This is a genomic window from Phytoactinopolyspora halophila (assembly GCF_003287285.1).
In the GTDB taxonomy this organism is placed as follows: Bacteria; Actinomycetota; Actinomycetes; order Jiangellales; family Jiangellaceae; genus Phytoactinopolyspora_A; species Phytoactinopolyspora_A halophila.
In genome coordinates, this window is sequence record NZ_QMIG01000002.1 from 115,344 (window position 1) to 172,215 (window position 56,872).

54 protein-coding genes, 2 tRNA genes and 1 pseudogene (2 of these 57 only partly in view) are annotated in these 56,872 nt (G+C 66.5%); 35 read left to right on the forward strand and 22 right to left on the reverse strand.

Features of this window, described 5'->3' with window-relative positions; genetic code table 11:
- Together tmk and DPM12_RS03060 are read left to right on the forward strand one after the other, a co-directional pair.
- Positions 1-214 carry the end of a dTMP kinase gene (tmk, locus tag DPM12_RS03055; protein WP_211658313.1) on the forward strand. Its footprint begins 527 nt before the window's first position, so 214 of the gene's 741 nt are visible here — the last part of the coding sequence; the start codon falls outside the window, past its left edge; its stop codon occupies positions 212-214.
- Between the two features lie 77 nt (positions 215-291).
- Positions 292-1,494, forward strand: a complete 1,203-nt coding sequence (locus DPM12_RS03060) for a DNA polymerase III subunit delta' (protein ID WP_112257114.1) — start codon at positions 292-294, stop codon at positions 1,492-1,494.
- A 144-nt stretch (positions 1,495-1,638) separates the two neighbouring features.
- Here the strand turns inward: DPM12_RS03060 and DPM12_RS03065 are convergent, their stop codons facing one another.
- Positions 1,639-2,457 carry an FkbM family methyltransferase gene (locus DPM12_RS03065; RefSeq protein ID WP_211658317.1) on the reverse strand — a complete coding sequence of 273 codons (819 nt, stop codon included), beginning with the start codon at positions 2,455-2,457 and terminating at the stop codon, positions 1,639-1,641.
- A 352-nt stretch (positions 2,458-2,809) separates the two neighbouring features.
- Here DPM12_RS03065 and DPM12_RS03070 point away from each other — a divergent pair, with 352 nt between their 5' ends.
- The 6 genes and pseudogenes from DPM12_RS03070 to DPM12_RS24220 form a co-directional block, all read left to right on the forward strand.
- Entirely contained in the window at positions 2,810-3,721 is a 912-nt protein-coding gene (locus DPM12_RS03070; protein WP_112256808.1) for a PSP1 domain-containing protein, read from the forward strand.
- Positions 3,718-5,271 (forward strand): alpha/beta hydrolase, encoded by a 1,554-nt coding sequence (locus tag DPM12_RS03075; RefSeq protein WP_158542702.1) that lies wholly within the window; start codon positions 3,718-3,720, stop codon positions 5,269-5,271. Before DPM12_RS03070 ends, DPM12_RS03075 begins: the two co-directional genes overlap by 4 nt.
- Before the next feature lie 49 nt (positions 5,272-5,320).
- Positions 5,321-6,559, forward strand: coding sequence for a L,D-transpeptidase (locus DPM12_RS03080; protein ID WP_112256810.1), 1,239 nt, complete (start codon positions 5,321-5,323; stop codon positions 6,557-6,559).
- A gap of 145 nt (positions 6,560-6,704) precedes the next feature.
- Positions 6,705-6,778 (forward strand) — tRNA-Thr (locus tag DPM12_RS03085).
- A 558-nt stretch (positions 6,779-7,336) separates the two neighbouring features.
- Complete coding sequence (locus DPM12_RS03090) at positions 7,337-7,930, forward strand: hypothetical protein (RefSeq protein WP_112256811.1); 594 nt, start codon at positions 7,337-7,339, stop codon at positions 7,928-7,930.
- A 35-nt stretch (positions 7,931-7,965) separates the two neighbouring features.
- A pseudogene (locus DPM12_RS24220) lies at positions 7,966-8,585 on the forward strand (NAD-dependent epimerase/dehydratase family protein); the annotation flags it as partial.
- 278 nt (positions 8,586-8,863) lie between these two features.
- On the opposite strand, the gene DPM12_RS03100 reads toward DPM12_RS24220, so the two are convergent.
- Positions 8,864-9,520, reverse strand: a complete 657-nt coding sequence (locus DPM12_RS03100; protein WP_112257115.1) for a TetR/AcrR family transcriptional regulator — start codon at positions 9,518-9,520, stop codon at positions 8,864-8,866.
- A 100-nt stretch (positions 9,521-9,620) separates the two neighbouring features.
- Here DPM12_RS03100 and DPM12_RS03105 point away from each other — a divergent pair, with 100 nt between their 5' ends.
- Positions 9,621-10,241 carry an NADPH-dependent FMN reductase gene (locus tag DPM12_RS03105; RefSeq protein WP_112256812.1) on the forward strand — a complete coding sequence of 207 codons (621 nt, stop codon included), beginning with the start codon at positions 9,621-9,623 and terminating at the stop codon, positions 10,239-10,241.
- 114 nt (positions 10,242-10,355) lie between these two features.
- Complete coding sequence (locus tag DPM12_RS03110) at positions 10,356-11,042, forward strand: DsbA family oxidoreductase (RefSeq protein ID WP_112256813.1); 687 nt, start codon at positions 10,356-10,358, stop codon at positions 11,040-11,042.
- Positions 11,043-11,303: 261 nt separating this feature from the next.
- On the opposite strand, the gene DPM12_RS03115 is transcribed toward DPM12_RS03110, so the two are convergent.
- Genes DPM12_RS03115 through DPM12_RS03140 form a run of 6 tightly spaced genes read right to left on the reverse strand, consistent with a single transcriptional unit; the run spans position 11,304 to position 17,668 of the window.
- Complete coding sequence (locus DPM12_RS03115; RefSeq protein WP_112256814.1) at positions 11,304-12,428, reverse strand: diphosphate--fructose-6-phosphate 1-phosphotransferase; 1,125 nt, start codon at positions 12,426-12,428, stop codon at positions 11,304-11,306.
- Complete coding sequence (locus DPM12_RS03120; RefSeq protein WP_112256815.1) at positions 12,425-13,519, reverse strand: alcohol dehydrogenase catalytic domain-containing protein; 1,095 nt, start codon at positions 13,517-13,519, stop codon at positions 12,425-12,427. The genes DPM12_RS03115 and DPM12_RS03120 overlap by 4 nt, the downstream gene beginning before the upstream one ends.
- A 21-nt stretch (positions 13,520-13,540) precedes the next feature.
- Positions 13,541-14,365, reverse strand: a complete 825-nt coding sequence (locus DPM12_RS03125) for a carbohydrate ABC transporter permease (protein WP_158542704.1) — start codon at positions 14,363-14,365, stop codon at positions 13,541-13,543.
- Positions 14,355-15,338: a carbohydrate ABC transporter permease gene (locus tag DPM12_RS03130; protein ID WP_112256817.1), complete on the reverse strand. Its 984-nt coding sequence runs from the start codon at positions 15,336-15,338 to the stop codon at positions 14,355-14,357. The genes DPM12_RS03125 and DPM12_RS03130 overlap by 11 nt, the downstream gene beginning before the upstream one ends.
- A 46-nt stretch (positions 15,339-15,384) precedes the next feature.
- Positions 15,385-16,716 carry an ABC transporter substrate-binding protein gene (locus tag DPM12_RS03135; RefSeq protein WP_112256818.1) on the reverse strand — a complete coding sequence of 444 codons (1,332 nt, stop codon included), beginning with the start codon at positions 16,714-16,716 and terminating at the stop codon, positions 15,385-15,387.
- Between the two features lie 43 nt (positions 16,717-16,759).
- Entirely contained in the window at positions 16,760-17,668 is a 909-nt protein-coding gene (locus DPM12_RS03140) for an aldolase (protein WP_112256819.1), read from the reverse strand.
- Between the two features lie 99 nt (positions 17,669-17,767).
- On the opposite strand from DPM12_RS03140, the gene DPM12_RS03145 reads away from it, so the two are divergent.
- Positions 17,768-18,586, forward strand: coding sequence for a DeoR/GlpR family DNA-binding transcription regulator (locus DPM12_RS03145; RefSeq protein WP_112256820.1), 819 nt, complete (start codon positions 17,768-17,770; stop codon positions 18,584-18,586).
- 38 nt (positions 18,587-18,624) lie between these two features.
- On the opposite strand, the gene DPM12_RS03150 is transcribed toward DPM12_RS03145, so the two are convergent.
- The 3 genes from DPM12_RS03150 to DPM12_RS03160 all read right to left on the reverse strand — a co-directional run bounded on the left by DPM12_RS03150 (position 18,625) and on the right by DPM12_RS03160 (position 21,653).
- On the reverse strand, positions 18,625-19,116 hold the full coding sequence (locus tag DPM12_RS03150) for a tripartite tricarboxylate transporter TctB family protein (RefSeq protein ID WP_112256821.1): 492 nt from the start codon (positions 19,114-19,116) through the stop codon (positions 18,625-18,627).
- Positions 19,103-20,593 (reverse strand): tripartite tricarboxylate transporter permease, encoded by a 1,491-nt coding sequence (locus DPM12_RS03155; protein WP_112256822.1) that lies wholly within the window; start codon positions 20,591-20,593, stop codon positions 19,103-19,105. Before DPM12_RS03155 ends, DPM12_RS03150 begins: the two co-directional genes overlap by 14 nt.
- An 85-nt stretch (positions 20,594-20,678) precedes the next feature.
- The gene (locus tag DPM12_RS03160) at positions 20,679-21,653 is read right to left on the reverse strand and encodes a tripartite tricarboxylate transporter substrate binding protein (RefSeq protein WP_158542706.1); all 975 of its coding nucleotides are present in this window, start codon (positions 21,651-21,653) and stop codon (positions 20,679-20,681) included.
- 362 nt (positions 21,654-22,015) lie between these two features.
- Here DPM12_RS03160 and DPM12_RS03165 point away from each other — a divergent pair, with 362 nt between their 5' ends.
- From DPM12_RS03165 to DPM12_RS03175, 3 genes are read left to right on the forward strand one after another with little or no spacing between them, the layout of a single operon-like run.
- Complete coding sequence (locus DPM12_RS03165; protein ID WP_112256824.1) at positions 22,016-23,125, forward strand: substrate-binding domain-containing protein; 1,110 nt, start codon at positions 22,016-22,018, stop codon at positions 23,123-23,125.
- A gap of 4 nt (positions 23,126-23,129) precedes the next feature.
- Complete coding sequence (locus DPM12_RS03170) at positions 23,130-23,930, forward strand: ATP-binding cassette domain-containing protein (RefSeq protein ID WP_112256825.1); 801 nt, start codon at positions 23,130-23,132, stop codon at positions 23,928-23,930.
- On the forward strand, positions 23,927-25,165 hold the full coding sequence (locus DPM12_RS03175) for a sugar ABC transporter permease (protein ID WP_211658324.1): 1,239 nt from the start codon (positions 23,927-23,929) through the stop codon (positions 25,163-25,165). The genes DPM12_RS03170 and DPM12_RS03175 overlap by 4 nt, the downstream gene beginning before the upstream one ends.
- Before the next feature lie 47 nt (positions 25,166-25,212).
- Here DPM12_RS03175 and DPM12_RS03180 read toward each other — a convergent pair whose 3' ends face one another.
- Together DPM12_RS03180 and DPM12_RS03185 are read right to left on the reverse strand one after the other, a co-directional pair.
- A complete protein-coding gene (locus DPM12_RS03180; protein WP_112256826.1) occupies positions 25,213-26,454 on the reverse strand; it encodes an RNA polymerase sigma factor in 1,242 nt (413 codons plus the stop codon).
- 5 nt (positions 26,455-26,459) lie between these two features.
- Positions 26,460-26,870: a YciI family protein gene (locus tag DPM12_RS03185; protein ID WP_112256827.1), complete on the reverse strand. Its 411-nt coding sequence runs from the start codon at positions 26,868-26,870 to the stop codon at positions 26,460-26,462.
- 306 nt (positions 26,871-27,176) lie between these two features.
- On the opposite strand from DPM12_RS03185, the gene DPM12_RS03190 reads away from it, so the two are divergent.
- On the forward strand, positions 27,177-27,869 hold the full coding sequence (locus DPM12_RS03190; RefSeq protein WP_211658326.1) for a FadR/GntR family transcriptional regulator: 693 nt from the start codon (positions 27,177-27,179) through the stop codon (positions 27,867-27,869).
- A gap of 93 nt (positions 27,870-27,962) precedes the next feature.
- Here the strand turns inward: DPM12_RS03190 and DPM12_RS03195 are convergent, their stop codons facing one another.
- Entirely contained in the window at positions 27,963-31,181 is a 3,219-nt protein-coding gene (locus DPM12_RS03195) for a UvrD-helicase domain-containing protein (RefSeq protein WP_112256829.1), read from the reverse strand.
- Positions 31,182-31,304: 123 nt separating this feature from the next.
- Between DPM12_RS03195 and DPM12_RS03200 the strand changes: the two genes are divergently transcribed.
- From DPM12_RS03200 to DPM12_RS03215, 4 genes are read left to right on the forward strand one after another with little or no spacing between them, the layout of a single operon-like run.
- Positions 31,305-31,745 carry a hypothetical protein gene (locus DPM12_RS03200; protein ID WP_112256830.1) on the forward strand — a complete coding sequence of 147 codons (441 nt, stop codon included), beginning with the start codon at positions 31,305-31,307 and terminating at the stop codon, positions 31,743-31,745.
- Between the two features lie 34 nt (positions 31,746-31,779).
- Entirely contained in the window at positions 31,780-32,487 is a 708-nt protein-coding gene (locus DPM12_RS03205) for a thiamine pyrophosphate-dependent enzyme (RefSeq protein WP_112257117.1), read from the forward strand.
- A gap of 2 nt (positions 32,488-32,489) precedes the next feature.
- Entirely contained in the window at positions 32,490-33,407 is a 918-nt protein-coding gene (locus DPM12_RS03210; RefSeq protein WP_211658328.1) for a transketolase family protein, read from the forward strand.
- 36 nt (positions 33,408-33,443) lie between these two features.
- A complete protein-coding gene (locus DPM12_RS03215) occupies positions 33,444-34,379 on the forward strand; it encodes a class I SAM-dependent methyltransferase (RefSeq protein ID WP_158542708.1) in 936 nt (311 codons plus the stop codon).
- Positions 34,380-34,411: 32 nt separating this feature from the next.
- On the opposite strand, the gene DPM12_RS03220 is transcribed toward DPM12_RS03215, so the two are convergent.
- Entirely contained in the window at positions 34,412-34,987 is a 576-nt protein-coding gene (locus DPM12_RS03220) for a thioredoxin family protein (RefSeq protein ID WP_112256833.1), read from the reverse strand.
- A 185-nt stretch (positions 34,988-35,172) separates the two neighbouring features.
- A complete protein-coding gene (locus DPM12_RS03225) occupies positions 35,173-36,033 on the reverse strand; it encodes an NmrA family NAD(P)-binding protein (protein WP_112256834.1) in 861 nt (286 codons plus the stop codon).
- A 158-nt stretch (positions 36,034-36,191) separates the two neighbouring features.
- On the opposite strand from DPM12_RS03225, the gene DPM12_RS03230 reads away from it, so the two are divergent.
- A complete protein-coding gene (locus DPM12_RS03230) occupies positions 36,192-37,187 on the forward strand; it encodes an AraC family transcriptional regulator (RefSeq protein WP_112256835.1) in 996 nt (331 codons plus the stop codon).
- Here DPM12_RS03230 and DPM12_RS03235 read toward each other — a convergent pair.
- The gene (locus DPM12_RS03235) at positions 37,178-37,741 is read right to left on the reverse strand and encodes a helix-turn-helix domain-containing protein (RefSeq protein WP_112256836.1); all 564 of its coding nucleotides are present in this window, start codon (positions 37,739-37,741) and stop codon (positions 37,178-37,180) included. The two genes, DPM12_RS03230 and DPM12_RS03235, sit on opposite strands and share 10 nt — an antisense overlap.
- A gap of 39 nt (positions 37,742-37,780) precedes the next feature.
- Here DPM12_RS03235 and DPM12_RS03240 point away from each other — a divergent pair, with 39 nt between their 5' ends.
- The 7 genes from DPM12_RS03240 to DPM12_RS03270 all read left to right on the forward strand — a co-directional run bounded on the left by DPM12_RS03240 (position 37,781) and on the right by DPM12_RS03270 (position 43,924).
- Positions 37,781-38,302 (forward strand): arsinothricin resistance N-acetyltransferase ArsN1 family B, encoded by a 522-nt coding sequence (locus DPM12_RS03240; protein ID WP_112256837.1) that lies wholly within the window; start codon positions 37,781-37,783, stop codon positions 38,300-38,302.
- Positions 38,303-38,413: 111 nt separating this feature from the next.
- Entirely contained in the window at positions 38,414-38,794 is a 381-nt protein-coding gene (locus DPM12_RS03245; RefSeq protein WP_112256838.1) for a hypothetical protein, read from the forward strand.
- A gap of 291 nt (positions 38,795-39,085) precedes the next feature.
- Positions 39,086-39,871 (forward strand): DeoR/GlpR family DNA-binding transcription regulator, encoded by a 786-nt coding sequence (locus tag DPM12_RS03250; RefSeq protein WP_112256839.1) that lies wholly within the window; start codon positions 39,086-39,088, stop codon positions 39,869-39,871.
- Between the two features lie 411 nt (positions 39,872-40,282).
- Entirely contained in the window at positions 40,283-41,185 is a 903-nt protein-coding gene (locus DPM12_RS03255; protein ID WP_112256840.1) for an SIS domain-containing protein, read from the forward strand.
- Positions 41,182-42,156 (forward strand): ROK family protein, encoded by a 975-nt coding sequence (locus DPM12_RS03260; protein ID WP_112256841.1) that lies wholly within the window; start codon positions 41,182-41,184, stop codon positions 42,154-42,156. Before DPM12_RS03255 ends, DPM12_RS03260 begins: the two co-directional genes overlap by 4 nt.
- Positions 42,153-43,082 carry a 1-phosphofructokinase family hexose kinase gene (locus DPM12_RS03265; RefSeq protein WP_112256842.1) on the forward strand — a complete coding sequence of 310 codons (930 nt, stop codon included), beginning with the start codon at positions 42,153-42,155 and terminating at the stop codon, positions 43,080-43,082. The genes DPM12_RS03260 and DPM12_RS03265 overlap by 4 nt, the downstream gene beginning before the upstream one ends.
- Positions 43,079-43,924: a class II fructose-bisphosphate aldolase gene (locus DPM12_RS03270; RefSeq protein WP_112256843.1), complete on the forward strand. Its 846-nt coding sequence runs from the start codon at positions 43,079-43,081 to the stop codon at positions 43,922-43,924. Before DPM12_RS03265 ends, DPM12_RS03270 begins: the two co-directional genes overlap by 4 nt.
- On the opposite strand, the gene DPM12_RS03275 is transcribed toward DPM12_RS03270, so the two are convergent.
- A complete protein-coding gene (locus tag DPM12_RS03275; protein ID WP_112256844.1) occupies positions 43,925-44,851 on the reverse strand; it encodes a sugar-binding transcriptional regulator in 927 nt (308 codons plus the stop codon).
- 150 nt (positions 44,852-45,001) lie between these two features.
- Here DPM12_RS03275 and DPM12_RS03280 point away from each other — a divergent pair, with 150 nt between their 5' ends.
- From DPM12_RS03280 to DPM12_RS03305, 6 genes are all read left to right on the forward strand, one after another.
- Entirely contained in the window at positions 45,002-46,057 is a 1,056-nt protein-coding gene (locus DPM12_RS03280; protein WP_112256845.1) for an NAD(P)-dependent alcohol dehydrogenase, read from the forward strand.
- A complete protein-coding gene (locus DPM12_RS03285; protein WP_112256846.1) occupies positions 46,057-46,821 on the forward strand; it encodes an SDR family NAD(P)-dependent oxidoreductase in 765 nt (254 codons plus the stop codon). The genes DPM12_RS03280 and DPM12_RS03285 overlap by 1 nt, the downstream gene beginning before the upstream one ends.
- 28 nt (positions 46,822-46,849) lie before the next feature.
- Positions 46,850-48,409, forward strand: a complete 1,560-nt coding sequence (locus DPM12_RS03290) for a sugar ABC transporter ATP-binding protein (RefSeq protein WP_112256847.1) — start codon at positions 46,850-46,852, stop codon at positions 48,407-48,409.
- 98 nt (positions 48,410-48,507) lie between these two features.
- Positions 48,508-49,413 carry an ABC transporter permease gene (locus tag DPM12_RS03295; RefSeq protein WP_112257118.1) on the forward strand — a complete coding sequence of 302 codons (906 nt, stop codon included), beginning with the start codon at positions 48,508-48,510 and terminating at the stop codon, positions 49,411-49,413.
- A 112-nt stretch (positions 49,414-49,525) separates the two neighbouring features.
- The gene (locus DPM12_RS03300) at positions 49,526-50,584 is read left to right on the forward strand and encodes a substrate-binding domain-containing protein (RefSeq protein ID WP_112256848.1); all 1,059 of its coding nucleotides are present in this window, start codon (positions 49,526-49,528) and stop codon (positions 50,582-50,584) included.
- A 20-nt stretch (positions 50,585-50,604) separates the two neighbouring features.
- The gene (locus DPM12_RS03305; RefSeq protein ID WP_112256849.1) at positions 50,605-51,339 is read left to right on the forward strand and encodes a GolD/DthD family dehydrogenase; all 735 of its coding nucleotides are present in this window, start codon (positions 50,605-50,607) and stop codon (positions 51,337-51,339) included.
- A gap of 112 nt (positions 51,340-51,451) precedes the next feature.
- On the opposite strand, the gene DPM12_RS03310 is transcribed toward DPM12_RS03305, so the two are convergent.
- The 3 genes from DPM12_RS03310 to DPM12_RS03315 all read right to left on the reverse strand — a co-directional run bounded on the left by DPM12_RS03310 (position 51,452) and on the right by DPM12_RS03315 (position 53,921).
- Positions 51,452-52,690: a serpin family protein gene (locus tag DPM12_RS03310; RefSeq protein ID WP_158542710.1), complete on the reverse strand. Its 1,239-nt coding sequence runs from the start codon at positions 52,688-52,690 to the stop codon at positions 51,452-51,454.
- Positions 52,691-52,922: 232 nt separating this feature from the next.
- Positions 52,923-53,015, reverse strand: a tRNA-Ser gene (locus DPM12_RS23050).
- Positions 53,016-53,081: 66 nt separating this feature from the next.
- Positions 53,082-53,921, reverse strand: coding sequence for a sulfurtransferase (locus DPM12_RS03315; protein WP_211658332.1), 840 nt, complete (start codon positions 53,919-53,921; stop codon positions 53,082-53,084).
- A gap of 69 nt (positions 53,922-53,990) precedes the next feature.
- Here DPM12_RS03315 and DPM12_RS03320 point away from each other — a divergent pair, with 69 nt between their 5' ends.
- Positions 53,991-54,779, forward strand: coding sequence for an ROK family protein (locus DPM12_RS03320; RefSeq protein WP_245951191.1), 789 nt, complete (start codon positions 53,991-53,993; stop codon positions 54,777-54,779).
- A gap of 52 nt (positions 54,780-54,831) precedes the next feature.
- Here DPM12_RS03320 and DPM12_RS03325 read toward each other — a convergent pair whose 3' ends face one another.
- Positions 54,832-55,386 (reverse strand): hypothetical protein, encoded by a 555-nt coding sequence (locus DPM12_RS03325; protein ID WP_112256852.1) that lies wholly within the window; start codon positions 55,384-55,386, stop codon positions 54,832-54,834.
- 203 nt (positions 55,387-55,589) lie between these two features.
- On the opposite strand from DPM12_RS03325, the gene DPM12_RS03330 reads away from it, so the two are divergent.
- Positions 55,590-56,872: the 5' portion of an ammonium transporter gene (locus DPM12_RS03330; RefSeq protein WP_112256853.1), read on the forward strand. 97 nt of this gene lie beyond the right edge of the window; 1,283 of the gene's 1,380 nt are visible here — the first part of the coding sequence; the start codon lies at positions 55,590-55,592; its stop codon lies off the right edge, out of view.

Below are 56,872 nucleotides of genomic sequence, written 5' to 3' on the forward strand. Positions count from 1 at the left end.
GCTTCGGCTCGAACAACTCGGGCAGTTCGACCGTATCGAGCGGGAACCAGACGAGATACACGACCAGATCCGCCGTGCCTTCCTCGAACTCGCCGGCGCCGCCCCGGAGCGCTACCTGGTTCTCGATGCTTCCCGCGCGGCCGACGAGCTCGCCGTCGACATCGCGGCGGCGGTTGAAGAGCTCGTGGCATCAGGGCGTATGAGTGGTGAGTGAGTCCGTGGTGAGAGGGTGACGGTATGAACGGCGCATCCGACGCAGCCGGCATGGCTGACATGGTCGGCACAGCTGGGATGACCAGCACCACCAGCGCGAGCAACGCGAACCGCGGGAATGGCACGAGTGTCTGGGACGCGGTGGTAGGGCAACCGATCGTCCCGGCACTACAGCAGACCGTGGCCGACGCGTCAGCGTCGCTCGACGGCGCTCCCAGCGGGTCGATGACGCACGCGTGGCTCTTCACCGGCCCTCCCGGCTCCGGACGTTCCGTCGCCGCCAAAGCATTCGCCGCCGCATTGCAATGCGACAGCGGAGGGTGCGGAACGTGCGCCGAATGTACGGATGTGCGCAACGGCACGCATCCCGACGTCGCGGCACTCGTCACCGAAGGGCTGTCGATCAAGATCAGCCAGGTCCGGGAACTCGTCCCCAAGGCGGCGCTGCGTCCGGCCCGTGGCCGCTGGCAGATCGTCATCGTCGAAGACGCCGATCGGCTCGGCGAGGACGCCGCTGACGCGCTCCTGCTGTCGGTCGAGGAACCCCCGGACCGCACCGTGTGGATGCTGTGCGCCCCCACCGCAGAAGACATCGCTCCGACCATCCGTTCTCGCTGCCGGGTGGTCCAGCTCCGTACCCCGCCCTCTGATGCCGTGGCCACGTACCTCAGCACGACCGAGGGCATCGACAAGCGCACCGCCACGTTCGCCGCGCGCGCGGCGCAGGGTCACATCGGCCGGGCTCGGGCGCTCGCCACCGACGAGAACGCGCGCAGCCGCCGGGAAGAGGTCCTGAAGCTACCTTTCGCCCTCGACGACCTACGGCAGTGCCTGGACGCCGCCGCCTCACTCGTCGACGCTGCCAAGGCCGATGCCGAGCGTCACTGCGACGCTCTGGACGCGCGGGAGGTCGACGAACTCAAGCGTGCGCTGGGCGCGGAATCCACCGGCCGCAAGCCACGGAACATGGACGCCGCCGTCAAGGAACTCGAACGGGAACAGAAACTACGGCGCACCCGAGTCCAGCGCGATTCCATCGACCGCGCGCTGATCGACGTGCTCGCTCTCTATCGAGACGTGCTGATGCTCCAACTCGGTGTCCGCACGGAGTTGATCAATGACGAGATGCGCGCGTCTCTCGATCGGCTCGCCCGGAACAGCAGGGCGGAATCCACTCTGCGACGGATGGAAGCGATCGGCCAGGCTCGGGAAGCGCTGATGGCCAACGCCGCCCCACTGCTCACGCTCGAATCGATGGCGCTGACGCTCCGCGAGGGCTAGGCCGGCGAGGGCTGACGGCCGGCGAGACATGGACCCGAGAGCGACGAGCCCGGGCACATGATCTGGGCACGATGAGCCGGGCACGGTGAGCTCGGTCGCGTTGAGCCAGGACAACGTGAGCCGGCGTAAGCGGGCTTGGGCTCATCATGCGGGGCGGATCGGCACGCCGAGGGCGGCCAACATGTCGTCGCTCTTCGTGGTGAACAACCAGTCCCGATAACGCACGCTCGGATCCAACTCGGCATGCCGGGTCAGCTCATGCTCGCCGAACTGGAAGTATCGATAGCCGTGGGGCTCCAGCGCCGCGTAGATCGCGTCGAGGTTCGCACCGGGTATGACCTCGCACAGGATGTCCGGCTGGTTCGCGGCGAGCAACCCTTGTGCGTTCTCGAGCACGACGTCTTCCGTTCCTTCGACATCGATCTTGATCACCGTTGGGACGTCGCGCAGGTGCTCTGGAAACTCCTCGTAGACGACGACGTCGATCGACCGGATGGGGACGGACACGCCCCGCTCGAAATGCAGCTCGGTGGAGTAGAAGTCGGGCAGCGCTGAGCCGCCACGTCCACTGGGAATGCGAGCGGTGTCCCCGTCCTTGCCGACCCCTTCGACATGGACGAAGACGCGTTCCAGGAGGTCGTTCGCCACGACGTTGTCGATAGCCGTCTTGGCGACCTCCGGCACCATCTCGAACGCGTGCACCTGGGCGTCACGCGACACCCGCGCCGCCAGCAGCGAGAAGATCCCCGTGTAGGCGCCGATGTCGAGTACCAGCTTGGCATCGCGCGCCAGCCGGGCGAAGACGTCCAGAGGCAGCTGGTCCTCCAGACGGGGACGGGCACCCCGGCCCCAATACAGTTCCTTGGCAATGACGCACCGATTGGGGTTGCACATGACGAACGAGACGTCCGCCATCCGAGCTTCGACTTCGCGCACGTGGGCTGGCGCGGGAAGCCGTTCCACGTGCATACGCGAGCGCGTCAACGACGCCGCTGATTGCACCAACAGATGGGGGATCCGCCACGACAGAACCCGCTTCACCAGGGTCTTCGCTCCATACCAGCCATGTCTTCGGGCCCGTTTGCTCTTTGAGAAGTCGCTCGTGGTGTCGTCAGCCATACGTCGTCCTGCCCCACTGATGTCGAATCATCAAAACTCGCCCCTGCCACCTCGAACGACTCTATCGACGGTGACAGTTCCCCGTTGGTTCCTCAAAGTCATGTACGGACCTATGGACCGGATGGCGTGATCACACGTTTGCATTGGGTGGCGGGGTGGCGTGAAGCACAACACAACGTATGGTGGGCGTGTGGGCATGGTCATGGCTGTCGCCTTCAACCGCTACGGAAGGCTGTACTACCTCGATCCGGGTGGGCACTCTCCGCGCGTTGGCGACAAGGTACTCGTTCCGACCGACGACGGTCCCGAGGTCGCCGAATGCATCTGGGCCCCAGAATGGGTGACCGAAGACATCGAAGGCCTGCCGACCTGCCAAGGTCTTGCCACCGAGGAACACCTCGAACGCGACGAACGCAACCGCAAGCGCCGCGCTGAGGCACGCGTGGTGGCCAAGCGCCTCATCCGGCAGCACGAGCTTCCCATGAAGGTGGTCGGTGTCGACTTCGTCGACACCCGGGAGGATGTCGATCAGCTCGTCACCATCTATTTCAGCGCTCCCCAGCGCGTCGACTTCCGCGACCTCGTTCGCGACCTCGCCCGCACGCTGCGCGCCCGGATTGACCTTCGCCAGCTTGGACCGCGCGACGAGGCCAGGGTTCAGGGCAGCGTAGGCCCCTGTGGGCGCGAGACCTGTTGCTCCACCTTCCTCAAGGACTTCGAACCGGTCAGCATCCGCATGGCCAAAGAACAAGATCTTCCCATGAACCCGCTGAAGATCTCCGGGGCGTGTGGCCGGTTGATGTGCTGCCTGAAGTACGAACATCCGCTCTATCAGGACTTCAAGGTCAACGTCCCATCGCTCGGCTGTGGCGTGGAAACTGAAGACGGAGTGGAAGGCACGGTCGTCGGCTACAACGTGCCCAAAGAGACGGTCTACGTCCGCGACCGGGAAACCGGCCGCAAGACTCCGTGCCCCAAGGCCAGCGTGTGTGGCTCCCGCCAGGCGTACGAGGGCGCCGTCGCTGCCGGAATGCGGCCGACACCCGACAAGGAGGAGGTCTCCGGCCAGCACGCCGACGACATCCCGGAGGACGAGGAGCAGTCGTGAACTCCCGTACCGTGCTGGCCGCAATCCTGACAGCGGCCTTCGCTGCTGCTGCATGCTCAAGCACCGGTACCGAGCCGCAAGACCCGTCAGTGCAGGAAGACCCTCCGGACTCGACTCCGGTGCCCGATGCCACCGAGGATGCCGCGGAAGGCCTCGAAGCCCTGTACACCCAGTCGCTGGAATGGGACGAGTGCGGCGAACAGCAGTTGTGCTCGACACTGGACGTGCCGCTGGACTACGACGAGCCCGCCGGCCAGCAGATCGAGATCACCGTGCTCCGGGTGCCCGCCACGGGTGACGACCCCATCGGATCGCTGATCGTCAACCCTGGAGGCCCGGGTGCCTCCGGGGTGGAATACGCACGCAACGCTCACGCCGCAGCATCCGAGCAGGTGCGCGAACGGTTCGACATCGTCGGTTTCGATCCTCGTGGGGTCGGCCAGTCGGTTCCCGTGGACTGCCTGGACGACGAGCAGCTCGATGAGTTCGTCGCCCAGGACATGAGTGCCGAGGACGACGAGAGCCTGGCCGAGCTCGAGGCGAGCATGGAACAGTTCATTCAGGGATGCGAGGACAGATCGGGCGACCTTCTCCCACACATCGGCACCGACAACGTCGCCCGTGACATGGACATTCTGCGTTCCGCACTCGGTGACGAGGAGCTGACCTACCTCGGCAAGTCCTACGGAACCTTCGTCGGCGCCGTGTACGCGGACCTGTTCCCGGACCGCGTCGGGAGGATGGTCCTGGACGGCGCGGTCGACCCACTCCTGGACTCCGCCGAGGTCGCATTGGGCCAGGCCGAGGGCTTCCAAGAGGCATTCGACGCGTTCCTCGATTGGTGTCTGGAGCAGGACTGCCCTCTCGGCACCAGCGAGGAGGAGGCACGCGACAACCTCGACGAGTTCATCTCCGGCCTTGAGGACAACCCGCTGCCCACCGACGATGAGCAGCGACCGCTGACCGGGCCGCTCGCGTTCCAGGGGATCATCTTGCCGCTCTACCTCGCCACCGACGAGGGCTATCCGACGCTGCTCTCAGCACTCGACGCGGCGATCAACGACGACGACGGCAGCGTCCTGCTCCAGCTGGCGGATCTGTACCTGAACCGCACTCCCGAAGGTCAGTACGAAGGCAACCAGAACGAAGCCATCATCGCGGTGAATTGCCTGGACCGCCCCACCGACGTGACCGTCGACGAGGCTCGCGAGATGGCGGAGGAGTTCGAGGACGCGTCGCCGATCTTCGGACAGTTCATGGCCTGGGGCGATTTGGCGTGCGACGAGTGGCCGGTCGAATCCGACTACGATCGCACCCAGATCTCCGGCACGGGCGCGGATCCCATTCTCGTGCTCGGCACCACCGGCGATCCCGCCACCCCATTCGAATGGGCAGAATCCCTCGCCGAGCAGCTCGACTCCGCGACCCTTCTCACCTACGACGCGTTCGTGCACACCGCATACCTGTCCGGCAGCGACTGCGTCGACGACACCGTGGACGAGTACCTCCTGGAAGGAACGCCGCCGGAGGAGGACCTGGTCTGCACGTAGTCCAGATGTATCCACGTATGGACGTTGTCGTATGTACATAATGGACGTTATGCGTCGACTTGCGGCATGTGCGCTCGCCAGCATCGGTGTCCTCATGCTCGGTTCGTGCGGCGGGGACGACGACGGCCGTCCCGACGGGGAGCGGCATGCACATACGCTCGTGCAGCTCGACGGAATCGGCAATGCGCCAGAGGGAGCAGATGGCGGCAGCACCGATGACGGCGTCGTCGACTTCACAGAGCCGGTCAGCCTGCACGTACGTTCCGGCCAGATCGAATCGGCCGAGGTCATCTCCGCTGACGGCACGGAGCTCACCGGCAGCGTCGCCGACGACGGCCACACCTGGACCAGCGAGCGCCGGCCGGATCCCGGTCAGAATTACGAGCTCACAATCACGGCCTCCGATCACTTCGGCCGGTCACACACGCTGAGCGACGAATTCACCGTCGCCGAGGTTCCCGAAGGTGACCGGCTGACGCTGAGCATGCAACCGAGCAACGAGTCCGTGGTGGGGGTCGGTGCACCCATCGTCATCCGGTTCGACCAGTCCGTCACCGAACGGGAGGCGGTCGAACGAGAGATGCATGTTTCGTCGAATCCGCAAGTGGTCGGCAGCTGGCACTGGGTGAACGACAGCGAAGCGCACTTCCGCCCCAAGGACTACTGGCCGGCAGGGACAGCCGTCGCCGTCGATCTGGAACTCAACGGCGTGCAGGCGGGAGACGGCCTGTGGGGTGGACGTTCATACCATCTCAAGTTCGACGTGGGCGAGGAACGGATCGCCGAAGTCGACGCCGACGAATACGACATGTCGATGAACGTCGACGGTGAGACACAAGAGACGTGGGACACCAGTCTCGGCGAGCCGGACTTCGCCACGCGCAACGGCACGTACGTCATCCTTGAGAAGTTCGAGGAACGGAACATGACCTCGTGCAGCGCGAACATCACCTGCGACGAGGACGACCCCGAATACTACGACGTCGACACCGATTGGGCGGTCCGGCTGAGCTACAGCGGAACGTTCGTCCACTCGGCACCCTGGTCCGAAGGCGACCAAGGGGAAGACAACGTCTCACACGGCTGCATCAACCTCAACGAATCCAACGCCGAGACGTTCTACGAGATGGCGCGCTACGGAGATGTCGTCACGGTGGAAAACTCCACCCGCGGACCAGACGATCTCGTCGAGCGCGGCGACCCCGGCATGGTCGACTGGAACCAGTCGTGGGACGAATATGTCGCCGGCTCCGCACTGGGCGAGGAGATCACCACTGACGAGCTGTGAGCGGTGACGCGGCGCGTCCCCCGGCGTCCGCGTACGCCGCGCCACCTCGAACGACCGGAATCGGGCTCCTCGATTCGGCATCTGCAGGGTCGAGGTCCTATACTTATGCACCGCGCCGATGTTCGTCCACGTTCTATCGGTGCATGCCGCCTTAGCTCAGTCGGCCAGAGCGACGCACTCGTAATGCGTAGGTCGGGGGTTCGATTCCCCCAGGCGGCTCCCACGAGAGAGCAGGTCACAAGCCTGTGGCCGCGATCCGGCCCATCGGCACACCCGGATGATGGCACGGTGACGGCACATGCGTGCCCGGCGTGCCGCTCGCTGTTGCTCGCTGCGTGCCCCCGATGTGCCGCCGAAGCTTCTTCGCTGCATCCCACCGATTCGCGTCCGTCAGATGCCCATGCAGGTCGAGCGTCATGCTCGCACGGCGGCAAGGTCCTCGACATTGGTGACGCCGATGACAAGTGATCATTCTTCGAGGGCAAGGCGCTGAATGATCTCGGCGTCCAGCTCGATGAGCACCGAAGGATGCCTGACCTCGTTGTCTATCTACCAGAAGTAACCGGCTCCTTTCTAGTTGGACTCTGTCGCACGAATAGCATATTGATTTGTAACGCTAAGAGGATCTCATCCTTCTGCAATATAAATGGTGTAGCAGAGAACTTCATTTTGCAGATGAGGTGAATCGGTACGGTTATTGACGAACTATTGTTGCGCTGGTATCGATAGTTTTCTGGAGTATAGCTATCGGCAGTAATGTCGAGGAATATTATGAGTATGACAAACGATAGCGATGGCACTCTTGAACCTGAAGACAAGGAAGCGGAACTTCTGCAAGCCGCGCGAACCGCGCTCAACACATTCCGCGCGCACGGTGAGCAGCACCTATGGCCAACCACCGACAAGCATGGCAATCCGCTGCCTCGCCTGGACGTCGACAATCCGCGCACGACGACCGACGATCCACTGTTGAGGGTCGGGTACGCACTACTTCCCCAACTTCCAGGAGACTGGGAGGTCGCGATCCTTCATGTGACGGTCGCGGCGGACGAAGTCCGGACCTTCGCGACCGTCAAAGACCGAGGTCGACCCCCGCTCGAAGGCCGGCTCCATTATCCGGGTGTCTCGGCTGAACTCGCAGAGGCGTGCGTGGCCTTGAGGCGCGCCACCTACGAGCCGGACGGGCGGGGGGTCTGGTACAACGCCAACATCCGGCTAGAGCGCAACGGCGCGATCGCGGCGCTCTACGACTTTGTCAATCCACCGTTCGGCTGCTGGGGTCCGAACGAGGTCGAACTCGCACGTCGTGACCAGGAGCTTTATCCTCGCGATCCGCAACAGCTTCCCGTCTGGCATCCGAGTTGTTCCTGAAGCGCCAACATGCGGTGGGGTTAACCCGCGATCGGATGAGGGTGTTCGTGACCGGTAGAACCGGCGCGATCGGCGGGCACGCTGTGCCGGCGCTGGTGCGAGCCGGTCATACTGTGACCGCGTTAGCCCGAACATCGCAGAAGGCGAGCGTGTTGACCGGCCAGGGCGCAACCCCGGAATCGGTGTCGCTGTTCGACTCGTCGGCGTTGGCTTCGGCATTCGTCGGGCACGACGCAGTGATCAACCTGGCCACTGCGATGCCATCCACGCTCGGATTCGTGATTCGGCGAGCGTGGCGGGCCACCGAGCGCGTGCGTACTGAAGGCTCGGCAGCCGTGGCGGAGGCGGCGCACGCTGCGGGGGTCGAGCGGCTGGCACAAGAGTCGGTAGCCATACTCTACCGCGACCAGGGAGCACGCTGAATCGATGAGGACGCCCCCGTCGATCACTATCCCGCTGGGGCAGGCAATGATGCCGCCGAGGCCAGCGCGCAGCGGTTCGCCGCCACCGGCGGGACCGCGGTCGTGCTGCGTTTCGGGCTGTTCTATGGCCCAGGTGCTGCCCACAGCGAGCAGATCTCGCCCAGGCACGCCGCCACGTCGGAGCCGTGCTGGGCCCGCCGGACAGCTACCTGTCCTCGATCCACCTGGCAGACGGCCGGTGGATAACCGGGCAGAATGTCCGCGCCGGCGGTAGCTTGCCATAACTCGACCGGAGTGCTTACCCAGATCCGCTCCGATCAGCGGTACACCTCGTTTCCATAAAGTCAACGCTTGTCGGGCGTAAGCGCGGGCCCCAACCGGACACGAGATCACGATCAGGCGAACGCCCAAAGTGCATTCGTTTCCTCCGTCTTCGTGGCTGCGGTTCGGCTCGGCCAAGTCAAGGGAAGCACGACCCTGCCCCTCTGTGCAGCTTGCCGTCGGTAGTGCATCAGGCGAGGTAGCCGTGGAGGAAGGCACGGACCCCGGAGGTGACGATCTCGTGGATGTCGGCCTCACGGGTGGTGCCCAGACTGTGGTGAAACGGGGCAACACCGTGGACGAGCAGCATGATGAACTGGGCGGCTGCCTGGTGGGAGTCGGGAATGTGCAGCAGCCCTCGGTCGGCGAGTTGTTGAAGGTGGCCGGCGAGTACGCCGATGACGCGTTCCGGACCGGCCTGCCGCCACGCGTCGATCGTGTCCTGGGGAAGGTGCCCGCTGTCGGCGAGAAGGTGCCGGACTAGTGCGACATGCTCAGCGAAGTGCTCGGCGTGGCCGGTCATCGGGGCGGCCAGGGCTTGTCCGAGCTCAATCAGGTCAGCCTCGAGGTCGGTCACCTTACGCAGGTGCGCGTCGATGAGCGCCACTTGGGCGTCGGCGACTTCTGCGGTGCTTTCCGTGATGACGGCCTGGAACAGGTGCAGTTTGTCATGGAAGTGGTTGTAGATCGTACGGGTGGATACCCCGGCCTCGGCAGCGATCGCTTCAACGCTCGCGCGGGTGTAGCCGCCGTCGGCGAACACCGTGCGGGCGCCGGCCAGGATCGCCCGGCGCTTGTCCGGTAATCCTCCGTGGGCCTGCGCCGTGGCGCCATCCTGTCGGGTCATCCGTTCCTCCACCTCGTTACAATGACCATTGTACCTATTGCCTTACAACATGTATTGTATCTGCGACAGGGCCTCAATCGAGAAACGTGAGGAGGAGGCCATGACCCAGATCGCAATCATTCTGGGCAGCACCCGCCCCGGACGCCGCGTCGAGACCGTGGCCCGGTGGGTCGCCGAGGCCGCGGACCGGCACCCCGCCATCAAGGCCGGCGAGGTCAGCGTCGAACTCGTCGACATAGCCGACTACGGGCTGCCGCTGCTGGATGAGCCCGCGCCCGCAGCCACCGGTTACTACCAAAATGCGCACACCAAGCGGTGGGCGGCCAGGATCGACAGGTTCGATGGGTACGTGTTCGTCACCCCGGAGTACAACAGCGCCGTCCCCGCCGCGCTGAAAAACGCCATCGACTACCTGTGGTCGGAATGGAATCACAAGGCAGCCGGGATTGTCAGCTACGGACTCTACGGCGGCACCCGCGCCGCCGAACAACTACGGCAGACCATGGCTGAGATCAAAGTCGCCGACGTACACGCCCAAGTCGCGATCAACCCATTCATCGATTTCGACTTCACCGAGTCCGAGGCGGGCGCCTGTGCCCCCGGCGAACGCCAAGAAGCCCTCCTGACCACCATGCTGGACGAAATCCTCGAATGGTCCCGAGCCCTCCGAGTGCTGCGGGACCCCACAGCGAGCGCCGACCCCCGGTTCGTGCCGACATGATCCACGCGCTCGACTGCGCCGGCACCTCACGTGGGCGCTTTTCCACGCCGAGGTCATCGCGAACACCACCCGCATACGTGACACATCCGCTACCCCGCGCGAGAAGGACCTAGGATGAAGGTAGAAGTATACGACGACATCGCGTGCCCATGGTGCCGTCTCGGCACGCACCAGTTCCACCGCGCCGTGGCCGCCGTCGGCGCAGAACCGGACGTCGAGCTCGTCCATCGTCCGTACCAGCTCATGCCCGACGCGCCCGAGACGCCCCGGCCGCTGATGGACACGGTGGTCGAGATGTTCGGCCCGGAACAAGCTGAGGCGATGGTCACGGAGATCATACGGGTCGGCGCCAACGAAGGGATCGAGTACCGACTCGACCGTGCGTTGGCGGTCAACACCGTGACCGCGCACCGACTACGGTGGCTCGCCCTGCACGAACACGGCGCCGACGTGCAGGCCGCACTGGCGACCGCCCTCTTCGACGCGTACTTCCGCGATGGCGTGAACATTGCCGATCACACACAACTCACCGAGCTGGCTGAGGGGGTCGGCTTGAATGGCGACCACGTGCGGGATTTTCTCGACTCCGAGGAAGGGGCCGCCGAGGTACGTCAGCAAGTCGCCGCAGCGCGGCGCGAGGGCGTCACCACCGTGCCGAGGTTCGTCTTCGAGAACGGCGACTCGATCGTCGGTGTCACCAGCACAGAGGCACTCGGTGTCGCCCTCCAGCAGGCCATTGCGCGTAGTTGCGCAGCCGCGACGCGAGGCCATCGGGATGCAGCGCCGCACGCAGGACGTTGACCACCATTGCGGGGTACGGCTCGTGCGCCGCAAGGAGATCTTCCACCGCTGACCGCGCCGCACCCAGTTCTCCCAGCGGTCGCTCCTCGTGGATCGGTGCGAAGCCGGCGGCGAGATAGAAGCGGTTCCGCTCCCGTAGCGGAACCTGGAGTTCGTCGCAGATTCGACCTATCGTCTCCCGGCTCGGCATGGAACGTCCGGTCTCGATGAAGCTCAGGTGCCGGGCCGACAACCTGGCGGCGATCGACGCAGCGCACCAGATCAGTCCGACGGCTCGCCCGGTTCGGCATCGATGAGCGGGCGCAACCACTGTTGGAACGGTTCGCACGGGTCGTCGGGCGTGGCGACCCACTCGGCGGGTAACGGTCGTTCGTGACCAGCTACCGCCTCCAGGGCGATCGTGCCTACCCGCACGTCAGAGGTGCCCGAGCCTTCGATGCGCACCATGAGGCCGCCATCACCCCTGTCGACGTGTCCGGCGGCCGCTTGCCCGAGCTCGTACGCGAGGCGGCGGTCCTGCGAGCTCGTCGCGAAGCTCGCCGCACGTTGCAGCGTTCCGAGAACCTCGCCGCGCGCGGCGATCCCGAGCTCGCTGCCGACGATTCGTGCCAGTGTCAGCGCGACACCGCCGATCAACGGCTCGTTCAGATGCTGATGGGTATCGCGGGGCACGAGGCCCTCGCTCACCACCACCAGGGCATGTCCTACCCGGCGATAGGTCTCGTCGATCGCGGCGACGATCGACTCGGTCGGGACCGCCATCTCCGGCGTATAGATCAAGTGCGGGGCCGTGTCCGGATCATCGCGGAACAGCGCGGTGCTGCGGGCGAGCCAGCCGACATTGCGTCCCATCGTCTCCACGATGCGCACCTGCTCGAAGTTCGCCATGCTCGCCAGGTCCAGACCGATGTCGCGGACGGCAAGCGCGAGAAATCGAGCCGCGCTGGGGAATCCCGGCGTCCAATCCGTGCCTTGCAGGTCGTTGTCCACCGTCTTCGGGACGCCGACGACACGAAGCTCAGGGTACGCCTCGTGCGCGAGCCGCTGCAGTTGTGCGGCGACATACATCGTGCCGTTGCCGCCGATCAGCACCAACCGATCTGCTCGATGGGCCCGGCAGGTCTCCAGGGCGGCGCGCCAGTGCCGGTCGTCGAGACGGAACCGTCCCGATTCGAGATGCGCTGCCGGCTCCGCCCGCCACGTCGACGTGTCTTCCGGTAACAGCGGGGTGGTCCAGTCGTTGACGAGACCCCGGATCCCTTGCCGGACGCCGAGTACCGTGCCCTCGGCGGCATCGACCACACCGGCCAGGCTCGCATTGACGACGGCGGTCGGGCCGCCGCACTGGGCGACCAGCAATCTCGATCGTGGAACCCGAGTACTCATGACGCGTCCTCGCCAAGCAGATCGGGGCGCACCACGATCAGCGGCTTGATAGCCGTTCCGGCACAGAACGCCTCGAACGCCTGCCCCACCCCTTCCAGCGGCCACCGGTGGTCAAGCAGCCCGCGCAGGGCGGCCCCTCGCTCGCGCATCAGCGTCCACGTGTCCTCCATCTCGGCCAGTGGGAAATAGAAGGAACGCACGTAGAACGCATCCTTACGCCGGAATTCGGGCACCGCCGGGACGACCCAATCCGCCGACCCTTCTCCGAGCAGGAGCACCGAACCTCCAGGCGCCACTGCCCGGCGGGCGAGATCTCTGCCGTCGTTGGTGCCACTCGCTTCGATGACGGCGGCCGAGCTATTGACCGCCACGTCGGACAGGGTCGTCGCACCACGGCGCCGTGCCTCGGCGAGACGCACCGGATCGGGATCGACCGCCGCGACATCGTGATATCCGAACGCCGGCGCGGCAATTACGGCACCCAATCCGAGCGGGCCACAACCCACCACGAGGAGCCTCTCCCGAGCTGCGGTATCGGAGATACGGGAGAGCATGCGCAGACCGTGTGCCGTCGTTCCCAGTGTGTCGAGCGCCAGTACCGCGTCGTCGAGGGCGATCCCGTCCGGGACACTGACGGCGTTGGCGGCCGGAACGGTGAGATATTCCTGGAAGCCGCCGTCTCGCTGCCAGCCGATCAGCTTTCCGGCATTCTCGCACCGTTGGGTGAGGTTCCGGGCGCATGCGGCGCAGTGTCCGCAGAACTCCGGTATGTAGATGATGACGCGCTCACCGCGCCGGTTCACCGGCACACCGGGACCGGTCGCATCAATGACGCCAGCGATCTCGTGCCCGCTGACGACGCTGGAGCCAGCGTGCCAGAGACGCTTGTCCGACCCACACAACGCAGTGCAGGCGACTGCGATACGGACCTCGCCCGGTCCGGGTGGTCCGTACTCACGGGTGCTCATCTCGCTCGTTCCCTCACCGGGTAGCGTGACTACTCTCCCGAGCACCGTGCCGACGTTCTCGGCCGACGTGTCCGTCCCCGTTCCGGCCATCGCTCCAGATGCCGCGCCGTCGTCGCTGTCCATGTGTATCCGTCCTTTACCGGGTCAACGTCCTGCACCTGCGGTCATGCCCTGCACGATCCCGCGTTGCGCGATGATCGTCAGAATGAGTGCGGGCAAGCTGATCATGGTGGCCGCGGCCATCAGGCCACCCCAGTCTTGACTTCCCTGGCCGATGAAGCTGAACGCGATCACCGGCAACGGCATGGTCTCGTTCTGCGACAGGGCCAGCGAGAACAGGAAGTAGTTCCACGCGAAGATGAAGCACATCAGGCAGGCGACGGCCACTCCGGAACGGGCCAATGGCAGTGCCACCTTCCGGAAAACCTGCCATTCCGTACACCCTTCCACATAGGCGGCCTCCAGCACCTCGGTCGGAATCGCTTCGAAGAACGAGATGAGCAGCCAGACGGCAAGCGGCAACGTGATGATGCAGTGGATAAAGATGAGCAGCGCATAGTTACGTGGCGTGGTTTCCAATGCACCCAATGCCACCGCGAGGGCGAACCACGGAATGACGAACAACGTTCCCGGCGCCATTCGAGCGACCAGCATGAAGAACCCGGTTCGGGTCAGCCCGAAACGCGCGACGGCGTAGGCGGCAGGGGTGCCCAGGACGAGCCCCAAGAGAGTGGCGCCACCAGCGATCAACAGGCTGTTGGCGATGAACCGCAGGAAGTCGAACCGCTCGAACAGCTCGACATAGTTCTGCAAGGTCGGCGCGAAGAAGATCTTCGGTGGCAGCGCGTTGATGTCGACGTTCCGTTTGAACGACGAGGTGACCATCCACAGGACCGGCCCCAGGAAGATGACCACAACGATCGCGATCTGGAGCCACGTCGCGACGAACCTTCGACGACTAAGCCGCATCGGCATACCTCCGACGCAGGAACGTGATCAGGCCGGCGATCACGATCACGAGAAGCAACAGGGTCAGCATCAGCGTGGCCGCGTAGCTCATGTCGAAGTACTGGAAGCCACGGCGATAGGCGTAGATATTCAATGTCAGCGACGCGTCGAGCGGTCCGCCCTGGGTCAACACGTAGATGGTGTCGAAGAAGCGCAGCAGGTCGACGCTACGGATGAGGATCGCCACGAAGATGATCGGCTTGAGCAGCGGAAGCGTGACACGGAAGAAGGTCTGCCGTGGCGACGCCCCATCCATGATCGCGGCCTCGAACGGTTCTTTCGGTAACGCCCGCATGCCGGCGAACATCAGCAGCCCCATGAACGGCGACCATTGCCAGATATCGACGATCGCGATTGACATGAGGACCGTGGAAGGATCGCCCAGCCACGGAAGGCCAGACAGTCCGACCAGGTTCAGCAGGTAGTTCGCGAGCCCGAACTGCGGGTTGTACAGCAGCAGCCAGAGCAGGCTGATGGCAACCGGCGCGATCATCGATGGCAAGAGCAAGAAGGCCTGGACGAACTGCCGCGCGCGAATCTGGCGGTCGAGTAGCTGGCCCAAATAGAGCCCGATGCAGGTCTGGCAAACCAGCAACGACACGTACAGCGTCAAGGTGATCCGCAACGAATCCCAGAATTGGGCGTCCTCGACCATACGTTGCAGGTTGGAGAATCCGGTGAATTCACCGAATCCTTGCGCGGGCGTCCACTCGACCGTGGAGAGCACGATCGCGTAGACGACGGGGAACAGGATGAGCGCCAGGAGCGCGATCCCGGCCGGACCCGTCATCGTGATCATGGCCATCCGCGACCGGCCAGGACCGATCGCGCGGCCGGAACGGGCCGGACGGGCTGACGCGCGCCGCCCGAGGCGGCCGCGAAGTCCCCTGCCGTTGTCCCGTTCCCCGACGCGGCTGGAGGTTGGAGACGTCATGGGAGTGCTGATGAGTTCTCCTCCGACTCGGTGAAACGGGCCGGCGCTAGCCGAGCACCGTTTCCAGCTCGGACTGGATCTGTTGCGCCGCCTCCGCGGCGTCCATGTTGCCGGCAATGACCTGGCCGACCCCGTCGCCGATGATCTGCCGGATCTCCGGCTGGTTCTCTCCGGGCGGTGCTACCTCCGGATGCCCGTCGGTCTGAATGACGTCAAGCGCTTCGGCCCATTCGGTCAGCGCCGGCCGGTCCAACGTTTCCTGGAACTCCTCGCTCTCCCATGTCGAGGCTCGCGGGCTCGCGATGCCGTCCATGGCGAGCTGGAGTTGCATCTCGGGGCTCGTGGCCCATTTCATGAACTCCCAGGCGGCGTCCTGGTTCTCGGAGTACGGCGACATCGAGATGCCCCACTGCAACACTGTCGGGTGTTGACCACCGGGCCCGGGCGGTGTCGGCATGACGCCGACGTCCTCGGCGACCGTGGAATCCTCCGGATCGATGACCGAGGAGATCTCGTTGGACGATTCCACCGACATCCCCGCGTGTCCCTGGGCGAACAGCTGTGACGACTGGGTGAACGAGTAGTTGAGCACCCCCTCGGGGCCGTGGTCACGGGCAAGCGCGACGTAACGCTCGATGGCCTCGACCGCCTCGGGCTCGTCGAAGTTGGGGGCGCCGTCGTCGTCCAGCCACTCCAGTCCCGTGCCGTGGAAGAACGGGCCGAACGTGTACGGCAGCGCGGGCGCGAGTCCACGAATCGTCACGCCGGTCACCGAATCCTGGGTGGCGTCCTCGATGGCGGCGGCAGCGTCGATGAGCTCGTCTTGGCTCTTGGGGCGTTCGATGCCGTGCTCCTCGAAGAGGTCCTTGCGATAGAACACGACCGGACCTTCCACGATGATCGGCAATCCGAGCTGCTCACCGTTGAACGCCTCGCCCTCCCACGGTGCCTGCTTGAAGTCGTCCCGATCCCAGTCGTCGGGGGTCGCCTCGGTGTCCTCGAGCCACGGGTCGAGCGGTTCGTAGAAGCCGGCGTCGGCGTACATCTGGCCCTCTCGTGATTTGAGCGACATGAAGACGTCGAAATCGGTGGAACCGGATTGCAGCTGGGTCAGGTGCCGGTCACGGGCTTGTTCTTCGGCGAACGTCTGCACCTCGACCGTGATCCCGGTTTCCTCCTCGAATTCGGGAATGTAGGGCTCGATGGCGGCGGTCCACGGGTGTTTCTGAGCCAGTAGGCTGATCGTCCCGCTCGGCTCGTACTCGCCGTCGGCTACGCCGGAGTCCGCGGCGGAATCGCCGTTGCCTCCGCAGGCGGCCAGCGTCATGCCCGCTGCGGCCACACATGCGGCTGTCTGCCACCAAGGGCGTACGGTCATCGTTGACTCCTTTGCCTGTCGCGGTCGGATGGTCAGTTGCGCGTTACGTCGGCCCAGCGGTCATGGCGGCATCGACAATCTGGGTCAGTTCCTGCAGGCGAGGGACCGACACATCGCCAAGGGCCTGATCGAGGTGGACACTGCCGATCACCGGAGCCCAGACGGCCCGCCCGGCGAGGAACCCCGCGGCACCGGCGGAGCAGGCGATCTCCAGGGCGTGCGGGAACCGTTCGGGAGGGACGCCCGTCGACAGCACCACCCATGGGGATGTGATCGCCTCGTCGAGCCGGCCACACCAGCGGCGCAGCTCGTCGTCGCTGCCCTCCTTGCCGAGCGGGATCTCCGCTTTGTACAGGTCGGCGCCGGCGGAACCGAGCTCCTCGGCGGCGGCGACGACCATCTCGTCGCGGTTCCAGGTGCGGCCGTCGACGGGCGGGCGAGCGACGGGTTCGAGAATGCTGATCATGTCGTGCCTGTGGCACCGCTCGAGAAACTCTCCGACGATCTCGGCACGTTCCCCGGCGCTGCCGTCGGGCCGGTAGACGATCAATTGTTTCAACGCCGTGGCCCCGCGAGCGGCCATCTCGGCCGGGTCCACGGTGTCGTCGACGACGGACCGCCCGATGTGCTCCCCGTGACCGGGCACGAAATGGTCGACCGCGGCGATGAGCCCACAGCCCGGTGCGATGGCTGCGCTGTCTACCACGGCGTCGAACCCGAGATGCTTGTCGACCAGGATGGCAGAGGCATGCGGGCTGAGTACCTGGGCGGCGCTGACCTTGAACTGCGTCAGCGTCTCGTCCCCCACCGGACGACCGCCTGAATGGCGTTCGAACATCGTGCGGAGGGCCTCGCGCTGATCGATCGCGACCATGGCGAACCCGCCGGATGGGCGCGCGAGGCTGGAGAGATCCCGCTGACCTGGTGTGATCGGGCGATACGTCACCGGCATTCCCTTCACGTTTCAACAACAGATATGCGGACCTTAACCCTTGAATGTTAATTAAGCAACATCTGATGTGATACTTTTATCGTTCAAGGAAAAAGGATTATGGTCAGGGGTATCGACACGGATATGGAACACGACCGCCCGCTCCGCTACGACAACGCGCCGCGACGCCGCGAGCGGATCCTGGAGATCGTCCGCACGTCGGGATTCGTCTCCGTCGTCGAGCTCACGCACGAGTTGGGCGTATCGGGAATGACCGTGCGGCGCGACCTGAGAAAGCTCGAGGACTCCGGCGAGGTTCGCTCCGTCTACGGTGGCGTGACGCTGCCCAGCGACGGAAATCTGAGCGGATTCGACAGCCGGGCGATGGAGAACGCCGAGGCCAAGCACGCGATCGCGACGATGGCCATGCGCTTCGTCCAAGCCAACGACACCATCGCCATCGACGCGGGGTCCACCACGGCGTGTGTCGCTGTGAACCTCGACGGAAACTTCGCTGGTGCCGTGGTGAGCCACTCCGTACCGGTCATCCAGCTACTCGTGGACCGGCCCGGCGTTCACGTCATCGGCCTCGGCGGAGACCTGCTGCAGTCGAGTCGTGCCTTTGTCGGGCCGATGACGGTGGATGCCGCTGGACGGCTCCAGGTGCGAACGCTCTTCCTGGGTGCAGCAGCGGTAGACGAGCGCGGGTTCTACGGTGTCACCGACATAGAACGGCCCACCAAACATGCCCTGATCGAAATAGCCGAGCGCGTCGTCCTGGTGATCGATCACACCAAATTCGCGGCATTCGCACCCGTCCGGCTGGGCCCGCTCTCCCAGCTATCCGCTGTGGTGACCGATTCCGAGCCGCCAACACCCATCGCGCAGGCGTTCGCCGAGTCCGGAGTAGAGCTGCACGTCGCACATGCGCAGGGCTGACGTCACCCGAGGTCGACGCTCAGCGTGGCACGATTCGTTCAGAAAGGCCACCACGGCGGCTCAGGGAACGGGATGTAGAAGATCTCACGGAAGACCACCGCCCCGACGAGGGACACGGCCACCGCCGTGAGCACCGATATGATGAGCGTTCGGCGACTACGCTCGCCGGCGAAGTAGAGCGAGGCGAGCGCCACCAGCAAGGCCGACATCGGCCAGAACCCGGCGACGTCCACGAGCAGGACGTAGCCGATGGCCAGCACCGCAAAGGCAGCCACGTCGGTTCCTCCGCCACGCAGAACGGGCGGCACGAGGGAACGCTTGTTCCCGTAACCCAGCAAGCCGCGGACCACCAGGATCACGCCGACGGCCGCGATCACGCCCAGCAGCCACTGCGGGTACACCCAGTCCAGCCAGCGGCCGCCGTCGCCGGTCCGCATGCCGAACAGTCCGGCCACGGCGAAGCACACACATCCGGCGATGATCTCTTCACTGATCCGGAGCCGGCCCGGATTCTCCTCACGTGCTGGCACGGCTGCGCTCCTTTTGCTTGCTCCACACCGACCACGCCACCGAGAGCAGGATCAAGACGATCAGGCCAATGCTCACCGGGCGAGTGAAGAAGACCTCCACGTACGACGAGGAGCGGGCGATTGAGATCGACTGGACGAGTGCGGGCTCCACGATCGGGCCCAGGATCACGCCGAGACCGATGGCTCCCTGATGGAAACCAAGATTCATCAGGAAGTAGACGATCAATCCCAGGCCGAGCATCAGGTACACATCCGAGAGATTGCTGCGGATCGCGAACGCTCCCACCACCGACAGCAGGAAGACGATCGGGGCGAGCAGGTGCACCGGAATGGTCACCACGCGGGCGAGCTGCCCGGCCACCAGGCTGCCGACGACAAAGGTGAAGATCCCGGCTATCAGGATGGAGAAGGCGAATCCATGGACCAGCGTCGAGTCCCTCTCCATCAACTCCGGCCCCGGGCGCAGGCCCTGCAGCATCAAGGCACCCAGAATCACCGCGGCGGGTGCGGAACCGGGAACTCCCAGGGCAAGCATCGGCACCATCGACGCCCCCGCGCCGCCGTTGTTGGCCGTCTCGGACGCGACCACGCCCTCGACGGCGCCCTTGCCGAACTTCTGCCGATCCTTGCTCCACCGCATCGCCTCGTTGTAAGAGACCAGCGCGGCAACGGGGCCGCCGGCACCGGGTAGCACCCCGATGCCGGCGCCCAGCAGCGAAGACCGGATCAGGTTGACCGGCTTGCGAAGTATTTCCTTGACCGTGGCCACGGCCGCCCCGGGCACGCGCTGGTACTGGCCCACGGTCGCTTCCTGGCGGCGCCGCCGCACCATGGTGAAGACCTGCGGCATCGCGAAAATACCGATAAGGGCGACAACGAGTTCCACACCGCCATAGAGCTCCGGAAAGCCGAAGGTGTATCGGCTCGTCCCCCCGGTCGCGCTGAGGCCGATGGTTGCGATCAGCATCCCCATAGCACCGCCGGCCAGACCCTTCAAGATCGAATCTCCGGCGATACCGGCGATGATCGTCAGCGCGAAGACACCGAGCCAGAAGAACTCGGGCGGGCCGAACTCCAATGCGGCCGTGGCCAGCGGCGGGGTGAGGAACAGGAACACCAGCGCCCCCACGATCGTGCCGATCATGGAGCTGAACGACGCGGCGACCAGCGCCACCTGTCCCTTCCCCTGCCGCGTCAGTGGATTCCCGTCGAACGACGTGGCCAAGGCCGACGGCGTCCCCGGGGTGTTGACCAGGCACGCCGGCACGGCGTCGGCGAACATGGCCGCGACGTACAGCCCGCCCAGCATCGCCAGGCCCTGCCCGGGCGGCATGTTGAACGTGAACGGCAGCAGCAGGGCAGTGCCCATGGTGGCGGTGAGACCCGGGAGTGCACCGACCAGGATTCCCAGGACCACACCGACGAGCCCGAAAAAGAGATACCCGGGGCCGAGCGCCGCGATCAAGCCGTCAAGCATGAGCCGACCTTTCCCGTTCGTGAATCCGGCATCCGCCGGTCCGTGAAGCGGCGGACCACACGCAGATCATGAGGATGCGATCGGCTCACTCCTCGTCGAGCTGCTCGATCTCATCCGCGTGCGGAGCGGCGTCTTCGGCCGCCTCGAACAGTTCTTCTGAGAAGGCGAGCGCCTCATCGACATCTTGTTCGAGCGGGGTCAACGCCTCTTCCAGGAGGGCATCGTGCACCGCCTCGTCGTCCATGGCCGTCAAGATCGCCTCGTTCCACTCTGCGATCGCCTCGTCAGGCATGCCCGCGGGTCCGGCGATTCCCCAGGATGACGTCAGGTTGATGCCGTCGTATCCGGCTTCCTCGAACGTCGGCACGTCCTCGAGAACCGGTGACGACTCGGAACCAGTGATCGCCAATGCGCGCATTTGATCTTGATGTTGCATGACGTGCCTGGCTCCGAAGATCGCGGCATCCACGTGACCTCCCTGAAGCTGCGGCACGATGCTGCCGACACCCCCGGAGACGGGCACGTAGGAGAGGTCGACACCGGTCCCGGCGAGGATCTCGCCGATGGCGATCGTGTCACCCACGCCGGCGATCGTCAGGTCTCCGGGATTGGCCTCGGCTTCCTGGATGTAATCGTCGATCGTCTCGTACGGGCTGTCCTGGGCGACTGCGACGGCATTGGGCGTCGTCTCGGTCCACGCGATGTACTCGAAATCCTCCATCCCGTGGAAACCGACCTCTTCACCGAGGATGGTCAACTCCATGATGTTGGGCGAGACGACGTTTCCAACCGTGCATCCGTCCGGCTCGGCGTCGGCGAGATTCTTCCACCCGAGGGCGCCATCCGCGCCCTCCATGTACACCGGATTGATGCTTGCCCCGAGCGACTCCTCCAGGCTTTCCTGCAGGCGCCGGAACTGCTGGTCGGACCCTCCACCAGGTGCGTAGGGGATGATGAACTCGAAAGCGCCGCAATCCAAGGCGGAATCTTCCGACCCGCTCTCGCTGCACGCTGTGACAAGCAAAGCGAAGAGCGGCATTGCCATGATCGCCCGCTTCACCGCAGACCACCTCATCGTCAGTCCACCTTCCTCAGTCTCCATCCCTCGTGCACTCTCATTCGCAGCACGGGTGAGGTCGCGGCACGTGCTTACGACCAGGCCCCCGACTCCCACGCGCTGATCGCCGCTCCATTCGGCGGCTGGCAACATGTCGTAACGTGTAGATTGGATCATATAATATGTAGGACTTCTGTCAAGACATTCAATTCGCTGGGCGAACGCCGCAATCGCCGCGGCGACGCGACGCCCCCGGCGCGGGTCACAGTCGGGCAACGACAGCTACGTGACGGTGTACTAGGACTAAGATCGTCCGGGTATTGTCGGAAATCACGCCGAAAGTTTGCCTGTGCGAAGGAGCAGCGATGAAGCGATGGGAGATAGCCGCTCTCGTCGGGGCGTTGGGTCTCGTTCTCGCCGCATGCGGGGACAACGGGGACGACGCGGACACCGACGGCTCCGGCTCTGACGACGACGTAGCCGAGGAGGCCAGCGGCACTGTCGCCTTCCTGCTACCGGAAAACGTGACACCCCGCTGGGAGGGGCCCGACCGGGAAGGCTTCGAGGAAGGCATGGCCGAATACGCTCCCGAGGCCGAGGTCCAGGTCTTCAACGCCATGAACGACGGCGCACAGCAACAACAGCAGGCCGAACAGGCCATCACCCAGGGCGCTGAGGTACTGGTGATCGCGGCCGTGGACATGACCGCCGCGTCGGTAATCGTCGAAGACGCCGAGGCGGCGGACGTGCCGGTGATCGCCTACGACCGGCTCATCGAGGACGCACCCCTGGACCACTTCGTCACGTTCGACGGTGAGCAGGTCGGCCGGGCCCAGGGCGAGTGGCTCATCGAGAACACCGAGGACGGGGACCAGCTCGTCGTCATCCACGGTTCCGAAGACGACGACAACGCCCGCTGGTTCGCCGACGGCTACATGCCCGTCCTCGAAGAGGCCGTCGACGAGGGCACCCGCACGATCGGTTACGAGAGCTGGACACCGGGCTGGGATCCCTCGGAGGCCCAGGAGTCGATGGAGGCCGCGCTCACCCAACTCGACAACGACGTGCAGGGCGTGTTGTCCGCCAACGACGGCATGGCGGCTACCATCATCGCCGCCCTCGAAGCCCAGGGAATGGCCGGAGAGGTCCCCGTCACCGGGCAGGACGCCACCGAGCAGGGGCTCCAGCTGATCCTCGAAGGCGACCAGGGCATGAGCGTTTTCAAGGACGTCAGCAGGCAGGCCGACGTGGCCGCCCAGATCTCCGCCTCGCTGCTCGCGGATCAGGAGGTGCCCGACGATCTCGTACCGGACACCGTGAACAACGGCTCCGTCGACGTCTCGAGCCGGCTGCTCGAGGTCGAAGTGATCGACGACGAAGAGAGCGTCATGCTGGCCGTGGATGCCGGCCTACACGAGCTTTCCGACCTCTGCGCAGGAGTCAGCGCCGACGTCGAGCTGTGCGAGGACGCTTAGGCACATGACCACCGAAAATGCCGTCGAGCCTGCCCCCACTTCGGACGATGGGGGCAGGCCGCTGCTGGAGCTGAGCGGAATCTCGAAAGCGTTCGGTGCCGTACAGGCGCTGGCCGATGTCGATTTCGAGGTATACCCGCATGAAGTCCTGGCCCTCGTTGGCGACAACGGAGCGGGCAAGTCCACTCTGGTGAAAACCATCGCCGGTATTCACACACCCGATCAGGGCACCGTCCATTTCGATGGCGAACAAGTCCACATTCGCGGCCCTCGTGACGCCGTGGATCTCGGTATCGAGACCGTCTACCAGGACCTCGCCTTGTGCAACAATCTCGACGTCGTCGGCAACATGTTCCTGGGCCGGGAACGGCTCAACGCGGTGCGCGGCATGGACGAGATCAGCATGGAACAGCGTGCCTGGGAGGTCCTGCGCTCCCTGGACGTGATGACCATCAGCAACGTCCGGCTGCCGGTCGCGTCGATGTCCGGCGGACAGCGCCAGTCCGTGGCCGTCGCCCGGGCGGTCATGTGGGACGCCAAGGTGGTCCTCCTCGACGAGCCGACCGCGGCTCTGGGCGTGGCCCAGACCCAACAGGTTCTGAACCTGATCCGGAGGCTACGAGAGCACGGGCTCGGCGTCGTCGTGATCAGTCACAACTTGGCCGACGTCTTCGACGTCGCCGACCGCATCGTCGTCCTCCGCCTCGGACGACGAGTGTCCACGCTGCGCGCCTCCGAGACCGATCCCGACGAGGTCGTAGCAGAGATCACCGGAGCCCGGACGGAACGTGAGGTCGGCCAGTGACACTCGCACAGACTCCACAACAACCAACAGGAAACGGCGAGTCCTCGAAGACGACCGCGTCCGGCGGATGGCGCGACGTCGTCGCCCGCCTGCGGCACGGGGATCTGTCCGTGCTTCCCGTAGCGGTCACGCTCGCCATCATCTGGATCGTCTTCTACGCGCTCGACTCGGTTTTCATCAGTCCACGGAACCTGTCGTTCCTGTTCCTTCAGATCGCCGTCATCGGCACCATCGCACTCGGCGTGACCTTCGTCCTGCTGATCGGCGAGATCGATCTGTCGGTGGCGGTCACGTCCGGGGTGAGCGCGGCCGCCGTCGGAGTTCTCGTCACCAGGCAGGGATGGGACCCCATCCCGGCGATCCTGCTGGCCCTCGCGATCGGCGCCGCCGTGGGCGTCGTTCAGGGCTTCTTCGTCGCCGTCGTCGGCGTACCATCGTTCGTCGTCACGCTGGCCGGACTGCTGGGACTGCAAGGAGTCATGCTGCTGATCCTCGGCCGCGGTGGATCAGTCAACGTGGGGAACGAGCTCATCCGCAGCATCGCCACGACGTACCTGGCTCCCGGCATCGCGTGGGTCCTGGCCGCCGGCGTCGTCGTGGTCTTCGTGGCAACGCAGATACACCGCCGGGCCAAGCGGCTCGCGGCACAACTCTCGGCACCAAGCCTGACCGGGCTAGCCGTACGCGTGGTGCTCATCGCCGCGCTCGTCGGTGTGGCCGTCAGCATCCTGAACGAGTACCGGGGCGTCCCGCTCGCCTCCGCCATCCTCGTCGGCTTCGTCGCACTGTTCGGCTACGTGACCCGCCGGATGCAGTTCGGCCGCTACCTCTATGCGATCGGGGGAAACGCCGAAGCCAGCCGCCGCGCCGGAATCGACGTCGCCAAGGTACGCATCGCGGCGTTCACGCTGTCCTCGCTACTGTGTGCCGTCGCCGGTGTCATCGGCGCGGCGCGGTTCGCCTCGGTCTCGTATACGGCGTTCGCCGGCGGTCCGCTGCTCCTCGAATCGATCGCCGCCGCTGTGATCGGAGGTGCGACGATCTTCGGAGGTCGTGGCAGCCCCTGGGGCGCGCTCCTCGGTGCTCTCGTCATGGGCAGCTTGTCCAACGGCCTGGACCTGATGCAGGCCAGCACCGGCACCAAGCTCGCGATCTCCGGTGTGATCCTCCTGATCGCCGTCACCGCCGACGCCCTCAGCCAGCGCGGCCGGGGCGACATCGGCGTCAAGGGGTAGGCGATGCGCCAGACGATGGCTAGGCACTGGACTCCCCTGCGTCAGCACTACGCCAGTCGTGCCGCTTGCAGAGTGAGGTATTGCTGCTCGGGAAGGCTCGCGGTCATTCTCGCGGCGTGCCGGTAGGCTTCGCGGGCCGCCTCCACATCGCCTGCCAGCTCGAGCAGGTGGGCCCGGACGGCTTCCAGGCGATGCGTGTGCGCCATCCGCTCGTCCCCGTCGAGCGTTCCCAGCACGGCCAGGCCCGCGCGTGCTCCGCGGACCATGGCCAGCGCGATCGCACGGTTGAGGGTGACCATCGGTCCCGGCGATACCTGCTCGAGGACCTCATACAGGGCGAGGATCTGGGGCCAGTCCGTCTCGTCGGCGCTGCGAGCCTCGTCGTGGACGGCGGCGATAGCTGCCTGCAATTGATACGGTCCGACCGATCCCGACCCCAGCGTACGGGCGAGCAGTCCGGTGCCTTCCGCGATCTGCTCGGTGTCCCAGAGCTCGCGCCGCTGTTCTGCCAGCGGCACGAGCAAGCCGTCGTCGTCGGTGCGTGCCGCCCGGCGCGCATCGGTGAGCAACATCAGGGAGAGCAGCCCGGCCACCTCGCCTTCCTGTGGCACCATCCGGTGCAACATCCTGCTCAGCCGGATCGCCTCACCGGTCAGGTCGGCGCGCTGCAATGCCGGTCCCGAACTCGTCGTGTAGCCCTCGTTGAAGATCAAATACAGCACGTGCAGCACGGACCGCAGCCGCTCTGGCCATTCCTCGTCGGACGGTGATCGCAGCGGCACATCCGACGACGCGATTCGTTGCTTGGCGCGGCTGATCCGCTGCGCCATCGTCGGCTCCGGAACCAGGAAGGCACGCGCGATCTCACCCGTGCTCAGACCGCCCACCGCGCGCAAGGTGAGAGCGATCGCCGACGCCGGTGTCAGGATCGGATGACAGCACAGGAACAGGAGCGTCAGGGTATCGTCCTCGGCCGTCACATCGTCGTGGTCGGCAGCCGGCGCCAACAAGGAATCGGCCGGGGATCGTACGGCGACCAGCTCTTCCCGGTGCCGCCTGGCCACTTCGCTTCGCACGCTGTCGATCCGGCGCCGCGCGGCGACGCGGAACAGCCAACTGAGAGGCTGATCCGGCACGCCATGCTCCGGCCACTGCGTGGCGGCCGCAAACAGCGCTTCCTGCACCGCGTCCTCGGAGAGGTCAAAATCCTCGAACCGGCGCACCATCGCTCCGAGGACCCGCGGCGCGAGTTCGCGCAGCACGTCCTCGATGCTGGTGCCGGGCGTCATGTGTGTCACACGTCCGCGTCCGGAGCCTCACCCACCTGGCGCACCTCGACCGGGATGCCGAGCGCGACGCCGTCCCGGCCGGGAGCGGCGGATACCCGGGCCGCGATCTCGACGGCGCGCTCCCTGCTGTCGACGTCGACGACCCAGTAACCGGCGAGGAACTCCTTCGACTCGGGGAACGGGCCGTCACTCACCACGGGTGCCCCCTGCCCGTGCGCCCGGACGATCACTGCGTGGTCCGGCCCCAGCAGACCCTGGGCGTCCACCAACTCACCGGCATCGGTGAGTTCCTGATTGAACTCTCCCATGAACCGGAAATGGGCCTTGATGTCGTCCTGGGACCAGGTACTCATCTCACCGTGTTTCTGGTCGATGTCTTCGGGCACGCTATGGCTCATCATCAGCATGTACTTCATGTCCGCACTCCTTAAGGTCTTTCGCGCCCCGGTGGCGCCTTCATAGGGGAGTCGGAGCCGATGGCAGCTTCTCGACATCGCCGAGCAATATCACCGCCCGCAGCTACTACCGACCATGATGACAGCGCAACATCCCGTTCCCGCAGGTTTGCGGGCGCCTGCCGATCCGGACTCTCGTCGTCGACTCTCACGATCGGCCGTGCCACAATCGAGCATCAACAAAAATCGCATTTTTCAGACTGTCAAGGAGCAGGCACGGGCACGACAACACCCGCCGGACGACACGAGACGGGAAACGAGCGGAACGTGACCGCGCTGCACAGCGCCGTCCTCGACACCATCGGCCGGCAGATCGTCGATGGTCATTTCGGCGAAGGTGACGTGCTGACCTTGGACTGGATCCAGGAACACTTCGGCGTCTCGCGCACCGTCGCTCGGGAGACCATGCGCATCCTCGAATGGACCGGCTTGGTGACATCGCGCCGGCGAGTCGGGATCATCGTCCAGCCGCAAACGTCGTGGAACGTGTTCGACCCGCGCGTGATCTGGTGGCGCCTCTCCGGTCACGGACGCAACGCGCAGCTGCGCACCCTGACCGAGCTTCGAACCTCGATCGAGCCAGTCGCGGTCAACGCCGCGGCCCGCAACGCCTCGGCCGAGCAGCGCGAGCGCATCCACACCCTGGCGACGGCGATGCGCGAGCAGGGGGAAGCTGGAAATCTGGACGAGTTCCTCGAGCTCGACATCGCCTTTCACACGCTCCTCCTCAACGCGAGCGACAACGAGATGTTCAGTGCCCTCGGCGACGTTGTCACGGTGGTGCTACGTGGCCGCGTCCAGCTGGGATTCATGCCACAACACCCCGTACCGCTCTCCCTCGAACTGCACGAACGTGTCGCCCAGGCGGTCTCCTCCGGTCACGGGGAGGCCGCCGAAGCTGCGATGCGCGAGATCCTCGTCGAGGTCCGCAGCGCGATGGCCGCACTCTTCGACAACTAGGCAGGCAGCCAGGGGCACGCACCGGCACGCCGAGCACGAGCTGCACCGCACAGCACGGGAAGCCAGGGACGGCTGGCGCCGATTCCGGCCCGATCAGATCAGCGTGAGCTGGCGCGAGCGTGGTGTACGGCGGTTGTCCTCCGCTCCGACACGTTCGGACACCGAACTGTCGAGCGCCTGGAGAAACGACGACGGCTTGCAGTCGCGCTGCTGCCCCTGCCATGTACGCTCCCGCGCACCAGTCACGAAGAGCAGCCGTTGCGCCCTGGTCATGCCCACGAAGAACAGCCGGCGTTCCTCGGCGAGTTCGGCATCGTCGAGTTCGGTGCCTGGCCAGCGCAACGGCAGCAATCCCTCCTCACACCCGGCGAGGAAGACGACGGGAAACTCCAGACCCTTGGCTGCGTGCAGGGTGAGCAAGGAAATCCGCTCCGCGCGCGGGTCGAGCGCGTCCACCTCGGCGCCGAGCAGCAGCTCGTGCCGGAACCGCTCGACGTTGCTCCCGCACTCGACGGCCAGGGGAGTCAGCAACTCCACGGCGGAATAGAGCTCTGCGGCGCGTCCCTCCTGGCCCGCGTGCGGTGCGCGGTTGAGCACGATCTCGGCCGCTCGTTGCAGCCCGGCTCGCACGTCCGGAGCCTTGCTTGCCGGGGAGGCGTAGCCGAACTCGTCGAGAATCTCGCGCACCCCGGCCCGGTCGATCAGCCGATCATGCGAGTGCCGCTGGAACGGGTAGTCCGCCCTGGTCAGCGCATCGACGATCGGGCGGGCCTGCGCCGATGTGCGGTACAGGACGGCGATGTCGGAGAAGCCGATCCCCTCCGTCGCCTCGGCACTCGCGCGTTCGGTGTCCAGCGAATGGAAAGAGGAGCCGCCGAGCAACTGATCGATGGTCCGGGTGATGAATCCCGCCTCGGCATGCTCGTTCGACGCCTCGTGAACGCCGATCTTCACCGCCTCGGCTCTCCGGTCGGCCGGGACCAGAACCCGATCGGCGACGAGTGTCGTGGGCTCCACCGCCCGCATGGCCGCCGTCAGGATGTGCGCGCCCGAGCGGTAGTTGCGGGTCAGGTGGACCACCCTGGCTGACGGGTAGTCGGCATGAAAGCGCAGGAAGAACCCGACGTCCGAACCCCGGAAGCGATAGATCGCCTGATCCGGATCGCCGATGACCGTCAGGTTCGCCTCCGGCGGCGCCAACATCCGCAGGAGGCGATACTGCACGGCATCGATGTCCTGGTATTCGTCCACCGAGATCCAGCGGTACCGGTCGCGGTACACGGCCGCGAGCTCCGGGTCGGATTCCAGGGCCGCGACAGGCAACGCGACGAGATCGTCGAAATCGGCGAGATCGGCCTCGCGCAACCGTCGCAGGTAACTTTCCATCGCCTTCGCGACCTCGGCATCGTCGGCCTCTCCATCCCGGCGTGCCCGGGAGATGTCGGGCAGCATGCGGCGCGCGGCCCGCCCGTCACCGAGCGCCTCGGCGAGTATCTCCAGCTGCCGCTCGGCGTCGGCGACGCCGAAGTCGGCGCTCAGACCGAACCGCCAGTGCTGCTCCCGCACGATGCTCAGACCGAACGAGTGAAACGTCGTGACGGTGAGCGCGGCGGACTCGCGGCCGACGAGGCCGTGCAGCCGGTCGGTCATCTCCTTGGCAGCGCGGCGCGTGAAGGTGATCGCCAGGCACTGCCGGGCCGGTACGCCCTGCTCGGTCAGCAGGTGTGCGATCCGGTGCGTGAGCGTGCGGGTCTTGCCGGTGCCGGGTCCCGCGATGATCAGCAACGGTCCCCCGCCCGCAGCAGCGGCCTCGCGTTGTGCCGGATCCAGCCCGGCGAGCAACGTCGAACCGGTGCTCTCCTCGTCCAGCAGCTCGTCCGCCGCGCTCACGTCGGCGGGCGCCACGAGCGCGGCCTCGGTTTCCGGTCCGGTCCGGGTCGTCGAGCGGGCCCGCACGTCCTTCTCACGAGCCCGTTCGGCGCGTGGCGAGGGTCGCGCTGCGACGGCATCGCCCGCACCGAGGCCGTCGTCGAACAGTGCCGGGGCCTGGGTAGCCCGCAGGCGATCCAGCTCGCCCGGCTGGAACAGCCGGATCGTGCCGTACTCGCCGTCGTATCCCGCCTCGCGGATGACCTCTCCTCGACGCAGCCGTCCAACCGCCTCGCCCAGGTGCGGCACCACCTGTTCGAGATCGTCGGTCGGGGTTTCGTCCAGGATCGTGAGCTCCGGGCCATATGCCGCCGTCAGCGAGGCGATCTCACCCGAGACCTTCTTGCTCTTCGGCCCCACGCCGAGGATCTCGCCCATGATCTCGGGAAGGGGGATCAGGTTCTGGAATCCGGCCGCGCCCTCGGGGCGAGCACCCTCGGTTCGGTCGGACAGCTCGTGAACCCGATGCAAGACGCCGAGGGTGAGCGGCTTGCCACACTCCGGGCACCGGCTGTCGAGCGCCCGCGAGTCGGCCGGATCGAGACGCACCTGGCACTTGCGGTGACCATCGAGGTGATACTTGCCCTCCTCGGGGAAGAACTCGACCGAGCCGCGATAGCCCTCACCGGTCTGCAGCGCCCGCCGCACGGCGTAGTAATCGAGATCGGTATCGAACCGGCTGGCCTCGCGCCCGAGCATGGGCGGCGAGTGCGCATCCGAGTAACTGACCAGGCGGTACCGATCTAGCGCCGAGACCCGCCAGATCATCTCCGGGTCGGCGGAGAGCCCGGTTTCCAGGGCGAAGATGTGATCGGCGAGATCGAGGTAGCAGTCCTCCACGGCATCGAAACCGGCCTTGGAACCGAGCACGGAGAACCACGGCGTCCAGATGTGCGCCGGCACGAGATACGCGTCCGGGCTGCATTCCAGCGCGATCTCCAGGAGGTCGCGGGAGTCCAATCCCAGGATGGGGCGCCCGTCGGAGCCGATGTTGCCGATGGCGCCAAGCCGGCGGTTGAACGCCTCTGCCGCCTCGAAGTCCGGAAGGTAGATCAGGTGGTGGATCTTGCGGGTGCGCTCGTCCCGCTTGTAGATGGTGGAGATCTCGACCGAGAGCATGAACCGGGCGTCGGTGGCACAGCTCGGTGGCAAACTGCGGTCGATGTCGCGTTCCAGGTCGGGACGGAGACGGAAGAGTCCCGGCTCGGCGGGCACCAGGTTCTCCTGGAGATGAGCGAACCAGGCGGGGTGCGTGACGTCGCCGGTGCCCACCAGGCTGATGCCCTTGCGTTTCGCCCACCAGGTCAGATGTTCGAGATCGCAGTTCTTGCTGCACGCGCGGGAGTACTTCGAGTGGATGTGCAAGTCGGCGTAGAAGCGCACCCGGGCATCATGTCACGGTGCCGCTCGCGTGGTGCAAGGGACTGTGATCATCGCCGCGGAGTTTCGCCGCTCGAAGGCCCTGGTACTGCGAGGACAAAACCAGCAGGCGAGGATGGATGACCGATGGAGGATGACACCGCGGCCTGGCGCCGGCAACGCAGCGACGCGCTCGCGGCGCGCGCTGCTGCCCTCGACCGCAAGCGGGAAGCCGAAACCGCGCAGGCGCGCAAGCTCCTGGCGGAGTTCGTCGACGAGCTGGTCCGGCTGGGTATCCCGCCGAGCCGGCTGCGAGCGCGCGTGCCCGAACGCCGTGTCACCTATCGCACCGGTATCTCGGGCTGGTACCTGCGGCGCAATCGCTCGCTCGGCGTGGACGTCCACGGAGCCTTCTACGTTCTGGACACGCCGTGGAGCCTGCGTTCCCGCCTGTTCGGTGCCGACGTATCGCCGTCGGATCCACCCTTGACGGTCGGCGCAGGTGCGCGCGACGGCGAGTCGATGCCGCTCGCACGGCTGCTTCAGCTGCGGCTGGAAGAGATCCGCGACGAGCAACGAAACACTTGACCTCAACTTTGGTTGAGGCAGGACCGTGGTCGGCATGGTCCTCACAACAGCTCCCACGACACCGCACACACCCACCTACAACGACCTCCCGGTCCTGCTGTCCCGCATGACCGGTGACGAGAAACACGAGCCGAGCGCGACGTCGACACTCGATGTCCTCTGGGTGTTGTACCAGCGCGTACTCAACGTGGACCCCCGGAATCCCGAGGCGGCCGACCGGGACCGCTTCCTGCTCTCCAAGGGACACGGCCCCATGGCCTACTACGCCGTACTGGCCGCACACGGATTCTTCCCGGTGGAGTGGCTCGACGAGTTCGGACAGCCGGGATCACCACTCGGCCACCATCCGGACGGTGCGCTCATTCCGGGCGTCGAGATCGCCAGTGGCTCGCTCGGGCATGGGCTCCCCCTCGGCGTGGGGCTTGCACTCGGGCTACGCGCGAACGGCAACGACGCCCGGACCATCGTGCTCGTCGGTGATGCCGAACTGGATGAAGGCAGCAATCACGAGGCGATCGTGGTCGGTGCCGCTTACGGGCTCGACGCCCTCACCGTCGTCGTCATCGACAACGACTCGTCGTCGCTGGGCTGGCCCGGCGGCATCGCTCGACGGTTTGCCACCGAGGGCTGGGCCACCGTCGACGTCAACGGTCGCGATCACGACGCCCTCACTCGGGCACTCACCACACACCATTCCGGTCGACCAACCGCCGTGGTCGCCGCCGTCGAACCAAGGAAATGATCATGCGTGACCGCTTCGCCACCGTCACCAGCGAGCTGCTCGACAACGACCCGCGCGTATCGCTCGTGCTCGCCGACATCTCGGCCGACCGGTTCGCCGAGTCGCAACACCAGCATCCCGACCGCGTCATCAACGTCGGCATCCGCGAACAGGCGCTCATCGGCACCGCCGCGGGCATGGCACACTCTGGGCTGCGACCGTACGCGCACTCGTACGCGCCATTCCTCGTCGAGCGCCCGTTCGAACAGCTCAAGCTCGACCTCGGGCACCAGGATCTCGGCGCCGTCCTGGTCAGCATCGGCGCCTCCTACGACGCATCGGATGTCGGATACACCCACCACGCGCCGGGCGATATCGCGCTGCTCGACACGCTTCCGGAGTGGACCGTGCACGTGCCGGGCCATCCCGACGAGGTCGAAGCGTTCCTGCGTGCGGCATCGCAGACGGACGAACGGGTGTACGTCCGGCTCTCTGAGAACGCCAACGCCACCGCCCATCACCGGCCCGACGGCGGGTTCCAGGTGCTCCGGCAGGGAACGGGGCCTACCGTCGTCGCCGTGGGCCCGATGCTCGACCGCGTCCTGGCCGCCACCGCAGGTCTCGACGTGACCGTGCTCTACGCGTCGACGGTGCGCCCGTTCGACGGTGAAACGCTGAGATTCGTCCTGGCCGAGCCGGCCGTCGTGCTGGTCGAACCGTACCTTCGCGGGACGTCGGCACCGGAGGTGGCGCGGGCTCTAACCGACATCCCGCACCGCCAGCTCGCCCTCGGCGTTCCGCCACACACCGCACGGTTTTACGGCCGACCGCGCGACCACGACGCCGCGTACGGGCTCGATGTCGCGGGCATCCGAGCGCGCATCACCGCGTTCTCACCCACCGATGATCATGAACGCTATGCGACCCATGTGACGGGCTAGTGTTCATGATCACAGCCTATGGGGAACGATGGGGGCGTGGATCCTTGGGCTCGCTGGTTGTTGCACGGCCGGAGCGGTGGTGATGAAGCCGCCGAGCAGCAAACGCTGAACTTCTTGACACCCATCCGGGACCGCGTACTGAATGGCGCCGATATCCAGCCAGGCGACGTGGTGTTGGATGTCGGCTGCGGTGACGGGCTGCTCGGGTTCGGCTCGCTCTCGCGGGTCGGCCATGACGGCACCGTCGTGTTCACCGACGTATCCCCCGATCTCTTGAACGAGTGCCGGGAGATCGCCGAACGTGCACGCGTCAGCCATCGGTGCATGTTCGTGCGGACCCCCGCCGAGACCCTCGAAGGGATCGAGGATTCCTCGGTCGACGTCGTCACCACCAGATCAGTATTGATCTACGTCGACGACAAGCCGGCTGCCTTCGACGCATTCCGGCGGGTGTTGCGACCCGGTGGCCGGATGTCACTCTTCGAACCAATCAATCGACGCCACCTGGAGCTGAACCGCGATACGCTCTTCGGCTACGATGTGACACCCGTCATGGAACTCGCTGCCAAGGTGCGCGCGGTGTTCGAGGCGGTGGCAGATCCCGACGGGCCGATGCTCGGGTTCGACGAGACGGACCTGCTGCACGTCGCAGAGGTATCAGGGCTCACCGACATCACCGTGAGCCTGGAGCTCACCAGCACCGAGCGGCCATACTTCAGGGATCTGAGCTGGGAAACGTTCCTTCAGATGAGTCCGAACCCCCACGCGCCGACCTTCGGTGACGCGATCAAGAAAGCGTTGAACGACAACGAGTCGGCCGTCTTCGAATCCCATCTGCGGCCCAAGGTCGAGACGTCGATGGGTGCACGCGTCCGCAACGCCCACGCCTATGTCACGGCCCGTGAACCCGAGGCCGCGCCCGAACACACACCGGCGTCCGAGTCACCGCCACACCCTTCTCCATGGTCATAAACACTCGTGAACCTCAGGAGCCAGGTAAGTGTTCATGACCATGATTGAGCCTCGATGTCTGCGCGCCACTTGATCGAACAGCCCACACTGGGCCGGTGCGGCGTCGGCACGGCTTCTCCCGCCAGGATCTGATCCAGCGCGGCACGCAACAGCTCGCCCGTCACCGGTTTGTTGTTGCCGGGCGTGCTCTCATCGAAGGCGCCGTGATATGCGAGCTTGCGCTCGGCGTCGAACACGAACAAGTCCGGCGTGCACGCGGCACCGTACGCCAGGCCCACCGTCTGATCCTCGTCGACGAGGTACGGGAACTCCCACCCCGCTCGCTCGGCCTGCTCTCGTAGATAGCTCGGGCCGTCGTCGGGATAGGCGTCGGCATCGTTGGTGCAGATCGCCACCGTCGCCACACCCTTCTTGGCGTATTCGGAGGTCAACTCGCCGAATACGGATTCGATGTGCTTCACGTACGGGCAGTGGTTGCAGACGAAAGCCACCAGAAGTGCTTGCGCGTCTGCGAACGATCTCAAGGAGTACTCCTTGCCGTCCGCGGATTTCAGAACGAAATCCGGCGCAGGCGTGCCGATGGTGATCTCGCGGGATTCGACGGCCACAGGTGCCTCCTCAGCTATTCTTCATTGTCGCGACTTCACCCATTCTGCCCTGACGTCACCATGATGATCGTCACACCGCGAGTCCCGCACGCGTAGCACCAGCCACCCGCATCGTCAGCCGGCGTTCTCGGTCGACAGAACGAGCGGTCAGCATGGGGTGTGTCACCACTCGAGGAGCAGATGCGTCAGATCTCCAGAACGCGGCGCATGGTGTCCGCAAGCTCGGTCTTCACGTACCGTGTCCGGTCACCTTTCGGCTGCAAGAGACCGTGCTCCTCGGCGTCGTGCAGCTCGGCGAGGATCTCCGCGAAGCCGGGTGGTACGCCCCCGGCCGCCATTGCGCCCACCCACTCGTCACGCGGAACGTTCACCACGTCGACGGGCTTATCCAGCACCCTAGCCAGCGTCTCGGCAACCTGCCGCTCCGTGTACCACGGCCCCTCGACGTCGATGATCTCGCTCCGCACGGGAGGTGACAGCAACGTCTCGGCCACCAGGTCACCGATGTCGCGCGTGGCCACCATCGGCTTGGCGACGTCGGCGGACGCGCCGAAGTTCGGGTAGATCCCGGCTTCGCGCACCGACCCGAGTACCGTCTCGACCTTCTCGTGAAAGTGATACGAACGCAGCACGGACAGCACGGCGCCGGTTTTGCGAAGACGGTTCTCGAAGTGATGCAGCGCCACCAAGGGCCCGGTTCCCTCGCTGAGGTCCGCCCCGATCGACGACAACACGGTGACATGCGGCACGGCACTGTCCCCGATCCCGTCTGCGATGGCGTCAGCGAGCTGGCGCTGCTCGGCGTGGAAGTCGGACACAGGTGGCGTCGCCGGCAGCAGGACGAACACGCCGCGCGCACCACGCACGGCTTCCGCAAACGCGGACCGGTTCGACAGATCGACCAATGCGACGTCCGCCCCGCACGCCGACCACGCCTCTCCGTTCTCCGCGCTGCGCACGAGAACCCGCACCGGCTCTCCCCGATCGAGCAGCGTCCTGGCCGCCTGCCCGCCGACGTGTCCGGTCGCACCTGCGATGACGTACATGGCGATGACTCCTTGTCGTCGTGAGCAGCGTCACTGCTCGCCGTTGCTGGTGTACGTCTCCACTCCAGCGCGGAAAGGTGAGACGATCCATGTCCACGAGCATCGAGTAGATTTCCGTTCGTCTCACCTCGCGGCCGAATGGGACTAGGCTCGCGTTCATGGATGCGCTCACCGGCCTCGTCGACGGCACGCGCGCTCGCGGGGCACTACTCCACCGGACCGTGCTGGAGCCGCCCTGGTCGCTGCGGATCGACGACGGCGCTCCCCTGTCCCTCGCGGTCCCCCTCAGCGGCAACGCCTGGATCGTTCCGGACGACGGCGTGCCCACCCGCACCGACACGGGCGATGTCGCGATCGTGTGCGGGCCGCGGCCCTACGTCGTCGCGGACGACCCCGCGACCCCACCCGAACTGGTCATCCGCAGCGGCAACCGCGCCACCACGGTCGACGGCGTGGACGTCAGCGATCAGCTCAGCTCGGGTACACGCACCTGCGGGCTCGACCCGGACGGCTCCGTCGTCATCGTGAGCGTCACCTACCCGTCACGCGGGGATGTGAGCGCCCGGTTGTTGGCCGCACTCCCGCACGTGCTGATCGTTCCCGGCGACGACCTCGAACCCGGCCTGATGGGGATGATCCTCGCCGAGCTCGAGAAGGACGGACCCGGGCAGCAGGCGGTGCTCGATCGGCTGCTCGACCTGCTGCTCATCACGAGCTTGCGCGCCTGGCTCGCCCGCTCCGAGGCTCGGGCTCCGGCCTGGCACCGGGCACCGAGCGATCCCGTGGTCGGCACCGCGTTGCGCCTCATCCACGACGAGCCAGCACGGCCCTGGACGGTGGAAAGGCTGGCCGAGGCGGCCGGCATCTCCCGCGCCGCGCTCGCCCGGCGTTTCACCGGCATGGTCGGCGAGCCACCGATGGCCTACCTGACGAGCTGGCGCGTTGCCCTGGCCGCGGACCTGCTCCGCGAGTCGGACGCGACCGTGGAGTCGATCGCCCACCAGGTGGGCTATGCCAACGCCTTTGCACTGAGCGTCGCGTTCAAGCGCATCCGCGGAATCAATCCCACCGAACACCGCAAGCACGCCGAGCCGACGACGGGCGATCATCCCCGGTGGCGAGCCCGTCGCGTTTCGCCGGGCCGTCAGCCGTGACGTTTGGCCAGGGCGACGAGGTAGCGACACGGGTCATCGTCCGGATTGATGAACGCGCAGGCAGCCGGTGCGCCGAACTGGAGACAGTCGCCCACCTCCAACTCGTGCTCGGTCTCTCCTTCGCGCAGCCGGAGGCGTCCGTCCAGCATCCAGATCTGCTGGTGGATGAAGGCGTTGGCGTCAGCGGAGTAGGAGACCTCGGCCCTGGGAGGCAACTCGACCTCGACGAGCTCGAGCGGCCCGCCGGCGACGGGCGAGACCGCACGGCGGCGGTAACCGGTACCCGGGTCGACCCACGTGGGTTGGTCCGCCGCGCGCACGAGTCTCCGGCCGTCGGTCTCGGCCCTCGCCACCAGTTCGGAGAGCGTCATCTGGAGAGCTGCCGACAGGCGAGCGAGAAGCGCGGCCGTCGGCTGCGCCGCACCCCGTTCGATCTTGCCGATCATGGCGCGGGACACGCCGGAGCGCTCGGACAGAGCGCTGACCGAAAGGTCGCGTGCAAGGCGGGCCTCGTGTACCGCCACGGCGAGCGAGGTGGAGAGCGGATCCGACATAGTTGTCATTATAGTATTCATTAACGTTACTATCGTCCCATGCATAGCAACGCACCGACCGTCAGGGACGCGACGGAACGCGACGCCGAGGCATGTGCGGCGATCTACGCTCCCTACGTCACCGACACCGTCATCACATTCGAGTACGAACCGCCGTCGGCGGCTGAGATGGCCGAGCGCATCGCATCGGCCCAGCACGAGCACGCCTGGCTGGTGCTCGAAGACCAGGGCCGCGTCGTCGGATACGCATACGGGGGCCAGTTCAAGGCTCGCGCCGCCTACAGCTGGTCATGCGAGGTCAGCGTCTACCTCGAACCCGGCCGGCGGCGCACCGGCGCGGGCCGCATGCTCTACGACGCGCTCTTCACCCGGCTGGCCGAGCTGGGATTTCGCACAGCGGTCGCCGGCATGACGCTGCCGAACGAGGGAAGCGTCGGCCTGCATCGGGCCATGGGGTTCGAACCCGTGGGAACCTACCGGAACATCGGCTGGAAGCACGGCGCGTGGCATGATGTCGCCTGGACGCAACGATCGCTCGTCGACTACCGGGAAGATCCATGACCGCACCCGGGTTGACCCTCGCACTCGACGCCTGCCGGTAAGATCGCTGGTAGCACACGGACGCACACCACACGGAGACGACGTGGACCGACGATCTGGCACGATCATTTCATGAACTTCGACATCTTCCTCCAGCGTTTCACTGGAGGCGATGTAGCCCCCACCGGCCGAGTCGCCACCGTGACCGTCCTGGAACGTTACCTGGCCGATCCGCCGGCCGGCGGGTACACGGAGATCATCACGCGTGACGGGCGGGCTGACGTGTACGGGCTCGACGGCGATGGTTTGATGATCAACCATGCCGAGGGCCGGGACGTCTTCGAGCTCATGTTCCAGGTGAGCAAGGCCGCGGGATATGTGATCATGCCCGTCGGTTCCCCGACATGCGTCCTCGATGAATCCATGATCCCGCACCTGCCGGAGGTACTCCGGCACGATGCCGTCGTGGTGTCTTCCGGCGATGACCTTCTCCGCGTCATCCTGACGACCTGACCCGAGTCCACGCCATCCGCCCCAGCCACGCCATCCAGACCAGCCAGACCAGCGTGACGGCCCGACCCGAGCGCCGTGCACGGTGAATCCATCCCAGCAAGCGTTTTCCGCGCTCGATCGACGTGTACTCACCGTGCACGGCCGGGTACTCAACGTGCACGGCCGCTGCGATGCGCCGACGCCGGTGTCACACTCGTTCGTGCCGCAGTGGGCATACATCGGTCACGAAGATGATTGAATATGAGCGATGCACGAAGCCGGCAATCGCCACCCTGACGCGCTGGAGAGCTGATGGATCGTCACGAGAGGCTCACGGCCATTCTCGACATGCTGTCCGATCAGGGATCCATTACCGTCCACCAAGCGGTCAACAGTCTCGACGCCTCGGCTGCGACGATCCGTCGGGATCTCGAACACCTGGCGAGTCAGCAGCTTCTCACCCGCACCCGTGGCGGGGCCGTGGCCTCGACGGTGTCATATGACCTCCCCCTGCGCTACAAGGCGGGCCGGCAAGCTCCCGAGAAGGAGCGCATCGCCCGCGCTGTCATCAAGCACATCCGCCCGGGCGCGATCGTCGGGCTCAATGGCGGCACCACGACGACCAACGTCGCGCGGGCCATCGCCACCCGCGACGAGTTCCACGACAACAAGTCCGGGCCGGGCATTACCGTCGTGACGAATGCGCTGAACATTGCCAGCGAGCTCGCTGTCCGGCCCCATATCAAGGTCGTCGTCGTGGGCGGGGTGGTGCGCCAGCATTCGTACGAGATCATTGGCCCGCTCGCCGAACGGCTCCTCGATGTCGTTGCCGTGGACGTGGCGGTACTGGGTGTGGACTCGGTGGATCCCGAGCACGGTGCCATGGCCTACGACGACAGCGAGGCAGCCATCAACGCCCTGCTGGCTCGCCATGCCGACACGGTGATCGTCGCTGCCGACAGCAGCAAGCTCGGCAAGCGCGCGTTCGCGCACATCCTGCCGGCCGCGAACATCGACATCCTGATCACCGACACCTCCGCCGACGACGCCGAGATGGCCCGGCTCCGCGATGCCGGTATCCAGGTCGTCCAGGCCTGACGGATCCGCACCGGCCAGCCGGATGCCCGGAACGGTTGCGCGACGAACGGCGGATGGATCAGGCGCTCGAATATGACCGAAGAATCTTGTTTCACTTGAAAGTAATCATCGACATGCCAGCCGCTATCGCGACGCGGCGGACAGTCCGGCTCGATCACAACGGCTCCCGTTTCATATCTGGCTGTTCACAGGCTCCATCCGCCCGCAATTATCGGGAAATGTCCACTGAGCGTTTTGCGACCGCTAATGATTGTTCATGAGCTAAACACGGCGAAGTCGCTTGACATTGTGCACACTTCGGGCAGAACATGATTACTGGTGCCACCGGGCGCCCGGCCCCCATCCAGACTCGTCGGTCCCGGCCGCGACGGCCTGGCGGTGCCGTGACGAGTCGACGCACTGGAGAATCTCTTGTCGAGTACGACACACGTGCAAGCCGAGATCGAGAGCCAGCCCGCGTGCTGGCGGCGCGCGGCCGAGCTGACCCCGTCAGTCGCCACGGCGCTTCCCGGTACGGGCGAGCAGGTGGCGGTCATCGGTTGCGGCACGTCGTGGTTCATGGCCCAGGCGTACGCGGCACGGCGGGAGTATCGTGGACTCGGCCGCACCGACGCCTTCGCGGCCTCGGAGTTTCCCGTCCAGCGGCGATACGACCGGCTCGTCGCGATCACCCGTTCGGGAACCACCAGCGAGGTTCTGGACGTGCTCCAGGAGCTCCACACGCACACGCCCACGGTCGTCATCACCGCAGACCCGTCGGCGCCGGTCGCGCACGCGACCGACGAGCTCGTCGTGCTCGATTTCGCCGACGAGAAGTCCGTGGTCCAGACCCGATTCGCCACGGCCGCCCTGGCCCTGCTCCGTACCCATATCGGGGACGAGCTCGACACCGCGCGTGCCCAGGCCGAGGCGATACTCGCCACACCCATGGACCACACGCTCACCGAGTACCGGCAGTACGTCTTCCTCGGGCAGGGCTGGACGGTCGGGCTCGCTCACGAAGCGGCACTCAAGATGCGCGAGGCGTCCCTTTCCTGGGCAGAGTCGTATCCTGCCATGGACTACCGGCACGGGCCGATCAGCCTGGCCGACCCGGACAGCATGGTGTGGTTCATGGGTGGTGCCGCTCCGGACGGACTGATCGGTGAAGTCCGAGCTACCGGCGCCCGGGCTATCGCGGACGAGCTCGATCCGATGGCCGATCTGATCCGCACTCAGCGCCTCGCGGTCGCGGCCGGTCTCGCCAGGGGACTCGATCCGGACCGGCCACGCAACCTCAACCGCTCTGTCGTGTTGAAGGCAGATCGGCTGTGACCACGCCTCCCACGACGGCGCCTGCCGACGTTCCACCGCCCGACGCCGCTCCCGCCGACACGGTCATCGCGCTCGACGTCGGCGGGTCACGCCTCAAGGGTGCCGTCGTCGATGCCGGAGGCACGGCGGCAGCCACTGTCGAGTGGAGGCTCACACCCGAGGACGGAGCCGACGCCGTCGTCACATCGGTGCTGTCGGCCCTCGTCAACCTGCGACATCACCCGGCCGCCGCGCACGCTCGTGCCGCCGGCCTGGCCGTTCCGGGACTCGTCGACACCACCTCCGGCCGTGCCATCTGGTCGGAAAACCTGCGCTGGAACGACGTCCCCATACGCGCGCTGGCCGAAGAGCGCACCGGACTTCCCGTGGCGCTGGGTCACGACGTCCGTGCGGGCGGCCTCGCCGAGGTTCGAGCCGGTGCGGCGCGCGGTGCCGATCACGCGCTCGTCGTGCCCGTCGGCACGGGAATCGCCGCCGCCATCGTCGTCGACGGGATGGTGATCGACGGCCGAGGGCTCGCCGGCGAGCTCGGGCACGTCGACGTCGGGTACGACGAGCCCTGCGCGTGCGGTGCCCGGGGCTGCACCGAAGCCGTGGCTTCGGCGGCCGCCATCGCCCGTCGATACACCCGCCGGTGCGGTCTCGCCGTTGACGGCGCTGCGGACGTGCTCGAACGCAAACATGCCGGCGATCCGGACGCCGAGGCCGTGTGGGCGGAGGCCATCGACGCGCTCTCCCGCGCCTTGGCGACCGCATGTTCCCTGTTGGCGCCCGAAGTCGTCGTCATCGGAGGCGGGCTGGCCAAGGCTGGCGCCGAGCTCTTCGACCCGCTGTCGGACCGCCTGGCCGGGCGCCTGACGTTCCAGGACCTCCCGCGAATCGTTCCCGCCGCACTGGGAGATCGAGCCGGCTGCATCGGAGCGGCGATGATGGCACGCGACCTGGTGGAAAGGGGCGGGACACACTCATGACGGTCGTGACCGTGACGCCCAATCCTGCCCTCGATATCACCTACACCGTCGACGAGCTGCATCCCGGCCAGACGCACCGCGTACGTACCACGGCCAGCCGCCCGGGAGGCAAGGGGCTCAACGTGGCCCGGGTCCTCGATGCGCTTGGCGTGTCCGTGGCCGTGACCGGCATCGCCGGCGGGGCCGAGGGCGCGGCACTTCGCGAGCGGGCCGGTGCGCACGGATTGCGCGACACCTTCATCACCGCCGAGCTGGACACGCGCCGCACCGTGACGGTGGTAGACGACGCGACGGGCACGGCGACATCGTTCAACGAGCCCGGCCCCGCCGTGGACGCATCGACGTGGCGGCTTCTCCATGACCGGGTCGTGACACTGTGCGCCGACGCCGATGTCGTCACCGTCTCGGGAAGCCTTCCGCCCGGAGTGCCAGCCGCGGCCCTCGCCAGCCTCGTCGAGGCCGTGTCCGGCGCTGGCGTGCCCATTGTCGTCGACACGTCCGGCCCCGCGCTCCTCGCCGCCGCTCGCGCCCGGCCGTCGGCACTCAAACCGAACGCGGACGAGCTGCGCGAAGCGACCGGTATCGAGGATCTCCACCGGGCCGCCACCTGGCTGCGCCGGGAGTCCGGCGCCGCGGTCGTCGTCTCACTGGGTGCTGCCGGACTGCTCGCGGTCACCGGCGACGGCACCTGGACGGCACGGCTGCCGTCACCGGTCACGGGCAATGCGACCGGCGCCGGCGATTCTGTCGTCGCGGCGCTCGCCCGGGGCATGCAGGCGGGTTGGCGGTGGCCCGACACGCTCCGGCAGGCATGTGCGCTCTCCGCCGCCACCGTGCGCTCGCCCGTCGCCGGCGAGTTCGACGCCGCCAGCTGGCGCGCACTGGCGCCCACCATCGACGTCGAGGAGATAGAGGTCGTGGAATGAGCCTGACGACTACCGGCGAGATCGTGCGTCCCGCCAGCGCCGGCCGGCGCGGTGTGGGAGCGTTCAACGTCATCCTGCTCGAACACGCCGAAGCGCTCATCGCCGCAGCGGACGATGCCGGGCTTGCGGTCATCCTCCAGATCAGCGAGAACTGTGTCCGGTACCACGGCGCCCTCGCGCCTCTCGGCACGGCCACCCTCGACCTCGCTCGCCGCGCGCGCGTCCCCGTCGCGGTGCATCTCGACCACGCCACGAGCGTCGAGCTCGTGCACGAGGCCGTCGAGCTCGGCTTCAGCAGCGTCATGTACGACGGCGCGGCACTGGACTACGCGGCGAACGTGGCCCGCACCGCCGAGGTCGTGGCGCACTGCCACGAGCGCGGCGTCTCCGTCGAAGCCGAGCTGGGGGAGGTCGGCGGTAAGGACGGCGCCCACGCGCCGGGGGTGCGCACCGATCCGGGCGAGGCTCGGGCCTTCGCGCTGGATACCGGCGTGGACGCGCTGGCCGTCGCCGTCGGGAGTTCGCACGCCATGACCACACGGGAGGCCGTCCTGGACGAGAGCCTCATCCAGACGCTACACGAGTCCGTCGACGTGCCGCTCGTCCTGCACGGATCCAGTGGAGTTCCGGACGACGGGCTGGCCCGGGCCGTGCGCGCGGGAATCGCCAAGGTCAACATCGCCACGCATCTCAACGCCGCGTTCACCCGGGCCGTTCGCGAACGACTGGCCCGGGACGAGGTCGTCGACCCCCGGACCTACATCGCCGCTGGCCGGGACGCCGTCACCACCGAGGCTGCCCGGATGATGCGGCTCCTGCACGCCGGCGCGGTTCCAGGGTGATCAATCTGGTCGATCGCCGAGCAGCCGCGCCGCGAGAAACGTGTCGGTCACGATCGAGTTCACCATTCCCGACTTCAGCACCGCGTCCACGGCCCTCGTCTTGCCCCGGCCTCCCGCCAAGGCGATGACGTCCGGAATCTTCTTCAAGGCGGTGTCGGACACCCCGATGCGCCGCTCATCCACGGCGTCGATCCGCTGACCGTCGGCCCCGACGGTCAGCGCACACGTCTCGGCCACCACGCCCCGCTGCGCCAATCGCTGCGCGTCCGCGCTGTTCAGCAGCGGATACATCTGGGAGAGCTCCGGTGTCCACGCGCCGATCGCCACGCAAGCCTTGGTGATCTTCGGGTAGTAGTTCATGGCCGACCGGATGGCCGGGTGATTGCGCAGCGTCTGCGCGGTGTGCACGTCGGGCACGATGTACGGCGCGTAGATCGGAAAGACCCGGCCACCGTTGACCTCGCTGATCACCCGGGTGATGTCCGTGGCCGTCTGGCCGATGACGCCTGCCATGCCGGTGAGCTGCACGACATCGCACCGTTCCAGGCTGTGTAGTTGCCTGGCCATCGAGGCGAGGGTACGGCCACAGTCGACACCGAGGACATCGTCGCGGGTGACGATCTCGCTGAGCAACGCGCTCGCCACCTGGCCGATGCCGTGGTGTACGTGCACCTCGTCCGGGGTCTCCGCGGCGAGGGCGCGGCGCAGGCCGTACTTCACCCGCAGGGCTTCGGACAGCTCGTAGTCGATGCCGCCGCGCGCCTGGATCTCGATCCGGACGATGCCCTCGTCCAGCGCGGTCTGCAGGAGCCGTCCCACCTTGTACCGGGAGATGCCGCGTTCCTTCGCGATGTCCACCTTCGACACGCCGTCGAGATAGTGCCGGCGCGCGATCGACACGAGCATGGCGTGCTGCTCCGGACCCATGACACCCTCCTCGGCTCACTCGACCCTCCGGCTCTGCACATATGAGCACACCGCTTGACGTTTGTGCAAACCGATGTCGATACTCGCCGTCGCATTGCCACCGAAACGGGCGAAGCCGCGTTGACACGGCATCGACGAGAGGAGCGCCACATGGACGAGCCCGCACCCGCCCGTGCACTTCCGGAGCGCATGCGTGCGAGCGTGCTGACGGGGAGGCTCGAACTCGGCGTCGAGGAACGGCCCGTCCCGGCGCCGTCGCCCGGCGACGTCCTCATCAACGTCGAGGCCGTGGGAGTGTGCGGCTCGGACGTGCACTATTACCGGGAGGGCCGGCTCGGCGACTTCGTCGTGGAGGCTCCCCTGATCCTCGGGCACGAGGCTTCCGGCCGGATCGCGGGCGTGGGTCCAGGCGTCGACGCCTCCCGCATCGGGCAGCGCGTGGCCATCGAACCGCAACGCCCCTGTCACACGTGCTGGCAGTGCCTCTCCGGGCGATACAACCTCTGCCCCCGCATGGAGTTCTACGCGACGCCGCCCATCGACGGCGCCTTCGCCGAATACGTCACCGCACCCGCCCTCTTCGCGCACGCCGTTCCGGACGGGATCACTGCCGAGGCCGCAGCCCTTCTCGAACCGCTGTCCGTCGCCATCGCCAGCGCGCGCAAGGCAGGCGTCACACCCGGCGCGCGAGTGCTGATCGCCGGCGCGGGGCCGATCGGCGTCATCACTGCCCAGACCGCCCGCGCATTCGGCGCCCGCGAAGTGATCATCACCGATCCCGTGGCGCCGCGCCGGGACCGCGCGAAGCGTTACGGCGCCACCACCGCCATCGACCCGACGGCCGAGGACATTACCGGCCTTGGCCTCGCTGTCGACGCCTTCATCGAGGCCAGCGGCGCGCCATCGGCGGTCATGTCGGGGATACGCTGCGTGCGCCCGGCCGGCACGGCGGTACTCGTCGGCCTCGGCGAGGCCGAACTCGTCCTTCCGGTTTCCACCATCCAGGATCGCGAGATCACCGTCACCGGCGTCTTCCGCTACACCGACACCTGGCCGCTGGCCGCGCACCTCGTCGCCTCCGGGCAGGTGGAGCTCGACTCGATGGTGACCGGCCGCTACGACCTCGACCACGTCGCCGACGCGCTCGACAGCGACGCCGATCCGCAGAGCCTGAAATCCATCGTGTATCCCGGAAAGGAGTCCTGATGCCCTATCACGCCTTCGACCTGACCGGGCGCAGGGCACTCGTCACGGGCGGCAACCAGGGTCTGGGCAAGGCCATCGCCGTCGCGCTCGCGCAATCCGGCGCCCGGGTAGCCGTGGCTGCCCGCAATGCCCAGCGCACCGCCGAGTTCGTCACCGAGGCACGCGCCGGAGGTCTGGACGTCACCGGCATCGAAGCCGACCTCACCGACGACGCTGCGATCGAGCGGATGACCGGCGAGGCGATCGCGACTCTGGGTGCCCTGGACATCCTGGTGAACAACGCCGGCATCTGCTTTCACGCCGAGTCCTGGGACGTCACCGACGAGGAATGGAACGCCGTCTTCGACCTCAACGTGCGCGCCCTGTGGAAAGCTACCGTGGCGGCCGGCCGCCACATGCGCACGGCGGGTCACGGTTCGATCGTGAACATCGGCTCCATTTCCGGGCTGATCGTGAACCGCCCGCAGATGCAGCCCGCCTACAACTCGTCCAAGGCAGCCGTGCACCAGCTGACCAAGTCGCTGGCCGCCGAGTGGGCACCGCACAACATCCGCGTCAACGCGGTCGCTCCCGGATACATCAAGACGGACATGGCGCCGGTGGACGATCCCCGGTTCACGCCCTACTGGATCGACGACGCGCCGATGCAACGCTGCGCGCTGCCCGAAGAGATCGCTCCCAGCGTCGTCTTTCTCGCCAGCGAGGCCGCGAGCTTCATTACCGGTTCGGTTCTCGTCGCCGATGGGGGGTACACGCTGTGGTGACCATGACGAACGTCGTGGCGGTGAGGCCATGAGCCCGCCGATTCTGGAATGCCGCGACATCGAGAAATTCTTCAGCGGAATCCCCGTCCTCAGCGGCGTGTCCCTGCAGCTCGAACTCGGCACCGTCACCGCGCTGGCCGGCGAGAACGGTGCCGGCAAATCAACGCTCATGAAGATCGCAAGCGGGCAGTACCACGCCGACGCCGGCAGCATCCACGTCCGGGGTGAACAGCTTCCCGATGGGGACATCCGCGCCGCGCAACGAAGCGGCGTGGCGATCGTGCCGCAGGAGCTGGCAGCGATCGAACACATGACGGTATACGAGAACCTCTTCGTCGGGCGCGAGATCAAGACGAAGCTGGGGCTTCTCGATCGCCGGGCGATGGCACGCGAAGCGGCCGAGATGCTGTCCGTCTTCGGTGTCGACATCGATCCGGGACAGCGCATGGGCACGCTGCCGGTCGGCATGCAGCAGATCGTCGAGATCGTCAAGAACTCCAGCCGAGGCGCACGCGTCCTCCTGCTGGACGAGCCAAGCTCCGCCATCGCCGATCGGGAGATCGAGGGGCTCTACCGCGTCGTCCGGCGGTTGCGCGACCAGGGCGTGGCAATGGTGTTCACCACCCACAAGATGGGTGAGATCCGCTCCCTCGCGGACCGGATCGTCGTCCTTCGCGACGGTCGGATGATCATGGATTCCCCCATCCGGGAGACCACCGACGACGACATCGTCACCGCGATGATCGGGCGCGAGCTCGACGATCTCTTCCCTCCGATGCAACCCACCGGCGAGGAGACCGTGCTCCAGGTCGACGATCTGCACGTCGAGGGGGCGCCAGAACCGGTGTCGCTCTCCGTGCAGCGGGGCGAGATTCTCGGCCTCGCCGGGCTCGTCGGCGCGGGCCGGACCGAGCTGATCGAGGCAATCTTCGGTGTCCGGCCCACCGAATCGGGCACGATCCGGGTCGCGGGCAAGCGCGTGCGCCGCGGCCGTCCGACCGAGTCTATCGCGTCCGGCATGGCGCTGGTGCCGGAGGACCGCAAGGCAAGCGGGGCCATCCTGAGCATGAACGTCCTGGACAACGGGACACTTCCACGCGTCGGGCAGTTCAACGTCGCGGGCTGGCTACGCCAGCGGGCACGGCGGCGCGACGTCGAGAGGGCGATGGAATCGGTGCACCTGCGCAGCCGCGGGCTCTCCCAGGACGTCGGGACGCTGTCGGGAGGAAACCAGCAGAAGGTTGTCCTGGCACGCTGGCTCACCGGCCACGTCGACGTCCTGCTGCTCGACGAGCCGACCCGCGGCGTCGACATCGGCGCCCGCTCCGAGATCTACCGCATCATTTCCACCCTCGCCGCCGAAGGCATGGCCGTGATCATGGCCTCGTCCGACATGGTCGAGGTGCTCGGCATGTCACATCGGGCGCTGGTGATGCGCGAGGGCGGCATCGCCGGGGAACTGGACCGTACCCAGCTTGACCGCGACGACGTGCAAGACGTCATCTTCCGGCTCGCATCGGGCCTCGACGGCCCCGACGGCGACGACGGTTCGACCCCTGTGACAGCGGTACAGGAGGAGACACTGTGACTCTCACCAACCAGGACCAGCCACCCACGTCGTCGCCGGGCCGTCTCGATGAATGGCTGAACGGGACGCGGATCCGCGCGCTGCTGATCCGGCGCGCCATGTTGCTCGTCATGCTGCTGGTCATCGCGTACTTCAGTTACCGCAGCGCCCGTTTCGCCACGCTGGACAACGTCCAATCCATCCTCGTGGCGGCCGCACCGTTCGCCCTGATCGCGCTGGGTCAGACGCTGGTGATCCTCACCGGGGGCATCGATCTGTCCGTCGGCAGTGTCATCGCGGTCGCGGCGATGACGTCCGCGAGCGTGGCCATGGCCAATCCCGGACAGGTCTGGCTGACCGTGCTCTCCGCCATGGCCGTGGGCGCGCTGGCGGGTTCGATCAACGGCCTCCTCGTGTCCAGGCTAGACGTGCCGCCGTTCATCGCTACCCTCGGGATGCTGACCGCCGGATCGGGAGTCGCCTACGCGATCGGCGGCGGCGCACCGATCAACGGGTTGCCGTCCGAGTTCGGTGACATCGCCAACACCAGGATCTTCGGCCTCCAGATACCGGTGATCCTCATGATCGTCGGGATTCTCGGGCTGGGCGTGATGATGCGCAACACCTCGTACGGGATGCGCGTCTACGCCGTCGGCGGCAACCGCTCGGCGGCGGAGATCGCCGGAGTCGACACCCGCAACATCCTGTTCAGCGTGTACGCGATCAGCGGCCTGCTCGCAGGGCTGTCCGGGGTGATGCTCGCATCACGGGTCATCTCGGGCCCGCCGTCCCTGGGGGTCGGTTACGAGCTGGACGCCATCGCTGCCGTGGTGATCGGTGGGGCCAGTCTCATGGGCGGTCGCGGCAGCATCTGGGGAACCGCGCTCGGGCTGTTCCTCATCCAGACCCTGAACAACGGGCTCGACCTGCTCCTCGTGCCCGCGTACTGGCAAGACGTCATCAAGGGGGCGCTCATCGTCGCGGCTGTCGCCGTGGATGTGTGGTCGGTCAAACGACGAACCTGACGCCGCCAGAAGACGTCGGCGGAAGACGTCACCGGAAGGCATCGCCCGGACCTGGCCCCTTCCGCCGTGATTCACCCCTACCAAACCGGTCCCAACTGCAAAGGAGTTCACCGTGTCTCGTCTCACTCATGTCGCGGTCGGCACCGCCTTCCTCTCACTCGCCCTCGCCGGCTGCGGTGCCGGCGACCCCAACGCCGACACCGCGTCCACCGGCGACGATGAGCAAGAACAGATTCGCGTCGGCGTCACCGTGTACAACATGTCGTCCTTCATCACCGAAGGACAGGAGGGCATGGAGACCTACGCCGAAGCGAACAACATCGAACTGCTGTGGAACAGCGCCGACGACGACGTCAGCATCCAGGCGGACCACGTCGATCAGTACGTCAATGCAGGGGTCGACGCCATCATCGTCGTACCGGTTCAGGCCGATTCTCTCCAGCCCCAGATCAATGCGGCGAACGAGGCCGACATCCCGATACTCGCCGTCAACGCCCAGCTCGATAGCGACGACCTGGCCGCCAGCGTCCAGCCCGACGACGTCCACGCCGGCGCCCAGCAGATGGAGATGATGGCCGAGGAGCTCGACGGGGAAGGCAACATCGTGATCCTGCAGGGTCCCCTCGGCGGATCCGGCGAGATGAACCGCACCAAGGGCAACGACCAGGTGTTGGAGGAATACCCCGACATCGAGGTGCTGGCCCGCGAGACCGCCAACTGGAGCCGCAACGAAGCGGTCAACCGCATGAACAACTGGATCTCGGCGTTCGGTGACGACATCGACGGCGTCGTCGCGCAGAACGACGACATGGGCCTCGGCGCCCTGCAGGCCCTGCGCGAGGCCGGAATGGACGACATCCCGATCGTCGGCATCGACGGTATCGAGGACGGGCTCGCCGCTGTGAAGGACGGCGACATGATCGGCACATCACTGCAGAATGGCGCCGTCGAGCTCGCCGCGGGCCTGGCCGTCGCGGAGCGGATCGTCCGCGGTGAGGACGTCGACCGGGAGCCGGTCTACGTCATGCCGGCCATCACCCAGGAGAACGTCGACGTGGCGATGGAACACGTCGTCACCGAGCGGGAGGCCTTCCTCGAGGACCTGCCCGAGCTCACCGACCAGAACCTCGAAACGGGCGACATCGCCTACGAAGATCTCCCCGGCCAGTGAACGACACGAGGACTCGTGGGATGAACACTCGAAACAACAGGGTCACGGTCGTCACTGGCGGAGCATCCGGCATCGGTGCCGCCATCGTCGAGGCGATGGCGGCACCGGGCTCGCCCGTCGTCGTGCTGGATCGGGACGTCAGCGACGCTCCCCAGCCAGCCGATGCGGCCGGCCCACATGCCGTGCGCTGCGATATCACCGATCCAGACGCGGTATCCGCCGCAGTCCAGCAGGTGAACGAGGGGTGGGGACCTGTAGGCGTACTCGTCAACTGCGCAGGTGTCGCCTCGATCGCACCCGCGCTCGATCTCGAGCTCGCCGGATGGGAACAGACGCTGCGCGTGAACCTCACCGGCACGTTCCTGATGTCGCAGGCCGTCGCGCCCCAGATGATCGAGCAGGGGTCCGGGCGCATCATCAACATCGCCTCGCAAGCGGCCACCGTCGCGCTGCACGATCACGCGGCGTATGCGGCGTCGAAGGCGGGAGTCGTCGGGCTCACCAAGGTCCTGGCTCTGGAGTGGGGCGGCTCGGGTATCACCGTCAACGCCGTGTCGCCGACCGTCGTTCTCACCGAGCTGAGCAAGCCGATCTGGGAGAACCCCGGCGGCGACGCGCTCAAGGCCCAGATCCCGGCGGGGCGGTTCGCGCAACCGCACGAGATCGCCGCGACCGTGGCCTTCCTGGCCTCCGACGAAGCGGCGATGATCAACGGAGTGGATCTCCTGGTCGACGGTGGATACACCATCCGCTGAGCCGTACTCGCCGCCACTGTCCCAGCCGTACTGGGTTTTCTCGGGCCGTACCACGTCTACAGCCGTGTTACGGCCGGAGAAAACGTACCAAACATGATCATTCGGAAGGTGGTCATGCGGAGGGGTCGGTGACGGTGCCGAGGAAGAGGATCGTGCCGGTCTCCTGATCGGAGATGGTGAAGATGAACGGCCGGTCCACGCGGAATTCGAGCGCGTCCGTCGGGGCCGATTCCGCCATGACGCCCCCGGTCACGGCCGCGGCCTCGGTGCCCTCCTCGTCGACCTTGATGTAGGTCTTGTGCACCACCGTGTCGAGGAAGGGATTGACCGGTGACATCGGCCGGAAGTCCGCGCTCCCGTCGAAGGCCGAATCCATACCCAGGTGGCGCAGCGGGTCGTCCAGCGACATACCCCATTCCAGTTCGAAGCTCGGCAGGGCGAGCTCCTGGACGGTCGCGCTGCTCAACGAGTCCACGGCGTCGGCCCATTCCCGCGCGTCGAGCCGGGTCGTCAACTCGGTGACATCCGAGCTCTCGTCCGGCAGCAGTATCTCCATGCCATACCGCTCGTCCTCGCCGTACGGCAGCCGCAGCATCTCGTAACCATCACGTTCGACGTAGTCGAAGTCTTCCTGCCGCAGGTGCATCGTCGGCACGTCGTCGGCGCTGCCGTCGAGCATCGTGAACGGCTCGTCACGGGTGTCGTCCGGATCGAACGGCGTGGTCCATTCGCCGAGGAAGTACACCGCATTCAGCAGCACCAGCACGGCGTTTCCCGACGGCAGTCCCAGATCTTCGGCGATCTCATCGATCTTGCCCTCGGTCCGGTCCGCGGCCCATCCGTCGATCTCGTCGACGATCTCCCCGGCGCTCAGATCGGCTTCCTCGACCGTGGCGCCGAAGGTGTCTTCCACGAAGCTGAGATAGTCGTCTTCGAATTCCGTACCTTGCCGGGCCCACAACGCGTTGGCGACCGACAAGACGACGTCGTCGGTGTCCGCGAGCCTTCCCAGCAGCGCGCCGACACGCACGTCACGGGGCTCATCCAGGTGCAGCACCTCGCTCATCTGCTCGGCGGTGTCGCCGCCGGCACCGGCGAGCACCATGGCCAGCAGCACGGAAACCGAGACCGGCGACGTCACGACGTTCTCGTCACCCTCGCCGAGTTCGCCCAGCAGGTCGAACCCGAACTGGTTCACCGATTCGCCAACGGCCCGCGCATCGTCGTTGCCGAGATCCGCCACCAGGTCGGCGTCGATCGCACCGGCGTCACCGGGCGGGCGGTCGTCCCCGCAGCCCGCGAGCATCACCACGCCCGCCAGGACGGCTGCGACCGTTCGAGCCACGGACATGTGCTCCCCCTTCGCTGGCCCGCATCGGCGCGTCGGATTCATCGTTCACAGCTTCGACGCGCCGTGGGGAAGACCGGTTCCGCGCCGTCGCGTCGCGAGTCGCGGGCGTGCCGTGCCGCACCTTCCGGGATCATCGATCTCTCGTGAAGACCGGCATCGTCGAGATCACCGCCTCGACGATGCCGGTCTCCAGGGAATGTGTTCCCTTCGAGGCACCTCATGTTTCCACCCGCGGAGGGCATGGGATTCGAACCCATGAGGACGGAGAGGGCCCCGCCCTAGAACTTTTCAAGAGTTCCCCGTTCGGCCACTCCGGCAGCCCTCCCGGCCATAGCAAGTGTGCCACGAAGGCCCACCCGCCATCGAGCGCCCCGCGGCCACATCCAGGACGTCACCCAGGTTGTTCACCGCTGGCTACAGGGCGTTGCGGATCCGCCGACCATTGCGACCACGATCCGGGATACAGCGCGGCGTCGATGCCCGCGACCGCGAGCGCCGCGACCTGATGTGCGGCGTTGACCCCCGAACCGCAGTAGACGCCCACCCGGCGATCGCCGGTGACGCCCAGCGCGGCGAAACGCTCGCGCAACTCCGCGTGGGGCCGGAAATGCCCGGCCGCATCGAGGTTGTCCGCCGTTGGCGCGCTCCGCGCACCCGGGATGTGCCCGGCACGCGGATCGACGGGTTCGGTCTCACCTCGATACCGCTCTCCGGCTCGAGCGTCGAGGAGCACGCCGTCGGACGGCAACCGGGCGGCATCATCGATGTCGATCACCGGCATGGCCCCGGCGTCCAGCGTGATATCGCCCGGGACTGGCGTGACCTCGCCGGTCTCCAGGGGGTGACCTGCCCGGCGCCACGCAGCCAGCCCGCCGTCGAGCAGCCGGACATCCGGCACACCAGCCCAGCGCAGCAGCCACCACGCCCGCGCGGCGGAGGTGCCAGCCACGTCGTCGTAGGCGACGACGACGCCGTCGGAGCGCACACCCCAGCGGCGAGCGGAACGCTCCAGGTCCGCGACATCGGGCAACGGGTGCCGGCCGCGCTCGGACGACGGGGCGGCAGCCAGCTCGGTATCGAGGTCGACGTAAACAGAACCGGGAAGGTGGCCATCGAGATAGTGCCGATATCCCTGCGGATCACCGAGCTTCCAACGGACATCGAGCAAGGTCACAGGGGTATTCGTGGCGCGCAGGCGGGCCAGCTCGGCGACATCGATCAGTACGTCCACGTGCTCCGTCTCCCGGATTCATCGGCCAACGATTCACACTCATCGCTGATGACACGCTACCGTCGTGGCGTGACGACCCCTGCTGGCCACGGTCCACGCACGCTGACCGTCGACTGCGGCGGAACCGGCCTCAAGGCCACCGTACTCGACGCGGCGGGCGAACCCGTGCACGAACGCGTTCGGCTGCGGACACCGTATCCGTGCCCTCCGGATGTCCTCGTCAACACCGTGGTTTCCCTGGCCAGGAACACGGGCGAGGATTTCGACCGCGTGTCCGTCGGCTTTCCCGGGATGGTCCGTCTCGGCGTCGTCTACGCCACCCCGCACTACGTCACCGAGGCCGGACCGTTCACGCGACCCCGCCCCGACCTCGTCCGGCAGTGGTCCGGCTATGACATCCAGGCGGCGCTCGAGGGAGCGCTCGGCCGGCCGACGCGGGTACTCAACGACGCGGAGATCGCCGGGCTGGCGGTGATCGAGAGCAAGGGCTTCGAGGTCGTATTGACGCTCGGGACGGGACTCGGCTGCGCGTTGTTCGACGACGGCCGGCTACTCCCCAAGGTCGAGCTCTCCCAGGCGCCATTTCGCAAGGGCCAGACCTACGACCAGCAGCTCGGCCACCACTCCCGCAAGAAGCTCGGCAACCGGCGCTGGAGCCGCCGCGTCACGCGCGCGATCAACGGGCTACGCCCGGTCCTGTACTGGGATCAGCTCTACGTCGGCGGCGGAGGTGCCAAGCATCTACACGGGGACCTCGGTCCGGACGTCACCATCGTCGGCAACAAGTACGGTCTGCTCGGCGGTATCCGGCTGTGGAACGATGCCGGATCGCGCGGGCGGCGCATCGAAGAGATCTGATCGTCGCACGCGTGGCGACCGCCATCGCGAATCGCGTGCCGGTACGGACCGATCAGTGACGCGTCCAGGTCTCATGCGTGGCGATGAACGCCGTCGACGTCGGTTTCTCGCCGTCCTCGCTGACCACCGCCCGTCCCAGCACGCGCGCGTCATCGATCTCCAGCGTGGCGTCGGTGCAGAACGTCAGCAGGTTCGTGAGCGTCCACAGTGAATCGCCCAGCTGCCAATCGGTGACCACCACGGGACGGCTGGCGAACGGCTGGGCAATGGTGACGCCGACCCGCGAGCCGTCTTCACCGGTCACCCTGGCACGTACGTGCTCGTTGGTGATCCGCCACTCGCGAATCTCGCATTCGACCGGCTCGCCGACCTCGGGAAGGTCGGCCAGCTCCGGGAAATGACGGCTGAACGTGTCGGCAAGCCACGCTCCGAGCGCGAACTCCGGCGTCAGCAAGCGCACCGACGTATCACCCTCGACCCACGCCAGCACGGCGACGCCGGGACCGCGCACGCTCCATTCGGCCTCCCACAGCGACACGAATCCCGCCTTGGCCTGACCGCGGAACAGGGTCACGTTGGGGTTGGCCCCGATGAACTCGATCGGCACCGGACCAGCGTTACACGAAAGTCACACGAGCTGAACGCCGACACGCGAATGTAACGAGCGCGCACGCATTCGTGAAATCTGTAGCCATCACTCTCGTTGTGTCCGGTTGCCGCAACGTCGCGGCTCGAACTGGCTGGATCGGGCGCACCCGCCGGACCATTCGAACGCGCCCGATCCAGCCGCCTGCGTTGGAGGGACGGCACATGGATACGGGCGATACCGCGTGGATTCTCATATCCACGGCACTGGTCATGCTCATGACCCCGGGGCTTGCACTGTTCTATGGCGGCATGGTGCGCGCCAAGAGCGTCATCAACATGATGATGATGTGTTTCGGCGCCTTGGGCGTCGTCAGCATTCTGTGGATCATCTACGGGTACTCGATCGCCTACGGCGACAGCCAGGGTGGACTCCTCGGCAACCCGGGCGACTTCTTCGGCATGTCCGGGATGATGAACGACATCGGCGGCACCATCCCCGTCCTGGTCGACGTCGGATTCCAGGGCATGTTCGCGGTCATTACCGTGGCACTCATCGCCGGTTCGATCGCCGACCGGGCGAACTTCTGGACCTGGCTCGTGTTCGCGGCGATCTGGATGACGGTCGTCTACGCACCCGTCGCGCACTGGGTGTGGGGTGACGGCGGCTGGATTATCGACGGGCTGGAGGCCATCGACTTCGCCGGTGGTACCGCAGTCCATATCAACGCCGGTGCCGCGGGCTTGGCGCTCGCGCTGGTTCTCGGGCGCCGCCGCGACTGGGGCAAGGGCTCGCACCGCCCGCACAACCTTCCGCTGGTAATGATCGGCGCGGGTCTCCTCTGGTTCGGCTGGTTCGGCTTCAATGGTGGTTCCGCCTATGCGGCGGACGCGGCCGCCGGTGTCGCGATCCTCAACACCATCGGCGCCACGGCCGCGGCACTGCTGTTCTGGATCATCGTCGAGAAGATCCGGGATGGCCTCGCGACGTCTCTCGGTGCGGCGTCGGGCGTCGTGGCCGGCCTCGTGGCGATCACCCCTGCCGCCGGTGCGGTCAATCCGGTGGGTGCCATCCTCATCGGTGCCGCGGCCGGAGTGCTGTGCTCGCTGACGGTCAGCCTGAAGTTCCGGCTGCGCTACGACGACTCGCTCGACGTCGTGGCGGTGCACCTCGTCGGCGGACTGGTCGGCACCGTCGCCATAGGCTTCTTCGCCACGGCCGACGCGCCGGATGGCGTCAACGGCCTGTTCTTCGGTGGCGGCGTCGAGCTGCTCGGGCGACAGGTCGTCAGCGTCGCAGCCGTGGTCGCCTTCTCGTTCGTCGTCACCTACATCATTGGCATGATCTTGCAGAAGACGATCGGATTCCGGGTTGACGACGACCACGAGATCGTCGGTGTCGACAAGGTGCATCACGGCGAATCGAGCTACGAGATCACGTCAGACGACATCCCGTCCGACGTGCTGGCGCGTGTCGAGAACGACTCGACGGCGCAGGCCGCCGCGAC

What these genes read in the sequence shown, in the direction of transcription:
- DPM12_RS03285 (WP_112256846.1), top strand. Translation starts at nt 46,057, where the DNA reads ATGCCCTATCACGCCTTCGACCTGACCGGGCGCAGGGCACTCGTCACG.
- DPM12_RS03225 (WP_112256834.1), bottom strand. Translation starts at nt 36,033, where the DNA reads ATGTACGTCATCGCAGGTGCGACCGGACACGTCGGCGGGCAGGCGGCC.
- DPM12_RS03120 (WP_112256815.1), bottom strand. Translation starts at nt 13,519, where the DNA reads ATGGACAGCGACGACGGCGCGGCATCTGGAGCGATGGCCGGAACGGGG.
- DPM12_RS03130 (WP_112256817.1), bottom strand. Translation starts at nt 15,338, where the DNA reads ATGACGTCTCCAACCTCCAGCCGCGTCGGGGAACGGGACAACGGCAGG.
- DPM12_RS03165 (WP_112256824.1), top strand. Translation starts at nt 22,016, where the DNA reads ATGAAGCGATGGGAGATAGCCGCTCTCGTCGGGGCGTTGGGTCTCGTT.
- DPM12_RS03170 (WP_112256825.1), top strand. Translation starts at nt 23,130, where the DNA reads ATGACCACCGAAAATGCCGTCGAGCCTGCCCCCACTTCGGACGATGGG.
- DPM12_RS03135 (WP_112256818.1), bottom strand. Translation starts at nt 16,716, where the DNA reads ATGACCGTACGCCCTTGGTGGCAGACAGCCGCATGTGTGGCCGCAGCG.
- DPM12_RS03200 (WP_112256830.1), top strand. Translation starts at nt 31,305, where the DNA reads ATGGAGGATGACACCGCGGCCTGGCGCCGGCAACGCAGCGACGCGCTC.
- DPM12_RS03235 (WP_112256836.1), bottom strand. Translation starts at nt 37,741, where the DNA reads ATGTCGGATCCGCTCTCCACCTCGCTCGCCGTGGCGGTACACGAGGCC.
- DPM12_RS03295 (WP_112257118.1), top strand. Translation starts at nt 48,508, where the DNA reads ATGTTGCTCGTCATGCTGCTGGTCATCGCGTACTTCAGTTACCGCAGC.
- DPM12_RS03070 (WP_112256808.1), top strand. Translation starts at nt 2,810, where the DNA reads ATGGTCATGGCTGTCGCCTTCAACCGCTACGGAAGGCTGTACTACCTC.
- DPM12_RS03250 (WP_112256839.1), top strand. Translation starts at nt 39,086, where the DNA reads ATGGATCGTCACGAGAGGCTCACGGCCATTCTCGACATGCTGTCCGAT.
- DPM12_RS03245 (WP_112256838.1), top strand. Translation starts at nt 38,414, where the DNA reads ATGAACTTCGACATCTTCCTCCAGCGTTTCACTGGAGGCGATGTAGCC.
- DPM12_RS03080 (WP_112256810.1), top strand. Translation starts at nt 5,321, where the DNA reads ATGCGTCGACTTGCGGCATGTGCGCTCGCCAGCATCGGTGTCCTCATG.
- DPM12_RS03280 (WP_112256845.1), top strand. Translation starts at nt 45,002, where the DNA reads ATGGACGAGCCCGCACCCGCCCGTGCACTTCCGGAGCGCATGCGTGCG.
- DPM12_RS03125 (WP_158542704.1), bottom strand. Translation starts at nt 14,365, where the DNA reads ATGCGGCTTAGTCGTCGAAGGTTCGTCGCGACGTGGCTCCAGATCGCG.
- DPM12_RS03240 (WP_112256837.1), top strand. Translation starts at nt 37,781, where the DNA reads ATGCATAGCAACGCACCGACCGTCAGGGACGCGACGGAACGCGACGCC.
- DPM12_RS03090 (WP_112256811.1), top strand. Translation starts at nt 7,337, where the DNA reads ATGACAAACGATAGCGATGGCACTCTTGAACCTGAAGACAAGGAAGCG.
- DPM12_RS03180 (WP_112256826.1), bottom strand. Translation starts at nt 26,454, where the DNA reads ATGACGCCCGGCACCAGCATCGAGGACGTGCTGCGCGAACTCGCGCCG.
- DPM12_RS03105 (WP_112256812.1), top strand. Translation starts at nt 9,621, where the DNA reads ATGACCCAGATCGCAATCATTCTGGGCAGCACCCGCCCCGGACGCCGC.
- DPM12_RS03185 (WP_112256827.1), bottom strand. Translation starts at nt 26,870, where the DNA reads ATGAAGTACATGCTGATGATGAGCCATAGCGTGCCCGAAGACATCGAC.
- DPM12_RS03230 (WP_112256835.1), top strand. Translation starts at nt 36,192, where the DNA reads ATGGATGCGCTCACCGGCCTCGTCGACGGCACGCGCGCTCGCGGGGCA.
- DPM12_RS03140 (WP_112256819.1), bottom strand. Translation starts at nt 17,668, where the DNA reads ATGCCGGTGACGTATCGCCCGATCACACCAGGTCAGCGGGATCTCTCC.
- DPM12_RS03275 (WP_112256844.1), bottom strand. Translation starts at nt 44,851, where the DNA reads ATGGGTCCGGAGCAGCACGCCATGCTCGTGTCGATCGCGCGCCGGCAC.
- DPM12_RS03145 (WP_112256820.1), top strand. Translation starts at nt 17,768, where the DNA reads ATGGTCAGGGGTATCGACACGGATATGGAACACGACCGCCCGCTCCGC.
- DPM12_RS03115 (WP_112256814.1), bottom strand. Translation starts at nt 12,428, where the DNA reads ATGAGTACTCGGGTTCCACGATCGAGATTGCTGGTCGCCCAGTGCGGC.
- DPM12_RS03155 (WP_112256822.1), bottom strand. Translation starts at nt 20,593, where the DNA reads ATGCTTGACGGCTTGATCGCGGCGCTCGGCCCCGGGTATCTCTTTTTC.
- DPM12_RS03305 (WP_112256849.1), top strand. Translation starts at nt 50,605, where the DNA reads ATGAACACTCGAAACAACAGGGTCACGGTCGTCACTGGCGGAGCATCC.
- DPM12_RS03110 (WP_112256813.1), top strand. Translation starts at nt 10,356, where the DNA reads ATGAAGGTAGAAGTATACGACGACATCGCGTGCCCATGGTGCCGTCTC.
- DPM12_RS03100 (WP_112257115.1), bottom strand. Translation starts at nt 9,520, where the DNA reads ATGACCCGACAGGATGGCGCCACGGCGCAGGCCCACGGAGGATTACCG.
- DPM12_RS03290 (WP_112256847.1), top strand. Translation starts at nt 46,850, where the DNA reads ATGAGCCCGCCGATTCTGGAATGCCGCGACATCGAGAAATTCTTCAGC.
- DPM12_RS03210 (WP_211658328.1), top strand. Translation starts at nt 32,490, where the DNA reads ATGCGTGACCGCTTCGCCACCGTCACCAGCGAGCTGCTCGACAACGAC.
- DPM12_RS03270 (WP_112256843.1), top strand. Translation starts at nt 43,079, where the DNA reads ATGAGCCTGACGACTACCGGCGAGATCGTGCGTCCCGCCAGCGCCGGC.
- DPM12_RS03310 (WP_158542710.1), bottom strand. Translation starts at nt 52,690, where the DNA reads ATGTCCGTGGCTCGAACGGTCGCAGCCGTCCTGGCGGGCGTGGTGATG.
- DPM12_RS03060 (WP_112257114.1), top strand. Translation starts at nt 292, where the DNA reads ATGACCAGCACCACCAGCGCGAGCAACGCGAACCGCGGGAATGGCACG.
- DPM12_RS03205 (WP_112257117.1), top strand. Translation starts at nt 31,780, where the DNA reads ATGGTCCTCACAACAGCTCCCACGACACCGCACACACCCACCTACAAC.
- DPM12_RS03265 (WP_112256842.1), top strand. Translation starts at nt 42,153, where the DNA reads ATGACGGTCGTGACCGTGACGCCCAATCCTGCCCTCGATATCACCTAC.